This is a genomic window from Desulfovibrio sp. UIB00 (genome assembly GCF_022508225.1).
Classification (GTDB): domain Bacteria; phylum Desulfobacterota; class Desulfovibrionia; order Desulfovibrionales; family Desulfovibrionaceae; genus Desulfovibrio.
Genome location: NZ_JAETXJ010000001.1, coordinates 574,420 through 629,287, shown reverse-complemented (window position 1 = coordinate 629,287; position 54,868 = coordinate 574,420). Strand labels below are relative to the sequence as shown.

The 54,868-nt window shown below is 59.8% G+C and carries 56 protein-coding genes (1 of these 56 cut by a window edge); 43 read left to right on the top strand and 13 right to left on the bottom strand.

The genetic code is table 11. The annotated features are described in order from the left end of the window. Positions 1–199: 199 nt before the first annotated feature. The 4 genes from flgM to JMF94_RS02800 form a co-directional block, all read right to left on the bottom strand. Complete coding sequence (flgM, locus tag JMF94_RS02815) at positions 200–514, bottom strand: flagellar biosynthesis anti-sigma factor FlgM (RefSeq protein WP_240823666.1); 315 nt, start codon at positions 512–514, stop codon at positions 200–202. A 32-nt stretch (positions 515–546) separates the two neighbouring features. Next, positions 547–981, bottom strand: coding sequence for a DVU0524 family FlgM-associated protein (locus JMF94_RS02810; RefSeq protein ID WP_240823665.1), 435 nt, complete (start codon positions 979–981; stop codon positions 547–549). 157 nt (positions 982–1,138) lie between these two features. Beyond that, positions 1,139–2,518, bottom strand: a complete 1,380-nt coding sequence (locus JMF94_RS02805; protein ID WP_240823664.1) for an MFS transporter — start codon at positions 2,516–2,518, stop codon at positions 1,139–1,141. Positions 2,519–2,645: 127 nt separating this feature from the next. Continuing rightward, complete coding sequence (locus JMF94_RS02800; RefSeq protein ID WP_240823663.1) at positions 2,646–3,518, bottom strand: methylenetetrahydrofolate reductase; 873 nt, start codon at positions 3,516–3,518, stop codon at positions 2,646–2,648. 172 nt (positions 3,519–3,690) lie between these two features. Between JMF94_RS02800 and JMF94_RS02795 the strand changes: the two genes are divergently transcribed. The 4 genes from JMF94_RS02795 to JMF94_RS02780 all read left to right on the top strand — a co-directional run bounded on the left by JMF94_RS02795 (position 3,691) and on the right by JMF94_RS02780 (position 7,292). Further along, on the top strand, positions 3,691–5,166 hold the full coding sequence (locus tag JMF94_RS02795) for a phosphodiester glycosidase family protein (protein ID WP_240823662.1): 1,476 nt from the start codon (positions 3,691–3,693) through the stop codon (positions 5,164–5,166). Positions 5,167–5,389: 223 nt separating this feature from the next. Next, entirely contained in the window at positions 5,390–5,770 is a 381-nt protein-coding gene (locus JMF94_RS02790; RefSeq protein ID WP_022657704.1) for a desulfoferrodoxin, read from the top strand. Positions 5,771–5,850: 80 nt separating this feature from the next. After that, on the top strand, positions 5,851–5,988 hold the full coding sequence (locus tag JMF94_RS02785; RefSeq protein ID WP_022657703.1) for a rubredoxin: 138 nt from the start codon (positions 5,851–5,853) through the stop codon (positions 5,986–5,988). A gap of 98 nt (positions 5,989–6,086) precedes the next feature. After that, a complete protein-coding gene (locus tag JMF94_RS02780) occupies positions 6,087–7,292 on the top strand; it encodes an FprA family A-type flavoprotein (protein WP_240823661.1) in 1,206 nt (401 codons plus the stop codon). A 142-nt stretch (positions 7,293–7,434) separates the two neighbouring features. Here the strand turns inward: JMF94_RS02780 and JMF94_RS02775 are convergent, their stop codons facing one another. From JMF94_RS02775 to JMF94_RS02765, 3 genes are all read right to left on the bottom strand, one after another. Beyond that, complete coding sequence (locus tag JMF94_RS02775; RefSeq protein ID WP_240823660.1) at positions 7,435–8,244, bottom strand: DJ-1/PfpI family protein; 810 nt, start codon at positions 8,242–8,244, stop codon at positions 7,435–7,437. 271 nt (positions 8,245–8,515) lie between these two features. Continuing rightward, complete coding sequence (locus JMF94_RS02770) at positions 8,516–8,944, bottom strand: hypothetical protein (protein WP_240823659.1); 429 nt, start codon at positions 8,942–8,944, stop codon at positions 8,516–8,518. Between the two features lie 157 nt (positions 8,945–9,101). Beyond that, positions 9,102–10,262: a LarC family nickel insertion protein gene (locus JMF94_RS02765; RefSeq protein ID WP_240823658.1), complete on the bottom strand. Its 1,161-nt coding sequence runs from the start codon at positions 10,260–10,262 to the stop codon at positions 9,102–9,104. Between the two features lie 142 nt (positions 10,263–10,404). Here JMF94_RS02765 and JMF94_RS02760 point away from each other — a divergent pair, with 142 nt between their 5' ends. The 5 genes from JMF94_RS02760 to JMF94_RS02740 all read left to right on the top strand — a co-directional run bounded on the left by JMF94_RS02760 (position 10,405) and on the right by JMF94_RS02740 (position 17,130). After that, on the top strand, positions 10,405–11,055 hold the full coding sequence (locus tag JMF94_RS02760) for a CBS and ACT domain-containing protein (protein WP_240823657.1): 651 nt from the start codon (positions 10,405–10,407) through the stop codon (positions 11,053–11,055). Between the two features lie 257 nt (positions 11,056–11,312). Further along, the gene (locus JMF94_RS02755; RefSeq protein WP_022657697.1) at positions 11,313–11,630 is read left to right on the top strand and encodes a TusE/DsrC/DsvC family sulfur relay protein; all 318 of its coding nucleotides are present in this window, start codon (positions 11,313–11,315) and stop codon (positions 11,628–11,630) included. 204 nt (positions 11,631–11,834) lie between these two features. After that, the gene (locus tag JMF94_RS02750) at positions 11,835–14,273 is read left to right on the top strand and encodes a PBP1A family penicillin-binding protein (protein WP_240823656.1); all 2,439 of its coding nucleotides are present in this window, start codon (positions 11,835–11,837) and stop codon (positions 14,271–14,273) included. Between the two features lie 181 nt (positions 14,274–14,454). Further along, positions 14,455–16,176 carry an adenine deaminase gene (gene ade / locus JMF94_RS02745; protein ID WP_240823655.1) on the top strand — a complete coding sequence of 574 codons (1,722 nt, stop codon included), beginning with the start codon at positions 14,455–14,457 and terminating at the stop codon, positions 16,174–16,176. 69 nt (positions 16,177–16,245) lie between these two features. Further along, positions 16,246–17,130, top strand: coding sequence for a tRNA (adenine-N1)-methyltransferase (locus JMF94_RS02740; RefSeq protein WP_240823654.1), 885 nt, complete (start codon positions 16,246–16,248; stop codon positions 17,128–17,130). A gap of 224 nt (positions 17,131–17,354) precedes the next feature. Here JMF94_RS02740 and JMF94_RS02735 read toward each other — a convergent pair whose 3' ends face one another. Continuing rightward, entirely contained in the window at positions 17,355–18,551 is a 1,197-nt protein-coding gene (locus JMF94_RS02735) for an MFS transporter (protein WP_240823653.1), read from the bottom strand. Between the two features lie 167 nt (positions 18,552–18,718). Continuing rightward, entirely contained in the window at positions 18,719–21,052 is a 2,334-nt protein-coding gene (locus JMF94_RS02730; RefSeq protein WP_240823652.1) for a heavy metal translocating P-type ATPase, read from the bottom strand. A gap of 80 nt (positions 21,053–21,132) precedes the next feature. Here JMF94_RS02730 and JMF94_RS02725 point away from each other — a divergent pair, with 80 nt between their 5' ends. The 30 genes from JMF94_RS02725 (at position 21,133) to JMF94_RS02585 (ending at position 47,321) form a co-directional block, all read left to right on the top strand. After that, complete coding sequence (locus tag JMF94_RS02725; RefSeq protein ID WP_022657692.1) at positions 21,133–21,330, top strand: heavy-metal-associated domain-containing protein; 198 nt, start codon at positions 21,133–21,135, stop codon at positions 21,328–21,330. A 74-nt stretch (positions 21,331–21,404) separates the two neighbouring features. Beyond that, the gene (locus tag JMF94_RS02720) at positions 21,405–21,563 is read left to right on the top strand and encodes a hypothetical protein (protein WP_240823651.1); all 159 of its coding nucleotides are present in this window, start codon (positions 21,405–21,407) and stop codon (positions 21,561–21,563) included. A gap of 65 nt (positions 21,564–21,628) precedes the next feature. Then, on the top strand, positions 21,629–23,188 hold the full coding sequence (locus JMF94_RS02715; protein ID WP_240823650.1) for a M99 family carboxypeptidase catalytic domain-containing protein: 1,560 nt from the start codon (positions 21,629–21,631) through the stop codon (positions 23,186–23,188). 7 nt (positions 23,189–23,195) lie between these two features. Then, complete coding sequence (locus JMF94_RS02710) at positions 23,196–24,191, top strand: NAD(P)H-dependent glycerol-3-phosphate dehydrogenase (RefSeq protein WP_240823649.1); 996 nt, start codon at positions 23,196–23,198, stop codon at positions 24,189–24,191. A gap of 81 nt (positions 24,192–24,272) precedes the next feature. Continuing rightward, positions 24,273–24,650, top strand: coding sequence for a hypothetical protein (locus JMF94_RS02705; protein WP_240823648.1), 378 nt, complete (start codon positions 24,273–24,275; stop codon positions 24,648–24,650). 310 nt (positions 24,651–24,960) lie between these two features. After that, complete coding sequence (locus JMF94_RS02700) at positions 24,961–28,674, top strand: proton-conducting transporter membrane subunit (RefSeq protein ID WP_240823647.1); 3,714 nt, start codon at positions 24,961–24,963, stop codon at positions 28,672–28,674. Next, positions 28,674–29,645, top strand: coding sequence for a complex I subunit 1 family protein (locus JMF94_RS02695; protein ID WP_192112241.1), 972 nt, complete (start codon positions 28,674–28,676; stop codon positions 29,643–29,645). Before JMF94_RS02700 ends, JMF94_RS02695 begins: the two co-directional genes overlap by 1 nt. Positions 29,646–29,670: 25 nt before the next feature. Next, on the top strand, positions 29,671–30,105 hold the full coding sequence (gene nuoB / locus JMF94_RS02690) for an NADH-quinone oxidoreductase subunit NuoB (protein ID WP_034604940.1): 435 nt from the start codon (positions 29,671–29,673) through the stop codon (positions 30,103–30,105). A 1-nt stretch (position 30,106) separates the two neighbouring features. After that, a complete protein-coding gene (locus JMF94_RS02685; protein WP_240823646.1) occupies positions 30,107–30,685 on the top strand; it encodes a 4Fe-4S binding protein in 579 nt (192 codons plus the stop codon). A gap of 23 nt (positions 30,686–30,708) precedes the next feature. After that, positions 30,709–31,248 (top strand): NADH-quinone oxidoreductase subunit C, encoded by a 540-nt coding sequence (locus JMF94_RS02680; protein ID WP_022657683.1) that lies wholly within the window; start codon positions 30,709–30,711, stop codon positions 31,246–31,248. After that, on the top strand, positions 31,241–32,323 hold the full coding sequence (locus tag JMF94_RS02675) for a nickel-dependent hydrogenase large subunit (protein ID WP_240823645.1): 1,083 nt from the start codon (positions 31,241–31,243) through the stop codon (positions 32,321–32,323). The genes JMF94_RS02680 and JMF94_RS02675 overlap by 8 nt, the downstream gene beginning before the upstream one ends. Before the next feature lie 26 nt (positions 32,324–32,349). After that, a complete protein-coding gene (locus JMF94_RS02670) occupies positions 32,350–32,733 on the top strand; it encodes a hydrogenase maturation nickel metallochaperone HypA (protein ID WP_022657681.1) in 384 nt (127 codons plus the stop codon). Next, positions 32,726–33,706, top strand: a complete 981-nt coding sequence (locus JMF94_RS02665; protein WP_240823644.1) for a 4Fe-4S dicluster domain-containing protein — start codon at positions 32,726–32,728, stop codon at positions 33,704–33,706. Before JMF94_RS02670 ends, JMF94_RS02665 begins: the two co-directional genes overlap by 8 nt. 467 nt (positions 33,707–34,173) lie before the next feature. Further along, positions 34,174–34,860 carry a Crp/Fnr family transcriptional regulator gene (locus JMF94_RS02660; protein WP_240823643.1) on the top strand — a complete coding sequence of 229 codons (687 nt, stop codon included), beginning with the start codon at positions 34,174–34,176 and terminating at the stop codon, positions 34,858–34,860. Between the two features lie 166 nt (positions 34,861–35,026). Beyond that, positions 35,027–35,608: a flavodoxin family protein gene (locus JMF94_RS02655; protein WP_240823642.1), complete on the top strand. Its 582-nt coding sequence runs from the start codon at positions 35,027–35,029 to the stop codon at positions 35,606–35,608. Between the two features lie 31 nt (positions 35,609–35,639). Continuing rightward, positions 35,640–36,092 (top strand): pyridoxamine 5'-phosphate oxidase family protein, encoded by a 453-nt coding sequence (locus JMF94_RS02650; RefSeq protein ID WP_240823641.1) that lies wholly within the window; start codon positions 35,640–35,642, stop codon positions 36,090–36,092. Positions 36,093–36,159: 67 nt separating this feature from the next. Further along, complete coding sequence (locus tag JMF94_RS02645) at positions 36,160–37,533, top strand: 4Fe-4S ferredoxin (protein ID WP_240823640.1); 1,374 nt, start codon at positions 36,160–36,162, stop codon at positions 37,531–37,533. Between the two features lie 75 nt (positions 37,534–37,608). Further along, on the top strand, positions 37,609–38,148 hold the full coding sequence (locus JMF94_RS02640; RefSeq protein WP_240823639.1) for an HPP family protein: 540 nt from the start codon (positions 37,609–37,611) through the stop codon (positions 38,146–38,148). 301 nt (positions 38,149–38,449) lie between these two features. After that, positions 38,450–39,250, top strand: coding sequence for an AzlC family ABC transporter permease (locus tag JMF94_RS02635; protein ID WP_240823638.1), 801 nt, complete (start codon positions 38,450–38,452; stop codon positions 39,248–39,250). Next, positions 39,247–39,597: an AzlD domain-containing protein gene (locus tag JMF94_RS02630; protein ID WP_240823637.1), complete on the top strand. Its 351-nt coding sequence runs from the start codon at positions 39,247–39,249 to the stop codon at positions 39,595–39,597. The genes JMF94_RS02635 and JMF94_RS02630 overlap by 4 nt, the downstream gene beginning before the upstream one ends. After that, positions 39,597–39,905 (top strand): DUF4911 domain-containing protein, encoded by a 309-nt coding sequence (locus JMF94_RS02625; protein WP_240823636.1) that lies wholly within the window; start codon positions 39,597–39,599, stop codon positions 39,903–39,905. The genes JMF94_RS02630 and JMF94_RS02625 overlap by 1 nt, the downstream gene beginning before the upstream one ends. Positions 39,906–40,101: 196 nt before the next feature. Further along, positions 40,102–40,815 carry a UMP kinase gene (gene pyrH, locus JMF94_RS02620; protein WP_022657672.1) on the top strand — a complete coding sequence of 238 codons (714 nt, stop codon included), beginning with the start codon at positions 40,102–40,104 and terminating at the stop codon, positions 40,813–40,815. 20 nt (positions 40,816–40,835) lie between these two features. Further along, positions 40,836–41,396: a ribosome recycling factor gene (gene frr, locus JMF94_RS02615; RefSeq protein WP_192112231.1), complete on the top strand. Its 561-nt coding sequence runs from the start codon at positions 40,836–40,838 to the stop codon at positions 41,394–41,396. 3 nt (positions 41,397–41,399) lie between these two features. Continuing rightward, on the top strand, positions 41,400–41,528 hold the full coding sequence (locus JMF94_RS15045) for a hypothetical protein (protein ID WP_276612806.1): 129 nt from the start codon (positions 41,400–41,402) through the stop codon (positions 41,526–41,528). Further along, a complete protein-coding gene (locus JMF94_RS02610) occupies positions 41,525–42,247 on the top strand; it encodes an isoprenyl transferase (protein ID WP_240823635.1) in 723 nt (240 codons plus the stop codon). The genes JMF94_RS15045 and JMF94_RS02610 overlap by 4 nt, the downstream gene beginning before the upstream one ends. Continuing rightward, positions 42,237–43,052 carry a phosphatidate cytidylyltransferase gene (locus tag JMF94_RS02605; protein WP_240823634.1) on the top strand — a complete coding sequence of 272 codons (816 nt, stop codon included), beginning with the start codon at positions 42,237–42,239 and terminating at the stop codon, positions 43,050–43,052. Before JMF94_RS02610 ends, JMF94_RS02605 begins: the two co-directional genes overlap by 11 nt. A 204-nt stretch (positions 43,053–43,256) precedes the next feature. Next, complete coding sequence (dxr, locus tag JMF94_RS02600; protein WP_240823679.1) at positions 43,257–44,585, top strand: 1-deoxy-D-xylulose-5-phosphate reductoisomerase; 1,329 nt, start codon at positions 43,257–43,259, stop codon at positions 44,583–44,585. Beyond that, the gene (rseP, locus tag JMF94_RS02595) at positions 44,579–45,733 is read left to right on the top strand and encodes an RIP metalloprotease RseP (protein ID WP_215646681.1); all 1,155 of its coding nucleotides are present in this window, start codon (positions 44,579–44,581) and stop codon (positions 45,731–45,733) included. The genes dxr and rseP overlap by 7 nt, the downstream gene beginning before the upstream one ends. Beyond that, complete coding sequence (tsaB, locus tag JMF94_RS02590) at positions 45,733–46,590, top strand: tRNA (adenosine(37)-N6)-threonylcarbamoyltransferase complex dimerization subunit type 1 TsaB (protein ID WP_240823633.1); 858 nt, start codon at positions 45,733–45,735, stop codon at positions 46,588–46,590. Before rseP ends, tsaB begins: the two co-directional genes overlap by 1 nt. Before the next feature lie 113 nt (positions 46,591–46,703). Continuing rightward, positions 46,704–47,321 (top strand): nitroreductase family protein, encoded by a 618-nt coding sequence (locus JMF94_RS02585; RefSeq protein ID WP_240823632.1) that lies wholly within the window; start codon positions 46,704–46,706, stop codon positions 47,319–47,321. Between the two features lie 102 nt (positions 47,322–47,423). Here JMF94_RS02585 and JMF94_RS02580 read toward each other — a convergent pair whose 3' ends face one another. From JMF94_RS02580 to JMF94_RS02565, 4 genes are read right to left on the bottom strand one after another with little or no spacing between them, the layout of a single operon-like run. Then, on the bottom strand, positions 47,424–48,266 hold the full coding sequence (locus tag JMF94_RS02580; RefSeq protein WP_240823631.1) for a histidinol-phosphatase: 843 nt from the start codon (positions 48,264–48,266) through the stop codon (positions 47,424–47,426). Positions 48,267–48,291: 25 nt separating this feature from the next. After that, entirely contained in the window at positions 48,292–49,218 is a 927-nt protein-coding gene (locus JMF94_RS02575) for a bifunctional riboflavin kinase/FAD synthetase (protein ID WP_240823630.1), read from the bottom strand. 41 nt (positions 49,219–49,259) lie between these two features. Further along, a complete protein-coding gene (locus JMF94_RS02570) occupies positions 49,260–49,757 on the bottom strand; it encodes a hypothetical protein (RefSeq protein WP_240823629.1) in 498 nt (165 codons plus the stop codon). Between the two features lie 41 nt (positions 49,758–49,798). After that, a complete protein-coding gene (locus JMF94_RS02565; protein WP_240823628.1) occupies positions 49,799–51,544 on the bottom strand; it encodes a DEAD/DEAH box helicase in 1,746 nt (581 codons plus the stop codon). A gap of 255 nt (positions 51,545–51,799) precedes the next feature. Between JMF94_RS02565 and hisI the strand changes: the two genes are divergently transcribed. From hisI to JMF94_RS02545, 4 genes are all read left to right on the top strand, one after another. After that, positions 51,800–52,216: a phosphoribosyl-AMP cyclohydrolase gene (hisI, locus tag JMF94_RS02560; protein ID WP_022657658.1), complete on the top strand. Its 417-nt coding sequence runs from the start codon at positions 51,800–51,802 to the stop codon at positions 52,214–52,216. A 12-nt stretch (positions 52,217–52,228) separates the two neighbouring features. Further along, positions 52,229–53,122: an ATP phosphoribosyltransferase gene (hisG, locus tag JMF94_RS02555; RefSeq protein WP_240823627.1), complete on the top strand. Its 894-nt coding sequence runs from the start codon at positions 52,229–52,231 to the stop codon at positions 53,120–53,122. Between the two features lie 140 nt (positions 53,123–53,262). After that, positions 53,263–54,036 carry a YkgJ family cysteine cluster protein gene (locus tag JMF94_RS02550; RefSeq protein WP_240823626.1) on the top strand — a complete coding sequence of 258 codons (774 nt, stop codon included), beginning with the start codon at positions 53,263–53,265 and terminating at the stop codon, positions 54,034–54,036. Positions 54,037–54,416: 380 nt separating this feature from the next. Further along, positions 54,417–54,868, top strand: partial view of a sulfite exporter TauE/SafE family protein gene (locus JMF94_RS02545; protein WP_240823625.1) — the 5' portion only. It continues 811 nt past the right edge of the window; the window shows 452 of its 1,263 coding nt (coding positions 1–452); it begins with the start codon at positions 54,417–54,419; the stop codon falls past the right edge of the window.

Sequence of the window (54,868 nt, the reverse complement as noted above, 5' to 3'; positions counted from 1 at the left end):
GATAGGCTTCGCCTTTTTGGAACTCCCCGCTTAGCGGGGAGTTTTCTACATACAAAAAAAGAGCGGCCAGGGATTCTGCTCCCTGACCGCTCTTTTCAAGTATTTATTGGGCGATTACTTGCGACTGCCGCCCAAGCAGGTCAACATTGAAAATACCTGTCTGCTCTGCGCCGATTCAAAAATCCGCGTCATGGCGTGCCTACCTGAACAGACCCGGCTCCTCACGCACAAGATTGGCGGCAATAAGCTTGCTGTCAGGCTTGTAGGTGCCGTTGGAGACCTGAATACGCAATGCTTCCACCTTTTCGGCGCGCACATCGGGCGTATTCTGGGCTGTGCGCCGTGCTTCCGTCAGCAGCAGAGCATCCTGCGATACACTGACGGTATCCCCTTGCGAGCCTTCAGGAGGTGTGGCGCTGGCTCTACCCTTAAGTCTGGCCTCGCCGCTCTTTTCAAGGTTGGCCGTGTTGCTGTAGGGATCAAGAAGCGTATTGATCTTTCCCTGAATTTCCATAGTTCTCTCCGCTTGCTCAACCTGCTGCCGACCTAAATGGCAGGCGGTTCGTCAAGCATGCTTTCGTCAACTTTTTTTCGTGTGACGCGCCACAGGGCGTTACGGGTCGCACGCAGTTTTTCATCCGATAAGGGTTCCAGGCCTTCCGGCCCTTGCCCCACTATACGCAGTCTGCCGCCTGGCGGATAGGTAAACTGCACTTCCTGCCCCACCTCACGGCCAAGTTCCTGGCGGATTTCCTCCACCACAGGATTGTCGCTTCCGGTATAGAGCAGGGTTTCGTAGAGTTCGCGGGCGACCGTCTCAACCATCATGTGGCGGCTGACAGAAGGATCAGGGTCGCTGGGGTCATCGCCTTCGGCAACTCTGCGCCGCATTCTGAGCCTTGCAAGACGCCGGGCTGCCAGCAGCTGCTGTTCATACCCCTGTAGCATCATGCGCAGTTGCGCGGAGGTTGCGTCGGCCATGGCGTTATCCGTCCTTCAACCTTTTTCGGCAGAACCGATAAAAACTTTAGATTTGCCCCGAGGCATTTTTCTCTGCGGCCCTGATGCATTTTTTGCAAAAGGCGCGGCATGGCTGTCCGCAAGGGTACAGACAATCAACGGGCGATATAAATGGCGATCAACGGCGGTTGCGGGCCAATGCGCAGCCCACAGCCAAGAGGTTGAGCACGCCAAAGATTATCAGGTCAACGCGCATGGCTCCCATAAAGGCCTCAATATTATGCGTGCCAGCTGGCTCGCTGCCAAGAAAAAGCCCAAGGGTCAGCGTTATGAGCGTCATATTGAAGAGCTGGCCGCCTGTACGCACAGCGCCCGTGAGCCCTGCGGCCTGCCCCACCCGGTCGCGTCCTGCGCTCTCAAGAATAATGGTGGTATTGGGCAGCGCAAACAAACTTATGCCAACGCCGAGCAGGCATTGGGCCAGAACCAGCACGTACATGGGCGAATCCACCCGCAAAAGCCCGCACACAACAAGGCCCAGCCCGCACAGGGCAATGCCCGCCGCGCTGACCTTGCCCGGTTCAAACCTGCCGCACAACCGCGCGGCAACAGGGGTGGTCATGACCTGCATTACAGACTGGAGCGCAAGAAAGAGCCCGGCCTGCTGCACGGTCATACCGCGCCCGAACTGGAGGTACAGACTGAAAAAAAACACGATGCCGAAAAAAGAACTATAGTTGATGAACGCGGCCAGTGAAGACAGGGCAAAGACCCTGTTGCGGGCAAGCAGCCGCAGATCAAGCAGGGGATAGTCGCTCCGCAGCTCCTTGACGCAGAAAGCAGCCATCAGCCCCACAAAGGCCACCAGCAGGCCGCCAGCCAGAGCCGGAGCATCGGCCAGCTCGGACGAGCCAAAAGTCAGGGCCGTCATGGCTCCCGCATAGATGCAGCACCCCTTCCAGTCAAAGGGCTTGCCCTTGGCCATGCGCCATTCAAGCTTGACGCGATATTTCATCAGCAGCAGCACACCCACGGACGCCAGAGCGCTGCCCCAGAACAACCATTGCCAGCCAAGCCACCCGGCCACAAAGCCCGCAACAGGCGGCCCGCAGGCAATGCCCGCGTACACTGATGATCCGCTGTAGCCAAGATAGGAGGCGCGGCGCCCCTCAGGAGCCGCCGAGGCCAGCAGGGCCAGACCGCAGGCGTTGAACATGGCCCCCCCCACCCCCTGCACAAAACGCAGCAGCAGAAACAGCGGCACAGAATTGACAAAACCCAGCAAGGCTCCGGCAAGGGCAAACAGGGCGATGCCCCACAAGAATATGCGCCGATACCCCCAGATGTCGCCCATGCTGCCGCTGGCAAGCTGAAACACAGCCAGGCCCATAGAATAAAAGGCCCCCATGAGGCCCAGTTCGCGCGCGCTGGCATGGAGGCTTTGCCCCAGCGGCGGCAGCACAGCGTTCACTCCGGCCATCATGAACGGCATAAAAAACAGGGAGGTACACACGGCCACAAGCAGCCAGCCGTGTCCTTTTTCGATGGATGAACTCATGTCGGCAGAGTAGCCTTGAGCACGCGGGGTGGTCAATACGCCCCGCATGCATGGTCAATTTGAGCTTTTCAGGGCCAGAGCGAACGCCCTGACCCCTTGAAAACGCACACCTTCAAAGGCAACAGGTCTAAAGCGTACCAACGGCTTCAGCCAGCCGCAGGCACATATCAGCCTTGTTCAAGGTATACAGGTGGATGCCCGGTGCGCCGGCATCAAGCAGACTGCGTATCTGCCGCACCGCGTAATCAAGGCCCACTTGCCGCACGGCTTCCGCACCTCCATCATTATTGGCCTTCTCAAGGGCAAGGTAGAGCTTGCCCGGAATATTGGCCCCGCATAGCGAGAGCACCCGCCGCAGCGAGTCAAAGCTCTGAATGGGCAGGATACCGGGGATGACCGGCGTGGTAATGCCCTGCCCGCGCAAATGGCTTACCAGATCTTCATACTCGCGGGCGTCAAAAAATAACTGGGTCAGGGCAAAATCCGCCCCGGCGCGCATTTTTTCAGCCGTGCACCGCCTGTCTTCCGCAAAGGTGGGCGATTCGGGATGCGGGGCGGGATAGGCAGCTACGCCTATGCCCAGGCCGGGCTGCTGCTCGCGGGCAAAGGCCACCAGATCAGAGGCATGGCGAAAGTGGGCTTTGTTCCAGTCCCACGGTTTGTCTGCGGGCGCGTCGCCGCGCAGGGCCAGCACATTGTTGACGCCGGAAGCCTGCAAGTCATGCAAAAATGCGGCGATGGATTGAGGCTCCGCGCCCACGCATGTGAGATGCGCCATGGCAGTAATGTCCCGCCGCGCCAGCTCTGCCGTAACGGCAAGGGTATTCTGCTGACGCGCACCTCCGGCACCGTAGGTTACTGACGCAAACAGGGGGTTGAGCGCGCGCAGGCGATCCACCGTGGCATAAAAATCAGGCAACTGGGCCGTGTCAGAAGGAGGAAAAAACTCCAAAGAGTAAAAAGGGGCCGAAAGTTCCCGGATCATTTTGCCGATATGCATGGAAAGACTCCTTGGCGCGATATGCCCGCAGCCCACTAAATTACTGCGGCGTGATTGTTTATGTTTATATCAAGATAAATTGATATGTCAATAAAAATGTGCCATCGCACCTTGCCAAATGGCAAAAGCGGTCGTAATGCAGGTTACGGACAATAAAAATAGACGGCAAGACATGAATACCCGGCAGTTTTTCTTTATAGCAACGGACGCAATCCGGCCCGCATGTCGGGTAATCCGCAGTCTGCCGTCCACTTGGCTGGCTGCCCTGATTGTCTGTTGCACTGTAGCCATGCCCCGGCCCGGCCTTGCCGCGCCAGACCAGCAGGGCAATCAGCCCCCAGGAGCGGTATTGCCCGCCGAGGGTTACGCGCCTGTGCTGCCTGCCGCCCCGGCGTTGCTTGCCGCTGACCCCCACGCCATGCAGCCCGCTGACGCAGCAGCCAAAGGCGGCGTGGACGATCAGGGCCGAGCCGACTGGCGGGAGCTTGAACCGGGCCTTCTGTTTGGTGAATTTCAGCTCAATGAAGGCGATGCCCGCCTCACTGTCCTGCGTATCGACCCTGCCGCATTTGACTTTACGCTCTGCTCCCGCTCTCAGGATGGCGGCCCCTCCCGCCAGCTGAACCAGTGGGGCGAACAGTACAACCTTGTTGCGGCCATCAATGCCAGCATGTACCTGCCCGATGCTTCCACCAGCACAGGCTACATGCGCCAGGGTTCGCATGTGAACAACGGGCGCGTGGTACAGCGTTTTGGCGCTTTTTTTGTGGCCGGGCCGGACGAACCCACCCTGCCCAAAGCAGCCATCCTTGACCGCGATAGCCCGCTGTGGCGGCAGCAGATGGATCATTATGATCTTGTGATTCAAAACTACCGCATGATCAATGCCGACAGGCGCATCCTCTGGTCGCCCGGCGGCCCGCACTACTCCATTTCCGCAGTGGCGCAGGACGGCGACGGGCAGATTCTCTTCATGCACTGCCGCCAGCCCGTGGAAGCCTATTCCTTTGCGCAGCAGGTCCTGCACCTGCCCCTCAACGTGCGCACCGTTATGTATGTGGAAGGCGGGGGCCAGGCTGGTCTGCTGGTTCGATCCGCAGCGCTGACCCGCGAACTTGTGGGCCTGAGTCCCAGCGGCTTGCTGGTAACTGGCGATCTGCGGGCCGTGCTGCCCAATGTGCTCGGCGCGCGCCGCAAAAATGCTGAAGGAGATTCCGGTGGCAACGCTGCCGGCACTCCCGGCGGCATGGACACAAGGCCCGCTGCACCGGTGGAAACACAAGCGCCGCCAGCCTCTGCGCCCACCCCCACAACAAATGAGGGGCAAGCCCAGCCCGCAACAGACACGCCTGCGCAACCGGCACAAACCAACCTCTCCGGGCAAGCTCCTTCAGGCACAGCCCCCAGCGTGGCTGCACCCACCAAGCCAGCAGCAGCCTCTGATGCCGAAGCCGCTCCGGCAAACGCAACGCAACCGGAGCAAGCCCAGGGTGCAGCAACAAGCCCCCCTGCCGCGCCTGAAGCGCCCAAGGTTTCCCCGGCGGAGTCGGCTCCCCCGAATGCCCCGCTCACAGAACCGGGTACGTCCCTTGCCCCTCCGGCATCCAGCCCGGAAGGAGCAAGCTTGTCCAAGGGGCAGAACAAGTAGGTTTTCTCCCAGCTCAGACTCCAGAAAATCGGCTTTTCATGCGCTTCTCCCGAACTACTCCCCCTAGTTATCTTGATGATAATAATTATCAATGCTAAAAAAAAGACTTTACATCGGGGGCCACTTCTTTCACAATATTTCTTGGTAAGGGGCTGAACGCGCTGATTGCGGCATGCTCAGCAGCCTCCACCCAAGCTAACCTGTCAAAACAAGTGAGGGACTCATGCCCACGCAACTCGAAGTGTATAAGTGTACCCACTGCGGCAATATCGTTGAAGTTCTCCACGGCGGCGGCGCAGACATCGTCTGCTGTGGCGATCCCATGAAGCTGATGGTCGAAGGCGCAACCGACGGCGCGCTCGAAAAGCACGTGCCTGTTATCGAAAAAGTTGATGGCGGCTACATGGTCAAGGTCGGCAGCGTTGCCCACCCCATGGAAGAAAAGCACTACATTGAATGGATCGAGCTGCTGGCCGACGGCAGGAGCTACACCAAGTTCCTGAAGCCCGGCGATGCGCCCGAAGCATTCTTTGCCATTGACGCTGCCAAGGTTACCGCCCGCGAATACTGCAATCTGCACGGTCACTGGAAGGCGGAAAACTAGTTTTTTCTGATGCAGGAACCACGCGGTTCCCATTTATTACAACGGCATCAAGCCACAATTATATATTCAGGAGACATGCCATGCAAAAGTATGTTTGCGGCGTTTGCGGCTACGAATACGACCCCGCTGAAAACGACAACGTGCCTTTTGAAGATCTGCCCGATGACTGGACCTGCCCCGTTTGCGGCGTGGGTAAAGACCAGTTCACCCCTGCCTAATTTTTTTCTTTCCCCGTTCTTTCCCCCGCTTTGCCTTGCCCTAAGGCAGGGCGGGGATTTTTATAGAAGGGGATTCCCCAACACTGCGGAGACACATCATGCAGCCAGTAGAAATAAAAAAAGATATTTTCTGGGTCGGCTTTGTCGACTACGACCACAGGGATTTTCACGGTTATTCCCGTTCGCCTGACGGATCGACTTACAACGCCTACCTGATCAAGGACGAAAAAAACGTCCTGCTTGATACCGTGGCCTCGGGCTGCGAGGGCACCCTGTTGTGCCGCATGGCCCAGGTGCTTGAGCCGGAAAAGATCGACTACATCATCTGCAACCACATGGAACTTGACCACGCTGGCGCGCTGGAAGCCATTATTGAGCGTTGCAAGCCGGAAAAGATTTTTGTGTCGCAGACCGGCCTCAAGTCGATGGCTGGCTATTTTGACTGCAAAGACTGGCCCGTGCAGGCCGTGAAAAGCGGCGACAGCATCAACATCGGCAAGCGCACCATCGTGTTTCAGGAAACCCGCATGCTGCACTGGCCCGACAGCATGGTTTCGTACATTCCTGAAGACAAGCTGCTGGTCAGCAACGATATCTTTGGTCAGAACATAGCCAGTTCCGCACGCTTTGTTGACGAATTCGGCGACGACGGCGAATACACGCGCCGCGTCAAAGAATACTACTTCAACATTGTGTTGCCTTACTCCCCCATGGTTCTCAAGACCCTGCCCGTGGTGGAAAAGCTCGATATCGACATGATCGCCCCTGACCACGGCCTCATTCAGAGGGGTGAAAAGGCCGTGCGCGGCATCATCGATATGTACCGCGCCATGGCCGAGCAGAAGCCCCAGCAGCGCGCGCTCGTTTTTTACGACACCATGTGGGAATCTACGGAAACAATGGCCTACGCCATTTGCAGCGGCCTGGAAGAAAACAACGTTCCCACGCGCATCATGAGCGTGAAGCAGAACCACCACAGCGCCGTCATGACCGAACTGGCAGACTGCGGCGCGGTCATTGCCGGTTCGCCCACCCACAACAATACAGTGCTGCCCCTCATGGCCGCCCAGCTTACCTACATGAAGGGTCTGCGCCCCCTGAACCGCATTGGCGGCGCGTTTGGCTCCTACGGCTGGTCGGGCGAAGGCCCCAAGTTCCTGCACGAACAGCTTGCCTCCATGAACATGGAAATGCCCGCTGACCCAGTGAAGTGCAACTGGCGGCCCGATCACGAGGCCCTCAAGGCCTGCCACCAGATGGGCGCCACCATTGCCGAAGCCCTTAAGAAGAAATGCCAGGGCTAAGCCCAGGTTGCCCTGACTGAAAACAGCAGCGCCCGCATATGCGGGCGCTGCTGTTTTTTATGGCGCGCGTGCCAGCCCGGAGTGCCGTGCACAACTCTGCAGACCCAAACCGACGCCTGCGGCACACGGTAATCAGACCATACTATTCCGACAGCCCAGCCCTTGCGGCAAAAGGATCCCATGAAGGATCACGGTGGGGCTCGTACTCCGTCACAAGCGCCACCCAGTCGCTCAGCGGCTGACCGAACAGGCGGGCTATGACCGCAATGGTCATGTCCATACCGGCAGAAACTCCCGACGACGTCACAACCGAACCGCCGTCAACCCAGCGAGCCTTGGCGACCCAGCGCACCTTGGGGCCCGGCGCAATGGAAGCCTTGAACGCCATCTTGTTGGTGGTGGCGAGTCTGCCGTCCAGCAGTCCTGCGGCGGCAAGCAGTGAAGCCCCGTTGCATACAGACATGATGAGCTTGGTATTTTTGGCCTGCGCACGTACCCAGCTCAGGGTTGCTTTGTCTTGCAACAGGGGGATAACGCCGATGCCGCCAGGGACAAGCAGATAGTCCAGCGCAGGGGCGTCAGTATAGCTGTACTCCGCCAGTGTTTTTGGCCCCTGATTCGAAGCTACTGCCCCCTTCTGCGCCGCCACAGTCACGAGCCGGATGTCCACGCGGTCTGATTCTTCTCCCCAAAATCTGGTGGGGGCGTTTTTGAGACTGCCCCACATCTCCATGGGGCCATAGGCATCCAGCATCTCAAATCCGGGGAAGAGCAAAACGCCAAGAGTAAGGTGCCTTGAGGCAGGTTTGGGAACGGCATCGTACATATCGCCATTTTCCACCTGAGCGGATGCTTGCCCGGCTTGCGCCTGTACGCCAATGGGCCAGAACGCTGCAAACAGAGCCAGTAAAAGGGCCAATGGTTGCAGACTGCGCTGAATATTCTGGTGCATACACGTCTCCCTGTTTGCCGGGCAATGGAATACCCCGGCGTTGAAGTTATGCACCCATCCTAGGGCATGCTCGTGGTTGGCAACAATGACAATAAACTTGCCTTTTCTGCCAATGACGATGCAGGCGTACCAAGGCGAATAATATACGTGCGCGCAACAAAAGGCGGGAGCGTAAACCAAACAAAAAAGCCCTCCGAAGCGGAAGGCTTTTATCGTGACTGGGGGAATGCAGAGCACACCGCCCAAATCCTAGCAGGGGAACCCCCCAGAACTAATTGCGCACGTCATCATCATTGTCAGCAGGGCGCGCAGCGGGGCGCTGCCCCTTCTGGGAATCGCGCTGCTGCATGTCGCGCGGGGGACGGCGGTCATCGCGCGGGCGGCCCATCTCGTCGCCACGGGGGCTGCGGCGGTCTCCCTTGTCGTTGTCGTAGCGGGGCTTGCCCATTTTTTCGCCCTGTGCGCTACGGTTGTCGTGGCGCCCGTCCATGCGCCCATTGGGTTGGTTCTTGCTGTCCTTGCGGTCATAATGGCGCCCGCCACGATCAGCGTCCTGACGTCCGTCACGGTCGCCCTTCTGTTTGTACCCTTGGGGGACATCTCCATTCTGGGCCGCCTGCACGGCAGGGGTGCCCACCAAGAGCAGGCCCACGGCAAGGGCGCTCAGTGCCAACGGTTTCAACACATATTTCATACGCATAAAGTTCCTCCTTGGGTGGGCATTTCGCCCATTGCCTCCTTACGCCAGCTCGAGCCTGTGCGCAAGATGGCAGTTATGCTATGGAACTTTATGTTAAAAAGCCGTTAGTGCGCCAACCCGCAGAATGCAAGGAGCAGGCGGTGCGCCCCGAGGCCCATCAATTTTTGGCGCATGCATTGCGCAGGGCCGGGACGCCCACGCCGCTCCGTTGGGCTGCGGCCTTGAGCGCGTCTGCCTCGGGTCGCACATAATTTTGCCCTTCAATGGAATACTCCTTGGCTGCAAGGCTCTGCCCCGCCATCTCCACTGAAACGGCGCGGCGCGGCGCAACCACGCGATCAAGCGTCTGCACGCGCAGACCCAGCGTATGGGTGTGGCGCAAAACGGCATTTTCCACACAAGCTCTCTGGCTGGGCAGGCACAGCACACGCAACAATCCGGCAGGGCGATTCTTCTTGCCCACGCCCGGCAGCCACAGCACGTCAAGAACATCCGGCATGGAGGAGAGCGCCTCCAGCGCCATACCCAGGTCTTCCCCGTTAAGATGATCAATGTGGGTCTCGAACTGCATGACCTTCTCGCGCCCGCCAAGCGCATGGTCTGCGCCGCCTGCTCCGTCTTCCACAAGCCATGCCCGCAGGCCCGTAGGCGCAGGGCGGGAGCCGTAGCCGGTGCCAAGCGCAAGTGCAATGCCCTCCGGGCCGGGAACAAACTGGTCTACCAGGGCGTGCACCAGGGCAGCGCCCGTGGGTGTAACAAGCTCCTCGCGCGCATCTGTGGCAAAAACCGGCTTGCCGCGCATAAGGTACGCCGTTGCGGGCGCGGGCAGCGGGATGCGCCCGTGGGCGCACTCAACGCTTCCGGTAAACCACGGCAGGGGCGAGGCGCATATTCGGCTCACGCCCAGGGCCTCCACGGCATAGGCCGCACCCAGAATATCCACGAGGGTATCGATGGCCCCCACCTCGTGAAAGTGCACCTCAGCCGGTGCAACATGGTGCGCGTGCGCCTCAGCCTCGGTCAGCGCGTGCAGGGCTGCCAGTGCACGGGCGCGCACACCTGGCAAGACGTCAACCCTTTCAAATATGGCGGCGATATCCGCCGGATGCCGCAGTGGCTGCTTTTCGGCATTCCAGCTTACGGCAACCATCTGCCCCGGCCCGCCGGGTCGTGTTTCGCCCCTGGCGTCAATGCGGCAATCCACGCCTGCGCGGGCAAGAGCAGCAGACAGCGGGGCATAATCCACCCCAAGGTGCGCAAGGGCCGCAAGGGTCATATCCCCGCTGATGCCGCCAGAGCAATCAAGATATAAAAACATATCGGCCCCTTCCAAATGTGTCTGCGCGCGCAAACTGAGCACGCGCACTTGTGCAGCCTCGGCACATTGGTGTATAAAAGGATCGTGCGGGTCGCTGCGACCACGCCGTTATAACCTGAAACATATCCCCCCGGAGGGAAGCATGCCTGTACAGAATTGGATGACCACCGATGTTGTCAGCGTTGGCCCCGATACATCGCTGCTCAAAGTGGGCAAGCTCATGAAGGATCACCACATCCGCCGCATCCCGGTTGTTGATGAAAATGGTCAGGTAATTGGCATTATCTCTGACCGCGACGTGCGCGACGCCTCCCCCTCCAAGGCCACCACGCTCGACATGTACGAAATGCACTATCTGCTGGCTGAGCTGAAGGCCAAAAACATTATGACGGCCAAGCCCATCACCGTCAAACCGACCGACACTGTCGAGCAGGCAGCCCTGATCATGCTGGACAACAAGGTTGGAGGCCTGCCGGTGGTGGACGACAGCGGCAAGCTTGTGGGCATCATTTCCGACCATGATGTGTTCAAGGCTCTGGTCGACATCACCGGCGCACGACTGGGCGGCTTGCAGTTTGCCATAGAATTGCCCGACCAGCCCGGCACGGCGCGCCCCCTGTTTGACCTGCTGCGCGCGCACAATGCCCGCTTGCTCTCGGTGCTGACCGTCTCTAATGACGATGGCAACCGCCATCTGTTCATCCGTGTGCGCGACCTCGAAAATACCAAGGCCGAGCAGGAGCTTATGGACGGGGTAGGCAAGCTCGGCAAAGTGCTCTATTGCCAGCACTAAATCCCTACAATTTAATCATATTTATTCTATGGCATCTGAATTACTCAATAAAAGCCTCAACAAAAAAAGTGGGGCAAGAGCAAAAAAGATGCACAGGACTTGCCATCAAAAATTATTTGTGTCATAAGGACTCTCGTTGTGATTGCGGTATGCTTTCGCGCCCAACGGAGGAATTCGGCCGGAAATATCCGGTTGTGCAACGCCTGGGCGTCCGCCCCGGCGAGGTTGAGCAATAGCTGTCCAAGGAGGACACACGCATGGCTGAGATCACCTATAAAGGTAAAAGCTTTGAAGTTGACGAAGACGGTTTCCTTCTGCGTTTTGACGACTGGTGCCCCGAATGGATGGACTATGTGAAGGAATCCGAAGGCATCTCTGAGATCAACGCTGATCACCAGAAGATCCTTGACTTCCTGCAGGACTACTACAAGAAGAACGGTATCGCCCCCATGGTCCGTATTCTTTCCAAGAACACCGGCTACAAGCTGAAGGAAGTGTACGAACTCTTCCCCTCCGGCCCCGGCAAAGGCGCCTGCAAAATGGCCGGCCTGCCCAAGCCCACTGGCTGCGTGTAGTCCAGCCGCAACATTTTGGAAAAAAGCGGAAGGGAAACCTTCCGCTTTTTTTTGCCCATACCGCCCTGCGCGGGCATGCGCCGCCCATACCGTGCGGCGCGCCCGCCGGGGCTTGCCTTTCTGGCAACATTTCATATCTTCTCATCAGCCCGCGCTCCGCTCCCCTCCCTTTACGCCGGGCCAAAAAAACGGTATCGCCCTTCCATGAAAATTCGTCTGTCCCTGAAAAAATGCGCCCTCTGGTTTATGGGCATCGTTATAGTCTGCGGTCTTTTGGGCGGCGGCGCGGTGGCCATGCTTTTTTACTGGGCCTCGCGCGACCTGCCCGACCTGAACCGTATCGCCGAATACAAGCAGCCGCAGGCTACTGTCATTCTGGCCCGTGACGGCTCAACCCTTGGCACCCTCTATCACGAAAAGCGATTTGTCATTGGCCTCAAGGACATGTCGCGCTATCTGCCCATGTCCTTTCTGGCTGCGGAAGACGATGCGTTCTACAGGCACATGGGCATTGACCCCGTAGCCATCGCGCGCGCCGCCATCAACAACTTCCGCAAGGGGCGCCAGGGCGAGGGCGGCAGCACCATAACCCAGCAGCTCATCAAGCAATTGCTGCTCACATCCGAGCGCAGCTATACCCGCAAGATGAAAGAGGCCATTCTGGCCTATCAGCTTGAAAGAAACTTCACCAAGGATCAGATCCTTACCATATATCTGAACCAGATATATCTGGGTGAACACGCCTTTGGCGTGGAATCGGCTGCCCGCACCTATTTTGGCAAGCACGCCTCAGACATCACCCTGGCCGAAAGCGCCGTCATCGCGGGCCTGCCCAAAGCCCCCAGTTCCTACAATCCCTTCCGCAGGCCGGAAGAAGCCAAGAACCGGCAGATGTACGTGCTTGGCCGGCTGCGCGACCTCAAGTGGATCACCCAGGCCGAGTATGATCAGGCCGTGGCCGAACCGCTTGTCTACTGGAGCATGCCCGAGGGCATGGGCGGGGCGGCGCAGTGGTATCTTGAAGAAGCCCGCCGCCTGCTGGTGGAATTTTTTACGGAATCCAACCTCCGCGCTCTGGGGGTGGAAACCACCAAGTACGGCGCGGATTACGTGTATGAAGCGGGCCTGACTGTGCAAACCGCCATGGATCCTGCACATCAGACTGCGGCTGGCGCGGCCTTGCGCCGTGGACTGGAAGAGCTGGACAAACGCCAGGGCTGGCGCGGCCCAGTGGAACAGCTTGACCCTGCAAAGCAAAAAGAATTTCTGGCCAAAAACCAGTTTTCTCCCCTTGATCTCGCTGGCGGCGACTGGGTGAAAGCCCTTGTGACCGCCGTGGACACCAAGGAAGTTAAGGTGGCGCTGGGCCAGGGCTATACGGGCATCGTGCCTGTTTCGGCAATGTCCTGGGCGCGCAAGCCCAACCCCAAGGTTGCGGCTGCCAACGCGCCAGCCATCAAAGACCCCCGCCAGGTGGTGGCGGTTGGTGATGTGATCTGGGTTTCCGCTGAAGAAATCACGGTTACGGAAACCAATGCCAAGGGCCGCAAAGAACAGAAAACCATTCCTTTTGATTCCTCTACGGTCAAAAAGAATACCCCCATCCATCTACGCTTGCAGCAGGACCCGCTGGTGCAGGGGGCAATCGCCTCCGTGGAACCGCAGAGCGGCGACGTTGTGGCCCTTATTGGCGGCTACCAGTTTGGCGACAGCCACTTTAACCGCGCAACCCAGGCTCGCCGTCAGCCCGGCTCCAGCTTCAAGCCCGTGGTCTATTCCACGGCTATGGACTTTGGCTTTACGCCCGCCTCCACGGTGCTGGACGCGCCCTTTGTGTATGTGAACCCCTACACCAATGAAGTGTGGCGGCCCTCAAACTACGAACACAACTACAAGGGCGAGCTTCCCCTGCACACGGCTCTGGCCCTTTCCCGCAATACCTGCACCGTGCGCGTGGCGCAGCAGGTGGGCATAGCAAATGTGGTGCAGCGCGCCAAGGCTCTGGGGCTTGAACCGCATTTTCCGCAGGAGCTGGCCATCAGCCTCGGCGCAGTAGCCGTGTCGCCGCTTAACCTTACGCAGGCCTACGCAGCTTTTGCCAACCAGGGGTTGGGGGTGCGCCCGCGCATCATCACCTCCATCAGCGACCCGCAGGGCCGGGTGCTCTACAGGCAGGAAGTGGAACACTGGCAGGCTGTCAGCCCCCAGAACGCCTACATTATGGACACTCTGCTCAAGGAAGTTGTCAATTCCGGCACTGGCGGGCGCGCCAAAATCGATGGGCGCATCATAGCGGGTAAAACCGGCACCACCAATGATGAACGCGATGCGTGGTTCATGGGCTTCTCGCCCTACCTCGTGACCGGCGTCTACGTGGGCTACGATCAGGTGCAGAGCCTTGGCCGCCTTGAACAGGGCGGGCGTACTGCCGCCCCCATCTTCCGTTACTACCGCAGTGAAGTGGAAGACCGCTACCCCAAGGACGACTTTGTAATGCCCGAGGGCATTGTGATGGCCGATGGCCTAGCCTTCAAGGCCGACCAGCCCATGCAGGGTGCATCAGCCACCTCCCCCACCACAGCCGATGGAACGGCAGTGGATACCTCGGAAGGCGGCGAAGACCTGATGCGCCAGATGTTCTAAGCCAGAACTCGGAAGTCAGACGTTTAAAGCCAGCGTCACGCACGGAATTGCACGGGCCGAGAGGCTATGCAGCTTCCGCGCGTGACGCTGGCGCAGACAAGACCACACGGCAAAAGCCGAAATTCCTATCCTGCAAGCGCTCCGGCGTGGTGCAGCCAGCCCCTGCGGGGCGGAGACCGCCATGAAAAACCGCATCAACATGGCCGCCGGAAGCGAACCGGCGGATATACTCATCACAAACGCCAGAGTTGTTGATGTTTTTTCCGGTCTGGTGCGGCAGGATTCCGTAGCCATCGGCGACGGCGTTTTTCTGGGGTTCGGCCAGCGCGAAGCCCGCGAAGTGGTGGACGCCCAGGGGGCCTATCTGCTGCCCGGCTTCATCGATGCCCACATTCATCTGGAATCCAGCATGGTCACTCCGGCGCGCTTTGCCGAAATGGCCCTGCCCCACGGCACCACATCCGTGGTGGCCGACCCGCACGAACTGGCGAATGTGTGCGGTACTGCGGCCTTGCGCTTCTTGCTTGCCAGCGCCCAGACCCTGCCCCTGAGCATCTTTCTGGCCCTGCCCTCGTGCGTTCCGGCCACGCCCTTTGAAGACAGCGGCGCTGTGCTGCAAGCCAAAGATCTGGCCCCCTTCATGGACGACCCGCACGTTGCCTCGCTGGGCGAAATGATGAACTACCCCGGCGTGCTCAGCGGCGATCCCGAAGTGCTGGAAAAGATTGCCCTGAGCCGTTCGCGGCGCAAGCCCGTTGACGGGCACGCCCCGGCCCTGCTGGGCAGGGAACTTGACGCCTACCTGTGCACAGGCATTGCCAATACGCACGAATGCACCACGGCTGAAGAATTTCACCAGAACCTCATGCGCGGCTGCCGCATCTTTTTGCGTGACGGCTCCGCAGCGCGCAACCTGCCTGCGCTGGCTCCACTGGTCACACCCGGCAACTGCCACCGCTGCGCCTTCTGCTGCGACGATCGTCACGCCTCCGAGCTGCTGACGGCGGGACATATGGATGAAGTGCTGCGCAAGGCCGTGGCTCTGGGCATGGACCCCGTCACCGCAGTGCGCATATGCACCCTCAATGCCGCCGAGGCCGAGGGGCTGCAAGGCAAGGGGGCCATTGCCCCTGGCTATGACGCCGACTGCGTGCTGGTTGACGATCTGGCGTCCTTCAATGTGCGCATGACCTTTGCGGGCGGTCGACAGATCGCTGCGGAGGGCCGCATGCTCGCCCTGCTGGCGGATCCGCCACTGAACGACCTGACCAATACCGTGCGGCTTGCGCCCCTGCCGGATGATGTATTTGCGCTGCCCCTGCCATCGGGCCGTGCTCGGGTTATCCGCCTGCACCCCGGTTCGCTGGTGACGGATGCCGAAGAGCACGACGTCACCTGCACCAATGGACTTTTTGACACCCGCCAGAACGATGGCCTGTGCAAACTGGCCGTTGTGGAACGGCACAAGGCCACGGGCAAGGTGGGCGTGGGCATTCTGGCCGGATACGGCCTGCGCAACGCGGCTGTGGCAACCTCAGTAAGCCACGACTCGCACAATATTGTGGTCTGCGGCGACAACGATGCAGACATGCTGGCCGCCGTGCGCCGGGTTGCCGCCATGGGCGGCGGCATCGCCGTTGCGGGCGAAGGCCGGATTCTTGAGGAGCTGCCCCTGCCTGTGGCAGGGCTGATGACCCACGAAGCCCCGGAAACCGTGGTGCGCGCACTGGATGCCATCCACGGTCTGCTGCACGGGCACGGCATTCCGGCCAATGTGGCTCCGCTCATGGCCCTGAGCTTTATGGCCCTACCTGTGATTCCCTCACTCAAGCTGACCGCGCGCGGTCTTTTTTCCGTTGCCGACTGGCGCTTTGTTTCAGTAGACGCGGCAGCGCGGCCCTGAAGCATTTTTTTTTGACACCTGAGGGAAGCGCCCCTTGCGCGGCCCTGAAGCAGCTAATAAAGGAACCTCATGATTCCCTTCGGTACGCTCGTCGTTTATGTAACCCCCAAGGGCCGCCGCTATGTCAAACGCCTCGTTGAAGGCCAGGATTGGCACAGCAACGATGGCACCCTTGTTTCCGCCGATGTGGCGCAGGCCGATCTTGGCTCTGTGGTCTACACCAACCAGAATGTTCCCATTCAGGTGATGGAAGCCACCCTGTACGATCGGCTCAAGGGGCTCAAACGCCAGACGCAGATCATCTACCCCAAGGATATCGCTTACATCTGCCTGCGCCTCGGCGCTGGGCCGGGGCGTACCATCATTGAGGCGGGGTGCGGTTCCGGCGGCCTGACCACGGGGCTTTCGTGGTTCTGCGGCCCCACTGGGCACGTGGTGAGCCATGAGGCCCGTGAGGAATTCATGAAGCTGGCGCGCCGCAACCTTGAGTGGGCTGGCGTGGGCGAAAATGTGGAACTGCACAACCGCGATGTGGCCGAAGGCTTTGCCGTGACCGGTGCGGATGCGCTCTTCCTTGATGTGCGCACCCCATGGGAATACCTCGACCATGCCCTGGCTGCGGTGCGCCCCGGTGCGAGCTTCGGCTTTTTGCTGCCCACGGTGGATCAGGTGAGCAAGCTGCTGCTGGGCTTAGAGCGTGGCCCCTTTGCCGATGTGGAAGTGTGCGAGATTCTTATTCGCCGCTGGAAGCCCGTGGCTGACCGCCTGCGCCCCGAAGACCGCATGACAGCCCACACGGGCTTTCTGGTCTTTGCCCGCCAGCAGAATCGTAGCGCGGATTTTGATTCGCGCAAGCCCATGGGCACGCGCGAGCGCAAGCAGGAAGCCGCCCGTCAGGCCCGCCTGGGCCTCACTGACGAAGCCCCTGAAGCTCTTGAAGGCGATATGGAATGAATCCCTGGGTAGCGCTCATTGCAGCGGGCTTGTGCGAGATCGGCTGGCCCTCGGACTCAGGGCAGCACACCTAACAGCCTCCGGGCAAGAGTCGACCATTTTCTTCAGGCACGCACTGGGCGTTGCCATGGTTATCGGCAGCGTTGTTGTGCTGAAAGCAATGACGCCCTGATCCCGCACGTAGTGCATATAACGAAGGCCCGCCAATTGGCGGGCCTTCGCTTTTATTCTTCCCGGCATTGCCACTTGATGGAGCGCCCCCACAAAAGCAGGAGCAGCACGCACACGCTGCAGAGCGCCAGAGCCGGAGCAAAGCCGCCTAAATATTCGCGCACCACGCCCAGCAGCAGAATCAGGCCCACATTCACGCAGTTGGCAAGCATGGACATGAAGCCGATGCCCGTTGCCGTATGGCTGGCCCCAGCGGCCTCGATGGTCAGGGTAAAAACAGAGGCATAGGTGCCGCCGCAGCACACAGCCAGTGCAAAGGCGCAGGCCAGCAACATCCAGGTGCTGCCCGCCAGAGCTAAAAGCAGATAAAAAAGCCCGATGCCGAGCACAAGGCTCACAAGAAGTTTCTGCTTGGGCACGGCGCGGCCAAGTTCACCGCCTGCAATCCGCGCCATTGTACCCGCCAGCAGCACAAGGCTTGTTGACAAGGCCCAGGCTTCTGCGTTGCTGCTGCCTGCAACGGCCCCAGAACTGGCGCTGTCTGCCAGCATCACGGAAAGCCAGTTGCCCAGAGCCGTTATGGTGCCGAAAGAAAATCCGTGGCAGCAACCGATAAACCACAGCCGCCTGTTGCGCGCCACCTGCCCCAGCACGCGCAGCACATTGCCCGCAGAGCTTGGTGTTGTTCCGGTTTCGCGGCGCAGCGGCGCAAGGGGCGGGCACAGGAGTGACGCCAACAAGGCCACGGACATAAGAGCACCCAGAATATAGGCTGCCGCCCAGCCGTTTTCGCCAAAATATGGGAGCACGATAAAGGGAACCATTGTCCCCAGGCTGAATGCCGCACCCTGCAAGCCTTGCGCCCGGCTCATGAAGGCCGGGGGACACAGGGTCTTGACGGCTGAAACCATTGAAAGAAACAGCAAGCCCGTAGCCAGCCCGATGAGCATGCGCATACACACGGCCAGAACCATGTTGTGCGGCAGGAGCAATGGCACAAAGCCCCCAACGGCGCACAGAAGAGCCGAGAGCGCCAGTGTGCGCAGTGTGCCCAGCCTGTCCACCACAAGGCCAGCAGGAACCTGCACCAGCGTGTGCGCCCAAAAGGGCGCGCTGAGAAAAACACCAAGCCCTGCGTAATTCAGGCTGAAAAGACTCCTGAACTGCTCCGCCACGGCAGATACGTTCAGAAACATAAAACCCATGCCCAGACAGCCCAGAGCGGGAAGCCAGTAATAAACGGGAACCATGCTGTATCCTTGCCGCGAAACAGGTGCATGCGGCTTTTGCCCGCAGCCAAACAGCTATTTCATGCGGTAACAGTTCTAAAAAAATAAGGTTGCGCCCCAATGGAACGCAACCGTGTGGATGTATACTTCTGGACGCTGATCCGCAATGCCTGAAACAGGGGCCTTGCCTAGCGTGTAATCTTGAAAAAACGCAGACGCAGGGCGTTGGTAACTACGGAAACAGAAGACAGCGCCATGGCCGTGCCCGCCAGCATGGGCGAAAGCATAGGGCCGCCAAAAGCATGCAGCAGCCCTGCCGCCACAGGCAGGCCGAGCACGTTGTAGCCGAATGCCCAAAAGAGATTCTGGCGGATGTTGCGCATGGTCGCTCGCGAGAGCGCCAGAGCCGTGAGCACGGCCTCCATGCCGTCCCGCATGAGCACTATGTCGCCCGCCTCGGCGCTCACGTCCACTCCCGTGCCCACTGCCATGCCCACATTGGCGGCAGCCAGGGCCGGGGCATCGTTGATGCCGTCGCCCACCATGCCCACCACATGCCCTTCATCCTGCATCCGCCGCACATAGGCGGCCTTGTCTGCGGGCAGCAGCCCGGCGGCAATTTCCTCCACGCCAGCCAGAGCCGCCACGGCTTTTGCGGTGCGCTCATTGTCGCCCGTCAACATGACCACGCGCACGCCCATACCGCGCAGGGCCGCCACCACAGAAGCGGATTCGGGCCGCAGGGCGTCCGCAAGGGCCAGAATACCCGCAAGGCTTGTACTGCCATTGTTTTCAAGAGCCAGCAGCAGGGGCGTCTGCCCGGCCTCTGCCAGCAGGGCCAGCCTTTGCTGCGCTTCTTCCGACACGACGAGCCCGCGCTCAGTCATGAAGGTTATGTTGCCCACGGCAAGGCCGTAGTCCACGCCATCCAGCTTCACCCGGCCCGAAATACCCATGCCGGGCGCTATCTGCACATCATCCACGAGCAGGGATGCGAGATTGCGCTCCCTTGCAGCGCCCACAAGGGCCAGTGCCAGCGGATGCTCGGAGCGCGCCTCCAATGAGGCGGCCATGCCCAGCAGCGCATTTTCGTCCATGCCAACGGGAGCATCCAGCAGGGTCATGCCTGTCATCACGGGTTTGCCCGTGGTGAGGGTGCCTGTTTTGTCCACGGCCAGCACGCTGATATGCCCGGCCTGCTCCAGGGCAGCGCCGTTCTTGATCAGCACGCCAAGCTGCGCGCCCCGCCCCGTGCCCACCATGATGGACATGGGCGTGGCAAGGCCCATGGCGCATGGGCAGGCCATGACCAGCACAGCCACAAAAATCGTCAGCGGCGTTGTAATGGGTTCAGAGCTGAACACAAGCCATGCAAGGGCCGCCACAAGGGCAATGGCCATGACGGCGGGCACAAAATAAAAACTTACCTTGTCGGCCAGTCGGGCGATGGGGGCTTTGCTGCCCTGTGCTTCGCGCACCAGCCGTATGATGCGGGCAAGGCGGGTGTTGCCACCCACGGCGTCAGCCACAAATGTCAGCGAGCCTTCGCCGTTTACGCTGCCCGCCGCCAGCCTGTCCCCCGGTCCGATGGGTACCGGGATGGATTCACCCGTGAGCAGCGACAGATCAACAGCGCTTTTGCCGGTCAGCACGGTGCCGTCAACGGGCACGCGCCCCCCAGGCCGCAACAACAGATGATCGCCCACGCGTATCTGGGCCAGAGGCATTTCTTCCGGCGCGGCGGCGGTATCGTCAGGGTTGAGCCGCAAAGCAGTTTCCGGCGTCAGGCTCATGAGCGCGCCCATTGCATCGCCAGCGCGACGTTTGGCAACGGCCTCCAGATACTGCCCGAATTCGATCATGGTCAGCAGCACGGCGCAGGATTCATAATACAGGTTCATGGCGCGGGTCATGGGTTCGCTGCCAGCAAGCCCCAGCAGGGTGTTGCCAAGGCTGAACAAAAAAGCCGCGCCCGTGCCCACAGCCACAAGGCTGTCCATGGCCGGGGCCTTGCGCATGAGAGCCTTTATGCCGTCCACATAGAAATGACGCCCCAGCCATACCACGGGCAAGGTGAGCACAAGCTGCGCCAGCATGAAGGCGCGTGGAGAAAGGTGCGGATCAAGCGCCTGCGGCAATGGCAGGCCGAGCATGTGTCCCATGGAGATAACCAGCAGAGGGGCGGCAAAGGCAACCATGGGCAGCAGACGGCTCAGGCGCGCCTTGATATCTGCCGCAGCTCTGGCCTTGCCTTCTTCAAACTGACGGGCGGCGTCATCGTCCGCAGCGGGAGCCGCGCTGAACCCTAAGGCGGCTACGCGTTCCATGATCTTTTGCTGCAAATCGCTGTCCTGCCCATCGCCAGGCCAAACTTCAGCACTGGCCGCAGCTAGGTTCACGCTGATTTTTTCCACCCCTTCCATGCGGCCCACTACCCGCTCAATACGTGAGGAGCAGGCGGCGCAGTGCATGCCGCTGATGTCAAAACGCAAAGGGCAGGCTTTATCCGTCGTTGTACTCATGGGTTCTCCACTTGTCATTCCGTATGGCGGCGAGTAAGCTGTAGATGAAAATGAAAACTCATTCCTGCATGGAGGATATGATGAAAACCCTGAAAGTCAATGGCATGCGTTGCGGCCACTGCAAGGCCGCTGTAGAAGAAGCTGCGGCAAAAATATCTGGCGTTGCCAATCCCCAGGTCAGCCTTGAGGATAAAGAACTGCGCTTTGAAGAAAGCGGGCCGGTGGATTTGCAGGCCTTGAAGACAGCCATCAGCAACATTGGGTTTGACCCTGAATAAGCTCTTGAATCTGTGATATGCGTCACAGAGCTGCACCTTTCGCGGCGCGCTGCCCGATTGCTGGCTTTCAAACCATGCACGGCAGCGCGCCCTTGTTTCATGCTGTCACCTGTGGTGTTTTTGCAGACGCCGCGCAGGCAAGGGCGCGCAAAATTCCTCATGCCATCGCGCCGCTAGTTGCCTCAGCATTGCGCGTTCAGACCCCGTTCATCTTGCCGTTTTCTGCCGAATAGCGTAGTTCTTGGCAGGCAAATACGGTCACTGATCCCTTGCACCTTCAGCGCGAAACACCACAGGCATGCAAACACAAACCACACGCATCATCAGCATATTTTGGGCGGGCAAGGGCCGTTTTCAAGCCCTTCTGTTCTTTTTCCTGTGCTGTTTTTTGGTGGCTGCGCCGTCAGTGGCGGCACCCGGCAACTTCACGCTGGACTTTACAACCATCCGGCTGGGCGACGATGCGCTGGCGCAGGCCATCCCCGCAATTGTGCGCACTGAGGATAGTGTTGCTGCAAACGCCGGTACTGATGCCGCCGCGCAGCTGGCGACTCCTGCTTCGCCAGTGGTGCTGGTGGTTGGCGGCATTCAGGGTGACGAACCGGGAGGATTTTCTGCCGCGACCTTGCTGACCACGCACTACACCATCCGCAAAGGCGTGTTGTGGGTGGTACCCAATCTCAATTTTCCCAGCATTATCAAAAGGTCACGCGGACTGCACGGCGACATGAACCGCAAGTTCGCCAAACTTGACGACCGCGACCCCGAATTTGGCACTGTTCGCCGTATTCAGGAACTCATAAGCCACCCCCGCGTGGCGCTGGTGCTCAACCTGCACGATGGCAGCGGTTATTACCGCCCCTCCTTTGAGGACAAGCTGCGCAACCCCAATCGCTGGGGGCAGTCTGTAATCATTGACCAGGAAGCGCTTGACGGCGTTTTCATGGGTTCACTGGGGAATGAAGCCCGGCAGGCCGCAGAATCGGCCAACAGCAAGCTGCTCTCTCCGCAACACGCCCTGCACGTGCACAATACCAAAACCGCCGAGGGCGATCACGAAATGGACAAAAGCCTTTCCTACTATGCCGTGCGGCAGGGAAAGGCTGCCTTTGGGCTGGAAGCCAGCAAGGAATTTCCTGTTGAAGTGCGGGCATACTACCACCTGCTGATGGTGGAGTCGTTTCTTGCCCAGGCTGGAGTGGAATTTACACGCGGCTTTGCGCTTACGCCCGAGGGAGTCCGCGAAGCCCTGCTGGACAAGCTTGACGTTACTTTTGCCGACAACAAGGTCTTTCTGCCGCTTGAAGATGTGCGCCCAGCCATCAATCTGCTGCCACTCTCCAAGGATGCTCCAGCACAGGCTGTCACATCCAAGCCCATCATGGCAGTGCTGCCCTGCGCCAAGGGCGAAGAAGGCCAGTACTGCGTGCACTATGGCAACCGCATGATCACGCTTATCCGCCCCGACTGGCGCGAAATGGATCATAGCATTACAAGTATGAAGGTGCTGGCGGACGGACGCGAAACCGAAGCCCCCTTCGGGCAGGTGCTGGAAGTGACCAAAAGTCTGCTCGTGCAGCCAGCGGAAGGCTACCGCGTCAACGCCATTGGTTATGACAGCGGCCGCAAGGACGAAAGCGGCGAGACCATGACCCTCAAGGATTTTCAATCCCGCTTTTCCGTTGATCGTCAGGGCAGGCTGTATCGCGTTGAAGTGTACAAAGACCAGCGCTTCAGCGGCATGTTTCTGGTGCGTTTTGGTTCGGGCAGCAACCGCCTGACAAGCAAGGAAACTCCGTCCGTTCCCACGGACAGACTGCCCGACAAACCGGGGCAGGAATCAAATCTGGGGTTCTGAGCCGACCATGTCCAATCCTGAAATCTGCGTTGCAGGCGGCGGAAGCTGGGGCACAGCCCTGGCCCACCTGCTGGCAACAAACGGCTACAAGACCAGCCTCTGGCTGCGCGATGCCGCAGTGGCCGAGGCCGTGTGCAAACAACACGAAAACCCGCGCTATCTGCCAGGCTTTGCCCTGCACCCCAGCCTTGCAGCAACCACAGACCCTGCCGTTTTGGGCCGGGAAATCGTTGTGCTGGCAGTTCCCTGCCAGCAATTGCGGGGCTGGCTTGCCGCCAACGCCCCCTTCTTCCGCCAAAAGGTGGTGCTGGTAAATGCCGCCAAGGGCATTGAAACCGCAAACCTCGCCACCTGCGCAGAGGTAACGGCGCAGAGTCTGGGGCATCTTGCACCCCGCTACGCGGCGCTTTCAGGGCCGTCTTTTGCGGCGGACGTTCTGCGCGGTCTGCCCACGGCTGTGGTTCTGGCTACGGCGGACGAAGCTCTGGGGCACCTGCTGCGACAGATATTTTCCGGCAGTGCCTTTCGCTGCTACTCCAGCACCGACGTGATGGGTGTTGAAATGGGCGGCGCGGTCAAAAATGTCATGGCCATTGCAGCTGGCGTCTGCGACGGCCTCGGCCTTGGACACAACAGCCGCGCGGCGCTCATTACCCGTGGGCTGGCAGAAATGAGCCGTCTGGGAGTTGCGAGAGGAGCCCATCCGCATACCTTCATGGGTCTTTCCGGCCTTGGCGATCTCACCCTCACCTGCACGGGCGACCTTTCGCGTAATCGCCAGGTAGGCCTGCGGCTGGGGCGCGGCGAAAAGCTTGAACATATCACGACCAGTCTTGGAATGGTGGCCGAAGGTGTTAAAACCACAGCTGCCATTCACGAGCTTGCCCGCAGGCTTGAAGTTGAAGCGCCGCTTACGGACGCTGTGTACAGCATTCTGTATGAAGACAGCGACCCCCAAGAAGTGCTGCACAATCTTATGTCGCGCCGCCTGCGTGACGAATAACGCAGCGCACTCCACACCAGCATTACACCATTCCATGTAACATGCATTTTGCAGTGCAAAATGCATGTTTCCTTTTTTCTGATGCAGCAAATTCAGGAACCTCACGCCAGGCGAACGCCCGGGCCAAGGAGCGGTTTCTTCACCCGCTCCACCCCCTCTTTTTTCCTCTTCAAAAAATATTTTCCTTTTTTTTCGATGGCTCAAAATTTTATTTCACATTCCTTGTGCCCCTCACACACTGGTAAAATAAATCACAAAAAAGGTGACTGCGCGCAATGGAATTATTATCAATTTCAGCGCAATTTTAACACGATTTTTATTTTTGTATTACTTCATTTTTTGCGCAATCATCACGAATTAGCGATAGTTCAAAAAATCACATTTCAACATGGCGTTGTCATTGAATTTCACAACGTTGCACAATGCATTAGCGCTTTTTTGCACAATTTGTTTGTGTAACCAGTTAAATCAAGACTAACATACCGATTTCACAGCCTCCCAAAATCGCGCAAATAGCAAACCGTTTATTGCTCCCACCCTCACATTACCCATTTTGATACCATTTTTTGCAATCTACCTGTTCTTCTTGGAAGAGTTGTTGCTTGCAACGGTTTGGAAAGTGGGCTAAGCCAAAAAAACTTTTTAAGATCAATTTTTCACGACATGGTATGGTGGTGATACCACGATGCCATTTAGGAAGTGCGGCCCGGACTTGACCGGGTTGATCCGCCGGGTACATCCGAGAGACCCGCAAACCACGGGGCAAACTATGACGGAATCACTGTTTTCGGCAGGCGGCTTTCTTGTGCCGCTTCTCGTGGGCATGGCCCTTATGCTGTATGGCGCGGCGCAGTCCGTGCGGCAGCGCAACAATCCCCGCAGCCTGATCCTATGGGGTTCGCTGCATGATGCAGGCATTTTCTGCCTGGGTCTTGGAGCAAGCGGCGGTATCAACAGCACAGGCCTGTGGCTTTTTGTGCTGTTCCAGGCAGCCGCGCGGCTGCTGGCCTGGGCCGCCCTTTCACGGCTGACCCCCCCGGCGCTCAACGCACCGGTGCAGCTGCAGGATTTGCGCGCCACTGGCAAACGTCAACCATGGACAGCAGCCTGCTTCGGCCTTGGCATGCTGGCTGCGGTGGGCGGTTCGCCCTTCCTGGTGCCTGAAGCCCGCATGTTCATCAGTTCTGGCATTCTGGGCAGCATGCCCGGCGCCATGGCGGCGCTCTTGTGCATGGCCCTCGCCACCACAGTTCTCATCTGGCTGCATGTGGAAGCAGTGCGCATTGTCGTACTGGACACCACAGGCGAAGAAACCCCGGCTTCATGGGCAGCGCCTTCCGGCAATGTTTTTGTGATGCTGGGCCTCGCGGTAGTTGTGGCGCTGTTGGGCCTGTTCAGAGGCCCCATCACCGAACTGTTCGCTTCTGCCTACAATGTGGCTGTACCGCATTCGGCAACGCACCCGGCATACTGGTGTTATTACGCCGGTGCGTTCCTGACCGGCATAGCATTCCTGGTAAAGTTTGACCGCGCGCCCCTGGTGGGCGTGGCCTTCTCCGCCTTGGCGCTGGCGACCACCATCGCCACCCCGGCGGGCCCAACGGCCAAGCTTTTCCTTGTTATGATCGCCGTTGTGGGTCTGGTCGTCAGCATATACTCGCTGAGCTACATCCATGAGCGTCAGGGCCGCTATTGGTTCTTCCTGCTGCTGACATTCGCATCGCTGGCGGGCATTGTCTCCGCTGCCGACTCGGCGACCATGTACGGCTACTGGGAACTCATGACCTTTGCCTCCTACTTCCTGGTGGTGCATGAGAACAATCGCAGCGCCTACGACGCCGGCCTCAAATATTATGTAATGTGCGCGGGCGGCGCGCTGTTCATGCTGCCCGGCCTCCTGCTGCTGGGCGATCCTTCGCTTTCGTTCGGGTTGATGCAGGGCGCGTTTGTGCTCTGCCTGGCTGGCTTTGGCGTGAAGATGGGCCTTGTGCCCCTGCATTCCTGGCTGCCTGACGCTCACCCCGCCGCGCCATCTTCTGTGTCTGGTCCTCTTTCGGGTATCATCACCAAGATGGGCGTGTTCGGCATAGTGGCCGTGCTGCTCATGCGGCCCATGATCATGGGCATGCCCGGTATGTTCGGCCTTTCCTGGCTGGGCACCGGTCTTGTGGCCATGGGCGCGGCAACCCTGATCTTTGGCGAGGTCATGGCTCTGCGCCAGGACGACATCAAACGCATGCTGGCCTATTCGACCCTCGGGCAGATTGGTGAAATCGCCCTGGTGCTCGGCGTAGGCACATGGCTTTCGACCACCGGCGCGCTGTGGCACATGCTCAACCACGCCATCATGAAAGACCTGCTCTTCCTTGGAGCCGGCGCTCTCATCATGCGCGCGGGCAGCCGCAAGCTTGCAGACCTGCGCGGCCTTGGCCGCCAGATGCCCGTGACCGTTGCCTGCATGGGCATCGGCCTTGTGAGCATCATGGGTCTGCCGCCTTTTGGCGCTTTCTACAGCAAGTTCCTGATGATTCAGGCGGCCACCACCGCCGGGCACATCTGGCTGGCGGCCCTCATTCTGGGCGGCTCGCTGGTGGGCCTGATCTACTACACGCGCATTCTGAAAACCCTTGTGTTTGAAGAACGCCCCGCCGACCTGCCCACCGTGACCGAAGCGCCGCGCAGCATGCAGATCGGCCTGATCATTCTGGCGGGCATTTGCGTTATCATGGGCCTTGCCCCGCAGCTCGCCATGAACCTTGTGGTGCCGGTGGCCTCCATGTGCTTCACGCCCAACCTCAACGACCCCGATGTGCTCCTGGCCATGAATGTGTCCTGGCCCATCTTCGTGGTTGTTCCTGTGTTTGGCGCCGTGCTGCCCGCTCTGTTCTACCGTGACCGCAAAAAGGCCGGATGGGCCAGCGTGGGCGTGATGCTGTTCACCGCGCTGCTGGTCATCCTGTTTGGCCGCGATCTGGATACGCTTTCCTTCTGCTTTGCCCTGCTGGTTCCTGTGCTTGGCGCGGTCAATATGGCCTACGCCCTTGGCTACATGGAACACAGCCACCGCCAGTGGCGCTTCTACTGCGCCTTTACCGCCATGTGCGGCGGCCTGGTCGGCATGGCCGCCAGCCAGTACATGCTGAGCTTCTTCCTGTTCTGGGAAATCATGAGCTCGTGGACGCTGTACCTGGCCATTGCCCATGAGGGCGATAAAGACTCGCTTCGCGAGGCGTTCAAATACTTTATCTTCAACGTGTTCGGCGCGGGCTTCATCTTCCTGGGCCTGTGCGTTGTGGGGCCGTTCACGCCTTTCAACGCCACCCTGCTCACGGGTGCCGCACCCTACATTCCCCACGGCGCGGCATGGCTCGGCATGGCCCTGCTGGCTGCCGGCTTCCTGATGAAGGCGGCCCAGCTGCCCTTCCGCATTGATTGGCAGATGCACCCGGCCCTGGCTCCCACGCCTGTTTCCGGCTACATCTCGTCCGTGCTGCTTAAGAGCGCCATCTTAGGCCTCATCAAGCTGTTCATGCTCATGGGCGGCGGCTTTATGCTGGCTGGCGTGCTGGGCGGCATGGAGCAGAACATCATCAGCACTGTTTCCATGTGGATCGGCGGCATCACCATCATCATGGCTGCCGTGCAGGCCTTGCGCACCAACGTCATCAAGCTTGTGTTCATCTATTCCACGGTGAGCCAGCTTGGGTACATGGTGCTGGCGGTTGCCGCTGGCGGCGCGCTGGGTTACGCGGGCGGCATGCTGCACGTGATCAACCACGTGTTCTTCAAGGATCTGCTGTTCCTTGTGTGCGGCGCAGTCATGTTTGCCACCCACAGGGAAACGCTGGAAGACCTCGGTGGCATTGGCCGCCACATGCCCTTTACCCTTGTCATGTTCGCCATTGCCGGGCTTTCGGTTGTGGGCGTGCCGCCCACCAGCGGATTCTCGTCCAAATGGCTTATCTACCATGCCCTCATGGAAGCGGGCCAGCCCTTCCTGGCGTTGCTCTCCCTGATCGGCAGCGTGCTGACCATGGCCTACATTGCCAAGTTCCTGCATGCGGCCTTCCTGGGCCAGCCCTCGCCCAACCTGCACGAAGTGCATGAGGCCCCGCTGATCATGCGCGTGCCCATGGGCATTCTGGCTGCCGGTTGCGTGATCACGGGCGTGTTCCCCGGTCTGGCACTTGGTCCCATCAACAACGTATTGGCTGAATACGGCTTTATGCCGCTCAACGTGGGCCTGTCCGGCGTGCTTTCCGGCCCCGGCGCATGGAACGCCACAGGCATGTTCGTCATGATGGCCCTTGCATTTGCTGGCGGACGCTGGTTCGTGCTGCGCTTTACCCGCCTGCGCGAAATTGACGTCCACACCTGCGGTCTGCCGGTCGAAACGTCCACCAGCCGCATGAAGCCCTCCAGCATTTTCGGGGAAATCCTCGGCCTTATGGGCGGCAATAAGCCCGCCAAGGAGAACCGCTGATGAGCGACACCCTGCTTGCCATACTGCACATGTGCATCTTCCCCGGCGGGGCCTTTGCCCTGCTGGTGGCGATGTTCTTCAAAGGACTTGACCGCCGGGTCGAGGCGCGGCTGCAGCGCCGCGTCGGCCCCCCGCTGATCCAGCCCTGGCTTGACATTGCCAAGCTGCTGACCAAGGAAACCCTGATTCCCAAAACCGCCTGCCGTTCGGCCTTTTTGATGGCCCCGGTGTTCGGTTTCACGGGTATGGCCGTGTGCGCGGCCTTCATACCGATCCCCGGCGTGTTCAACGGCCTGTTCAACATGGGCGACCTGCTGGTGATCTTCTACCTGCTGCCCATCCCGGCCATGGCCATCATGCTGGGCGGCTCGGCCTCCAGTTCGCCCTACGGCGCTGTGGGCTTCTCGCGCGAAATGATGTTGATGCTGGCCTACGAAACGCCGCTGCTCATGATTCTGCTCTCTGTCGCCATGCTTACGGGCAAGGTACTGAGCGGCGGAGCCTGGGGCGCGGAATTCTCGCTGCTCAAGATCGTCGCCATGCAGCAGCAGGTGGGTTCCTTCGGGTTCAACCCGACCATGATCCCCGCCTTGCTGGCCTATCTGATCTTCCTGCCCGGCACCATGGGCGTTGTGCCCTTTGATATCCCCGAGGCGGAAACTGAACTTATCGAAGGCCCACTGCTGGAATACGGCGGCCCCCTGCTGGCCTTGTTCCAGATCACGTCCGCGCTCAAGACCTTTGTAGTTTTGGGCCTGGGGGTTGCGCTTTTCTTCCCCGGCACCATATCTGACATATGGCTGGTGAATCTGGTCTGGTTCCTGCTCAAGTGCCTTGGGCTCATGCTGGTTTCGCTTACGCTGGTCAAGTCGGCCACAGGGCGCTTCCGCATTGACCAGGCCTTCCGTTTCTACATAACTGTGCCCACGGCGCTTGCGCTGTGCAGCCTTATACTGGTCTGGGTGATGTAAGGAGGCCGACGTGTCGCTGGATAACATGCTTAAAAAACTCTCCGTGCGGTCGCCGTGGCTTTTCCGCATCAACGCAGGCTCGTGCAACGGTTGCGACGTGGAACTGGCAACCACTGCCTGTATTCCGCGCTATGACGTGGAACGCCTGGGTTGCCGCTATTGCGGCAGCCCCCGCCATGCCGACATTGTGCTTGTAACAGGCCCTCTGACCACCAGGGTGCGTGACCGCGTGCTTAAAGTGTGGAACGAAATTCCCGAACCCAAGGTCACTGTGGCGGTGGGCATCTGCCCCATCTCGGGTGGCGTGTTCCGCGAAGGCTATTCCATTGAAGGCCCGCTTGACCGCTACATCCCGGTAGACGTCAACGTGCCCGGTTGCCCGCCTCGCCCGCAGGCCATTCTTGAGGCTGTGGTGCTGGCGCGTTCCATCTGGCTGAAAAAACTGGGCGTGGAGGAGTGATATGGCGGGCTTTCTGAAAGTTCTGTTCCGCAATTTGCTGGAAGGTCCAAGTACCGACCCCTTCCCCTTGGGCGAAACCTTCACCCCCGAAAGGCTGCGCGGCAAGGCTGTTGTGGATCCCGACCTGTGCATGGGCTGCGGCATCTGCCGTCACTCGTGTGCGGCAGGGGCCATCAACATCTCGCCGCTGCCCGACCGCAAGGGTTTTACCATCACCATATGGCAAAACTCCTGCTGCCTGTGCGCCTCGTGCCGCCATTACTGCCCCACCGGGGCCATGAGCATCACGACCGACTGGCACACCGCGCATCCGGAATCGGAAAAATTCAACCGCATCGAACAGCAGACAGTTCGCTACGAGCCCTGCGCCGGTTGCGGCGAGCTTATGCGCCCCCTGCCCAAAAAGCTGGCCGAAAAGCTCTATGCCTATAATGACGAAATCGACAGGGATCTGACGCGCAGGCTCTGCCCCAAATGCCGCCAGCTTGAGGACGCCAAGCGCAATGCCTGCGTACTGCCCGCCGCCAGCGGCGATGCAGCGGCGACCAGCGTCACTTCTGCCGCTCCCACCAAGGATTAGCGGTTCATACCCGCGGAGAACATATGCAAGAGACAATTAACGGCAACGCCAAAGTCATCGAGGGGCTCTCAGCCCTGTGTACCGAAGACGACGCCGTACACCACAGCACGGACAGCTTCGGCAACGCTTTTCACTGGTTCAGGCTGGGTACGCCCCGCATGTTGCAGGATGCCGCCGCCATCATGAGCGAAGCCAAGGCGCGCCTGTGCATGACAACCGCTTACAACCGCCGCCAGCTCAGCGAACCCATGCAGGAAGTTTGCTACCACTTTGAGCTGGACGGTGTGGTCTACAACATGACCGTGACCCTTAACGGCGAGTGGCCCACCGTGCCCTCCATCACCCCCCTGTTCGCCAATGCCGACTGGCACGAACGGGAAATGATGGAACTCTACGGCATTCAGGTTACAGGCCACCCCAATCCCACGCGCCTGTTTCTGGATGAAGAGCTTGACGCAGGCATTCTCAACGAGGCCGTGCCCCTGTCCATCATGATGAACGGGGCCTGCACCACCGACCTCTGGGAACGCATTCTCAATGACAAGGAGCGCAACCATGAGTAACACCTTCACCATGCCTCTGGGCCCCGTACACGTGGCCCTTGAGGAGCCGGTATATTTCCACCTCACGGTGGAGGGTGAAACGGTTCGCCACGTGGAGCTGACCTCCGGTCACGTGCACCGCGGCATGGAAGCCATGGCTACCCAGCGCAACCTCGTCAAGAACGTCACCCTTACCGAGCGCGTGTGCTCGCTCTGTTCCAACAGCCACTCCTTCACCTACAGCATGGTGGTGGAAAACGTGCTCGGTATCACCATTCCCGAGCGCGCCTGCTACCTGCGCGTGGTGGCCGAAGAAATCAAGCGCATTGCCTCGCATCTGTTCAACACTGCCATTCAGGCGCATATCATCGGCTTCAAGTCGCTGTTCATGCACGTGATGGAAGTGCGTGAAATGATGCAGGACCTCAAGGAAACCGTTTACGGCAACCGCATGAACCTGGCGGCCAACTGCATCGGCGGCGTTAAGTACAACGTCACGCCCGATCTGTTGGATTACATGCTCAAGACCCTTGCCAAGGTTGAACCTCAGGTGGATGAAATCCGCGAGATCTACGCCACCAACGGTATGGTTCTTGGCCGCACCAAGGGCCTTGGCCTGCTGCCCAAGGAAGACGCCGTCAACCTTGGCGTGGTTGGCCCTGTGGCCCGTGGTTCCGGCGTTGCCATCGACGTGCGCAAGGATTCGCCTTACGCCGCCTACGGCAAGCTGAACTTCAACCCGGTTCTAGAGCATGGCTGCTGCGTGAACTCGCGTACAATGGTGCGGCTGCACGAGATATTTGAATCGTTCAGCCTCATCCGCCAGTGCATCGAAAGGATGCCCGAAGGCGAGGTCACGGCGCCCATGCGCCAGATCCGCACGGCAGAGGCCTGCGCCCGCACCGAAGCTCCGCGCGGCGAAGTGTTCTACTACATCCGCACCAACGGCACGGATATGCCCTCGCGCCTCAAATGGCGTGTGCCTTCCTACATGAACTGGAAGGCCCTGGGCGTCATGATGCGTGACTGCAAGGTGGCCGATGTGGCGCTGATAACCAACAGCATCGACCCCTGCGTTTCCTGCACCGAGCGCTAGGCATAACGGGTTGGAGAGTTTGATCCATGCATGAGGCAACGCTGGTTCAGGGACTGCTGAATATGGCCATCAAGGCCGTGGAAGACCACAATAAGGCGCATCCGGAATCTCCGGTCAGCCGTATTGCGGAATTTCAGTGTGAACTGGGCCTGCTTGCCTGCGTGGAAGCGCAAACGCTCACCGCCTGCTTTGAACTGCTGGCGGAAGGAACCCTTGCCGAGGGCGCAAAGCTTACGCTTGCATGCGCGCCCCTGGCCTGTACCTGCAATCAGTGCGGACATGAATTCAGCCTGACGCAACGGCATTTCGTCTGCCCAAGTTGCGGCGGCGAAAACATCCACTTCAACGGGGGTCATGGGATGACGCTTATGGCCCTGCACGTTGCATCCGAGGAAACGGACCATGACTGAACATATCCAGGTCGTACCCGACAAATGCCGCGCCTGCCGCCGCTGTGAAGTGGCCTGCATTGCCGCCCACCACGGCATGAGCTTTAAAGAGGCCATGAAACACCGCGATGAACTGGTTTCGCGCGTACAGGTGGTCAAGGCCGAAGGCTTCAAGACCACCGTGCGTTGCCACCAGTGCGACCACGCGCCCTGCGCCAACGTGTGCCCCACCGGCGCATTGCAGCAGGATGCCGATGGCCGCATCATCATGCGCGTACAATACTGTGTTGCCTGTAAGATGTGCATCGCTGCATGCCCTTACGGCACCATCACCCTTGACACCATCGGCATGCCCTCCGTGGACGGCGACGATGGTGAAACCCTGGCTCAGCGCGCCCGCCGCGAAGTGGCCGTGCGCTGCGACATGTGCCGCGCATGGCGCATGGAAAACGGCAAGCGCATCACCGCCTGCATGGAAGCCTGCCCGGCCCACGCCCTTTCGCTGGTGCTGGCCGACGGTTCGGTGGTGGAAGCCCCTGCGCCGGAAAAGAAGCCTGCCATTGAGGGCGCGCCGGAAAAACCCGCCGCTCCCGTGGCCGAACCCGGCCCCCGTGCATCCGTGACCGCTGCTGGTCGCGCACCTGAAGAAGCCAAGGCTGAGGAAGCCAAGGTTGAAGCCCCTGCCGCCCCTGTGGCGGAAGCGGCGGCTCCGGCACCTGCGGCAGAAACTCCCGCAGCGCCCAAGGCCGAAGAACCCAAGGTCGAAACGCCTGTGGAAGCTCCTGTCGAAGCCAAAGCCGCTCCGGTAGTGGAAGAAACTCCCGCGCCTGAAGTCAAGGCGGAGCCTGCTGCGGAAGCCCCGGCAACGGAACCCGCAGCCGCAGCAACACCGGTTGAAACCAAGCCCGAAGCTGCTCCGGCAGCGCCCAAGGCTGCGGCCTCCAAGCCTGCCAAGAACAGCAAAAAGGCCATCAAGAAGGGCGGCAAGAAGTAAGCGCTTCTGCCAATCCGCACATTCTGGCCTCGGCGCGGCAGTCGGATTATCCCGGCTTCTGTGCCGAGGCTTTGCGTTTTATGCTACAGCGCACCCTTTCCCGCAGATTGCAGTCTCTATAGCATTTTGGCTTGAAATGCTCGCTCGTGTCTGCCAAAAACCTGCCTGCTTGCATTTCTGGACAGGATTTTCAGGAACGTCCTTGCAGAGCAGTTAATTCATTTGCACCCTGCTCTAAAATCACCTTAATATACTGCATGTTACTTTAATACGGCCTGAGATTCGGCTTTGAATAGCGAGTTTTTGTGATCTCCATCACAGAATATCCCGGCCATTTCTGGTGTATTGCCTCTGTTGCTGACAACAGATCTTGCAGTCAGCCGATGGCGCTGAGGCGTTCCCTACAGACGTAAACGAAACTGCAATACCAGACTGCCGCGCCATGCAGCGGTCTGGGGGGAGACAAGATGGAAAACAGCGACCTGCAAACCATCCATGCTGCCTTGCAAACCGGCCCTTTTGCGGCCATGTCGGATACTGAACGCCAAAAGCTGGCGCTGCACGCCCGTGTGCAGCCATTCAGCCAGGGGGCGACACTATTTCGCGAAGGCGAAGCCACAGCCGATGCCATGCTGCTGCTCTCGGGCATGGTCAAACTGTGCCGTCACTCGGCTCAGGGCAAGGAATGTGTGCTACACCTTGTGCGTTGCGGCAGAATGCTGGACGCAGGGGTGCTTTTTTATGAAGAAGGCCTGCCCGCAACGGCCATCGGGGTGCAGAACGGCGTAGTTTTGCGGCTGGAACGCAAGGCACTGCTTGAAGCCCTGCGCAACGATGCGGCCCTTGGAGTAGCCATGCTGGCGGCCATGAGCCTGCGTCAGCGCCTGTTCATCAACAAGATTGCGGGATCGCAAGGCCGCATTTCCGTTTCGGGCCGGGTAGCGGCATGGCTGCTGCACAGGGCAAAAATGGAAAAAAGCGCCACCCTGAGCATGGGCGTTACCCAGGAAACCCTGGCCCGCCAGATGGGCATAAGCCGCGAGAGTCTGAGCCGGGAGCTCAGCGCCCTGGCATCAGCCGGACTCATTGACCGCGACCGCCGCCGCATCATTCTGCTCGATGCCAACGCCCTGCGCGAAAGGGCCGAGGCTTAGGGTGCTTCACAGGATACCGCTCTGTCGGCAGCAGGCGCAGCTTTGACCGGTATACAATGAAGGTGCATCCACTCAGGCTGCACCGACTTTATGAACGAGCGCTCGCCAGAGAGCGCTTTAAAGGCCTTGAGAAGGAAACTTCTCAAAACAGTTTTTCAGGATCAGCATGAACGCTTGCATTGTTTATTCTTCCTGCACGGGCAATACCCGTAAAGTGGCTGAGGCCTTGGCCGATACCTCGGGTCTTCCCTGCTTTCCCGTGCGCAACGCACCTGAGCCGGATGACTTCGATATGCTGGCCCTGGGCTTCTGGGTGCGCAAAGGCCTGCCTGATGCCCGCGCCCTTCGCTACATGGAGCGTGTACGCGGCAAGGACGTATTTTTTTTCGGCACGCTGGGCGCGTGGCCCCATTCAGACCACGCCCGCCGCTGCATGGCTGCAACACATGAAATTTTACAGGCTGGCGGCAATACGGTAGTTGATGGATTCTTGTGTCAGGGCAGGGTTAATCCGCAGGTGGTTGCCGCATCGCAGCGCAAGGGCGGGCATCCCCTGAGCCCCGAGCGGCTGGCCCGTCTGCGCGAGGCAGCACGCCACCCGGACGCGACAGATCTTGCGGCGGCGCGCCTGCACTGGCAACGTAGCCTGCAAAAACAAACTGCCAGTTTTTCTGTGACGCCAACCCCCTGCATTGCCGCAGACATTTTATCCATGCCGGAACACATCGGCAGCAATACCTCGCTGTAACCAGCCAGCAGGCCAGTATCAGGAGCTGCAAATGCGCAAACAGAACCGCGAATGCCTTGACCCGGCATTTTTTGACGAAGTTTTTTCCACTGCTGAAGACCTCTGCCTTGCCATGCACGATGGGGAATTTCCCTATGTCATTCCGCTTAACTTCGTGCGCCAGGGCAACTGCATCTATATCCACTGCGCCCTTGAAGGGCACAAGCTGGACTGTATCCGCCGCAATCCCAATGTGGCCTTTACCCTTTGCGCGGATGTGACCATTCACAGGGAAAAATCCACGACCTATTACAAATCGCTGTGCGGCACTGGCCGCGCCGTGATTGTGGATGACCCGGCGGAAAAGGGCCTCGCCCTTGATGCCCTGGCAGGGCGCTACGCCGCCCTTTGCCCCACGCCCACGCCGGATGCCGCCCTTGCCCGCACAGGCGTGGTACGCATTGATATTGTGGATCTGGTGGGCAAGCGCAAACTGCCCAAGTAAACGCCTCACCCCATGCACGGCGGCGCGTAGTAGCGCCACAACATGCCGAATGTAAAGGAAGTCTGACATGCGCGGAGCTTCCCGCCTTATCCCCTTGCCTTCTTTTCTGGCTCTGCTGACTGCCGGAGCGCACTTCTGGCGTAGCGGTCAGCCCGGCCTGGCTGCCACCTGCCTTGCACTGGCCCTGCTTGCCTGGGGCCACGCCGCATGGGTGCGCCTGCTTCTGCTGCTGGTGCTGCCCCTGCTGGCTGGCCGCTGGATATGGGCTGCGGCCCAGTTTGTACAAATGCGCATGTTCATGGGCGAACCGTGGCACAGGCTGGCTGTTATCCTGCTGAGCGTGGCCCTGCTGACGGCGCTTGCCGCCCTGCCCCTGCTGCGCGAATCCGCGCGACAACGCTACCATAAAGGCGACACTAACGCGCGCACCCAACTGACCGCCCTGTTCCTTTGCCTTGGTCTGTTGCTGCCGGTCTGGCTTATGAAGCCGCAACTGCTCGTTCTGGAACGGTTCTTCCCCCAATGGGGATCACTGCAACTTGCGCTGTCGGGCATCTGGGCGGCCTGCGCAGCCGGATGGCTGAGCGGCAAAAAGGTTCCGCAGGTCAGAATGCGCCTGTGGCGGCTCTTTTCACTTGTCTTTTTTGCTCAGCTTGTTCTCGGACTGGCACTGGAAAGCCGTTTTCTGCTCAGCGGGCAACTGCATCTGCCTGTACCAGGGCTGATAGCCGCCGCGCCCATATATCGCGGCGGAGGCTGGTTCATGCTGGGCCTGTTCACTTTTTCCACCCTGATTGCGGGCGCGGCATGGTGCAGCCATCTTTGCTACTTTGGCGTGTGGGATGCCAGCGCTGCAAAATCCTGCGCCGGCGGCCCGCACGGATTATCTGTGATAAAAAATTCCGGCTCCGGCAACCAGGCTCCATCCATTCCCCGCCGCGCTCCCAGGTGGCTGCCATATCTGCGGCTCGCCATGCTGGGCCTGACCCTTGCCGTTCCCCTGCTCTTGCGTTTTTCGGGCGCGCCGCTGGAGGCGGCTATTGCCTGCGGCCTCTTGCTGGGCCTGCTGGCTGTACCGGCTTCCCTGCTGGTCAGCCGCAAGGCCGGATACGCCGCCTACTGCCGGGGCCTCTGCCCGCTAGGGCTGCTGGCAAAGTGGATTGGGCGCATTGCGCCATGGCGCGTGCGCCGCACAGGCTCCTGCCGCCGCTGCATGGCCTGCGTGCGTGTATGCCGTCAGGACGCCATGGGCGACCCCATGACGACATCAGGCCCCAATGAGGACTGCAATCTGTGCCGCGACTGCGTGGTCGTATGTCCGCAAAGGGCGCTCTCCATAACCTGCTACGGCATGCACGGAACGCAAACATGGGCAGGCCCAACGCTCATTGCCCTGCTTGCTGCCCTGCACGCGGCCTTTCTTGCCATGGCCCGTATATAGACAGCCAGTTCATTCAACCAGGGAAGCACGGCTTCACCACCGCGACTCTCGCAACATCTAGTAACGAGGATGCCAATGATGCGTGTTTTGCGCCGCCTGCGGGCAGGCACAATGGCCCCGCCCAGGGCCGACTGGAATGAAATATTCTGGGCGTGGGCAGGCAGTTGCCTGTCCATAATCAGCCTTGCGCTGCTTGAAAAGCTCTGCGCGCAGGAATGGAATCTGCCTCTGCTCATCGGCTCGTTCGGCGCTTCCGCCGTGCTGGCCTTTGGCGCGCCCCACAGCCCGCTGGCCCAGCCCCGCAATCTTGTGGGCGGGCACGTGCTTTCCGCGCTTGTGGGTGTGAGCTGCCAGCTACTCTTCAGTGATAATCCAGTGCTGGCCTCGGGCCTTGCCGTTTCCACAGCCATTGCCCTTATGCACGCAACGCAGACCCTGCATCCTCCGGGCGGCGCAACGGCCCTTATCGCGGTCATCGGCGGCCCCGGCATCCACAGTCTCGGCTACTGGTATGTGCTCCTGCCCTGCGCAGCGGGGGCCATCTGCATGCTGGCCCTGGCCTATGCCGCCAATAATCTCGCCGCCCGCAAGAGGTATCCCCTCTTCTGGTGGTAAGGGCCTTACAAAAAACGTGGCCCTGACAATCCATATTTGCAGCACTGTTGCATAACAATTTGCCTGCCTTCGTGGAGTCTGCCCTTGCGGCCCTTCACGAAGACAGGCAAATTTCGCTTCGAGGCTGGATGGCAGCAACCGAAACACCCTGCCTTCTCCATTGCTTCTGCTTGGCTCATGCCAGACGGGCATCAGCAGCCCCCCCGCCAGCCGCCGGACCTGGAACCAATACCCGGCTCCGGCTTGCCAGCCAGGGCCAAAGGGCGTAGCCTCATTGTCTTACTTTTATCGAGGTTATGACATGTCCGGCATATCTTCCGCTTCCCCCCTGGCGGAGGGCCTGCGGCGCGCACTGCCCATTGTGCTGGGCTACCTGCCCGTAGGCTTCGCTTTTGGGGTTCTTGCCGTCAAGAACAACATCCCGCCCTCCTTGGCTGTCGCCATGTCCGTGCTCATGTTTTCCGGCTCCGGCCAGTTCGTGTTCGCGGGCATGTGGGGCGCTGGCGCAAGCGCGCTCTCCATTATGGCGGCGGTCTTTATTGTAAACCTGCGCTATCTGCTGCAATCCGCCGCAGAATCCCCATGGCTGGCGGGCCTGCCGCGCGGGCAACGCTTTCTGCTGGGCCTCGGCCTTACGGACGAGACCTTTGCCGTCCATGTCACGGCTTTTCAGAACGGCTGGCAGCGAAGCCTCACCACACTCTTTGTCTGCAACCAGACCGCGCAACTGGGATGGGTTTCCGGTGCCGCCATTGGCGCGTTCTGCGGCGAGCTTGTGAGCGATGTTAAGCCGCTGGGCCTTGATTATGCCCTCACCGCCATGTTTCTGGCCCTGCTGGTGCCACAGTGCGTCAGCCGCCTGCACGTGCTGGTGGCACTCTTTACCACCACGCTCTCCATCAGCCTCAAGGCTGCGGGCATGACTCAGTGGAACATTGCCGTTGCCACGGTGCTGGGCGCAAGCCTTGGCACATGGCTGCTGGTGCGCAAGGCGCAGCACGAGGGCACGCCCATTGACCTTGCCGACCAGCAAAACAAGGATGCAGACAGCCGCACTATCAGCAACATGGCGACGCCACGCACAGAGGAGGCCGAATCATGAACGAAAGTGGATGGTTCAGCACCCATGCGGCCCTGATGCTCTGCCTTCTTGGCAGTGTTCTGGTTACGGTTCTGCCAAAAATCCTGCCTGTCACCTTTTTGAAGGGCGACAGCCTGCCGCCGCTGCTGCGGCACTGGCTGTCCTTTGTGCCCGTCGCCGTCATGGCTGCCCTGGTGGGGCCGGACGTGTTTTTTTACGAAGGGCATTTCAACGCCGGGCCTTCCAACCTGTTTCTGATGGTGGCCCTGCCCTCTCTGCTGGTCGCGTGGTGGTCAAAGAACTATTTTCTCACCATTGCCTTTGGCCTCGGGCTGGTGATTCTGGCCCGCTGGGCCGGGTTGTACTAATGCCGCGCGCACGAGGTTCCGCTTCCGGTCCACCTTCGCTGCGCGAAAGGCGCAAGCCAGCTCCCTCACTGCCGCCGCCAACGCGCAGCGCCAGCCTTTTGGTGCGCATTACGCCGGAGCATACGGGGCTGTTCCGCTTTTTGCTCGAAGCCTATGAGCACATCGCCTATTTTACCGTGCTTGAAAACAAGACAGCCCTGCTGCGGGTTATCTTTTCACCTCACAGAGAGCGAGAAGCGCGCGAGGCTCTGGCCCAGATGGCCCAAAGCCTGCCCTTCACTGTGGAGGAATGGCCCAAGCAGGCGTAGTCGCCGCTCCCAGACTGCGCCAGTGGAGTCTGCGCAGAGCGGCCCAGGCCCTGCCGGGACTGCTGATGCAAAAACACTTTGAGCTGCGCGCAAATTCTGTTACGATTCTTTCGTTTTGGGGCAGGGCCAAAAGCCCAGCCCTTTTCCTGCGTCCGGCGAAAGCCCGCAACACCTCAGCCTTTACCAAGGCGGACTCATGCCCACACTGAAATACAAGCGCGTGCTGCTCAAGCTGAGCGGCGAGGCCCTGGCCGGAGAAAACAAGACCGGCATTGACCCGGAAACCGTAGCCACCATCTGCCGTGAAATCGGCACTGTGCTCGAAATGGGCGTGGAAATGGCCCTTGTGATTGGCGGGGGCAATATTTTTCGCGGGCTTTCCGGCTCGGCCAAGGGCATGGAACGTTCGTCCGCCGACTACATGGGCATGCTGGCCACTGTGCTCAACGCGCTGGCCGTGCAGGACATGCTGGAAAAGCTGGGCTACCCCACGCGCGTGCTTTCGGCCATCACCATGCAGGAAGTGTGCGAACCCTTCATCCGCCGCCGCGCCCTGCGCCACATGGAAAAGGGCCGCGTGGTCATCTGCGCCGCAGGCACCGGCAACCCATACTTCACCACCGACACCACCGCCGCCCTGCGCGGCATGGAACTGAAGTGCGACGCCATCATCAAGGCAACCAAGGTTGACGGCATCTACGACAAAGACCCCAACAAATATTCCGATGCCGTCAAGTACGACAGCATCACCTATGACGAAACACTGGCGCGCCATCTGGGCGTCATGGACGCCACGGCCTTTGCCCTTGTGCGCGATAACAACGTGCCCATCATCGTGTGCCGCATGTTTGGCGGCGACATCTGCCGCGCCGTCACCGGCGAATCCGTAGGCACCATCGTTCAGAACTGAGCCCCCCAAGGAGAATACTGATGGATATAGACAGCATCCTTCTGGACGCCGAAGACCGTATGGAAAAGGCCATTGCCGCGCAGGAACGCGATTTTTCCAAGCTGCGCACGGGCCGCGCCTCCACCGCCCTGGTGGACGGCATCAAGGGCGACTACTACGGCACCCCCACGCCCATCAGCCAGATGGCCTCCGTTGCCGTGCCCGACAGCCGCACCGTGACTATCCAGCCCTGGGACAAGGGCGGAATTTCGGTGATTGAAAAGGCCATTCTGAAGTCTGATCTGGGCCTTACGCCCATCAATGACGGCAAGGTTATCCGCATCATGATACCGCCGTTGACCGAAGACCGCCGCAAGGATCTGGTCAAAGTGGCCCGCAAATACACCGAGGACGCCAAGGTGGCAGTGCGCAACGTGCGCCGCGACGCCAACGACAGCCTGAAAAAGCTGGAAAAAGACAAGGCCATCAGCGAAGACGAACAGAAGAAGGCTTCTGAAGACGTACAAAAGCTGACGGACAAGTTTGTGGCTGATGCCGACAAAAAGTGCGCGGCCAAAGAAAAGGAAATCATGGAAATCTAGCCCATGGCGGATTTTCCGCCCGGGTTGCGCGCGCCCCGCAAGCACATTGCGGGGCGCGGCTTTGCCGCCGCAGACAAGGCCGCAGACCATTCCGCAGACCCGCAGGACTTTTCACCACAGGCTTTTGCATGACGGATCATCCAGACAAACTGCCCACACACCTCGCCATCATCATGGACGGCAATGGCCGCTGGGCTCAGGCGCGCGGGTTGCCCCGCGAAGCAGGCCACCGCGCTGGCGCGGAAACCGTGCGCAACATTGTGACTGAATGCCGGTCTCTGGGCATACGCCACCTCACGCTCTACACCTTTTCCAGCGAAAACTGGAACCGCCCAAAGACAGAAATCAGCGCCCTTTTCAGTCTGCTGATGGAATTTCTGAGCCGCGAGGTGCCGCGCATGGTCGAACAGGGTATTTCCATGCGCGTTCTGGGCGACCTTGACTCCATGCCCCTTGCCCAGCGCACGGCCCTACGCCATGCCATCAAACGCACCGAGGGCGGTAAGGACATGGTTCTGAATCTTGCCCTCAATTATGGCGGCAGGGGCGAAATTGTGCGCGCCATGCAAACCATGCTGCGCGAAGGTCTGCGCCCTGAAGACGTGACCGAACAGACCGTTGCCGATCATTTGTACACTGCGGGGCAACCGGACCCTGACCTGCTTATCCGCACAAGCGGCGAGCAGAGGCTGAGCAATTATCTGCTCTACCAATGCGCCTACAGCGAGCTGTATTTCACGCCCGTGCCATGGCCGGACTTCGACGCCACGCAGCTCCGCATGGCCCTTGACGCCTATGCTGCCCGTTCGCGCCGCTTCGGCAAAACACAGGAGCAAATTGATGCCCATTGATCCTTCAACGCAATCCATCGATATTCGCCGTATTTTCACAGGCCTTGCCCTTGCCGCTGTCTTGCTGCTGGCACTCTGGCTCAGGGGCCTGCCCTTGCTGTTTGTCATTTTGCTGGTATGCGCCCTCGGCCTGTGGGAGTTCTACTCCCTGTTCTGGGGTTCCAGCCGTGTGCCCAGCCGCATTTGCGCCATCGTGCTTGGCTGGTGCATGATCTGCCTCACATGGCTGCACAGACCGCAAGATGCTCTGGTCTGCCTCGGCGCAGGCTTTGTGCTGGCGTCCATGAGTTTTCTTTTCCGGTGGGATGTTGTTGAAGACGACAATGCCTTTGCCTCCAGCGGCATCTTTATGGCGGGGCTGGCCTATGTGCCCCTGCTGCTGCTCCCGGCGACCTATCTTTCCACCACCAAACTCATCTTTGTTATTGCGGCGGTGGCCATTTCCGACACCACCGCCTACTTTGTGGGCACACGCTTTGGGCACCACAAACTGTGGCCCCGCGTCAGCCCCAAGAAAAGCTCGGAAGGCGCGGTGGGCAGCCTTGTTGGCTGCGTGATCTTTTGCGCCATTTACGGCGAAATATACGGCAAGACCGGCTGGTTCTCCTTTGCTCTGCTGGGCATTGCGATCAACGCCTTCGCCCAGTTGGGCGACCTCTTTGAATCCGCCCTCAAGCGTTCGGTAAACATCAAGGATTCCGGCAATCTGCTGCCAGGGCACGGCGGTATCCTCGACAGAGCCGACAGCCTGCTGTTTGCCATGCCCATGGTGGCCGTTGTTGACCAGTGGTTTTTCTTCTTTTAGGGCCTGTTGGCACTATGACTCTTTTGCCCCCTGCTTGCGGCGGGGGGCGAAGATTCTCATCGTGTTAATGTCCCTTAGAGCCTCTTTATTTTGAAATCCTCGGTTATCCCCCACCGGGGAGCTTGAATTTTTTGCCGCAGTACCAATCTTATGCGCACACGCGCCGCGAGCACCTGCGCGCGCCCATTAAAGGACAACCTCACCATGGCGCAACTCTGGCCCGGCCTGGGCGGCCCTTCCATCAATTACATTTCTGACGCCCCCGGTGAAAGCTGGCAGCAAACTTGGCCGCGTAGTCTGGTACTTCTGGGTTCCACAGGCTCCATAGGGCGCAGCACGCTGGAAGTTGCCGCAGCGCACCCGCAGGCCTTCCGCATGGTGGGTTTCGCCTGCGCCCGCAACGTGCAGCGTCTTGCGGAACAGGCCCTCACATGGCGGCCGCCACATCTGGCTGTGCTTGACGAGGAATCCGCAACCAAACTGCGCGCGCTGCTGCCTGCGGACTACCGCCCCCGTATTCTTGTGGGGAGCGAGGGGTACGCGGAGCTGGCCTCCCTGCCCGAGGCTTCCACCGTGCTTTCCGCACAGGTGGGCGCTGCGGGACTTGCCGGAACGCTGGCGGCGGCTCTGGCAGGAAAGATCATCTGCCTTGCCAACAAGGAATCCCTGGTGCTGGCTGGCGACCTTGTGCGCCGCGTGTGCGCCCGCACAGGGGCCGTGGTGCTGCCCGTGGATTCCGAACACAATGCCATTTTTCAGTGTCTTGCCGGGCGCGGGCAGGAAGTGGAACGGCTCATTCTCACAGCCTCCGGCGGGCCGTTTCGCGGCTGGACACTCGAGGCCCTGAGCGCCGTTACGCCAGAGCAGGCCCTCAAGCACCCCAACTGGAGCATGGGAGCCAAAATCACCATTGATTCGGCCACGCTCATGAACAAGGGGCTGGAGGTCATTGAGGCTTTTCACCTCTACGGCGTGCCTGCCGAACGCATCAAGGTGCTGGTGCATCCGCAGTCCGTGGTGCATTCGCTTGTGGAATTTCACGATGGCAGCCAGCTTGCCCAGCTCGGCACGCCAGACATGCGCATGGCCATTGCGGCCTGCCTGCTCTGGCCGCGCTGCATGCCGGTGAACGTACCGCCGCTTGACCTTACGGCAAAGCCGCTTACCTTTCATGAACCGGACGAAAGCGCTTTTCCCTGTCTTGGACTGGCCAAGCAGGTGCTGGAAAACCGTGGCGGACGTTGCGTAGTGCTCAACGCCGCCAACGAGGCCGCAGTGGATCTTTTCCTTACAGGCCGCTGCGCGTTTATGGACATCCCCCGGCTGATAGCCGCCGCACTGGAGGCGCACGGCGCTTCCAACCCCGGCCATCAGCCTTTATGCGCGCCTCTTGAAGGTGCCGCTTCCGCAGCAGACAGCGAAGCCGCACTGACAATGGAGGCGCATACACTGGCGGAGCGCATGCAGCGTCTTGACTGCCAGAGCCGCGAGCTGGTCTACGGGCTGGCCCGTGACGGAGGTTCCTTGTGCTGACAACAATTATTGCAGTCGTGGTCGTTCTTGGCGGCCTGATTTTTTTCCACGAACTGGGGCACTTTGCCGTGGCGCGTGGCCTTGGCATGGGCGTTTCCACGTTCTCCCTGGGCTTTGGCCCCAAGATTCTCAAATACCGCAAGGGCAAGACGGAATACGCCCTGTCGCTGGTGCCGCTTGGCGGCTATGTGGCCCTGGTGGGCGAAAGCGACCCCAAGGACATTCCCGAAGGCTTTACTGAAAAAGAAAGCTTTGCCCTGCGCCCCGCATGGCAGCGCCTGCTTGTGGTTGCCGCTGGCCCCGCCGCAAATATCATTCTGGCGTGGCTGCTCTGCTGGACCCTGGCCCTTGGCTGGGGAACCCCTGTGCTGCTGCCTCAGGTTGGCGGCGTTGTGCAGAACGGCCCTGCGGACAAGGCGGGCATTCAGCCAGGTGATACCATCGTAAGTATCAACGGCGCTGCCGTTGCCAACTGGCAGGCCATGGCCGACGCCATTACGCAGAGCAACGGCAAAACGCTTGCCGTCACACTTTCACGCCCGGACATGGCCCCCCAGGCTGACGATCAAACACGCACGGATGAAGCCGCACAGCCCGAGCAAGGCATGATCATCAGCGTGGAACTCACGCCTGAACGGTCCATCCGTAAGACCATCTTTGGCGAAGAAGAAAGCGCATGGCTTATCGGCATTCGTAACTCCGGGGCTGTGCGGCTTGTGCAGCACGGCTTTGCCGATGCGGCCATTGCCGGAGCGGGCCAGACCGCAGACATGGTTTCGCTCACGTGGCAGAGCTTTGTAAAACTGGCCGAGCGCGTGGTGCCTCTGGATCAGGTGGGCGGCCCCATCATGATTATGCAGATGGTTGGCAAGCAGGCCCATGAAGGCCTTGCCGGGCTTCTGGCGCTGGCGGCGCTCATCAGCATCAACCTTGGCATCCTGAACCTGCTGCCTATCCCCGTGCTGGATGGCGGACAGATTGTATTTTGCCTGTGGGAAATAATTTTCCGCCGTCCGCTCAACGCCCGGTTGCAGGATTACGCCATGCGCGCGGGCATTGCCCTGCTGGTGGCTCTCATGCTGCTGGCCACCTATAACGACTTGTGGCGCATCCTCAAGAATACCGGCTGGTTCGGGAGCGGCTCATAATGCAGAACGGCACCGGGCTTGAGCTTATTCTCAATGCCGCAGAAGGCGCGCTCCAGATCATTGTCACCGAAGACGAGCGGCTGATCTGCGTGCAGGAATGGCACAAGGCCGACAGGGCCACGGAAATCCTGGCTCCGGCCCTGGCAGAGATTTGCAGCAGCCTTGGCATCAAACCCGCCGACTTCCGGCGCATTGCCTGCGTGCGCGGGCCGGGTTCCTTTACGGGCATACGGCTGGTGCTGACCACCGCCGCAGCCCTGCGCCGCGTGGGACAGGCCCGCTTGGCGGGGTTGGACTACATGCAGGCTCTGGCCACCAGCGCCGTGCTCCAGCACAATCTGTTTTACGGCACCCCCGTATGGGTGCTCACCCACGCCCGCCGCAACCTTGTGCACTGCCAGCCCTTCATGTCGTATGGGCCGCAGATTCCCGCCCAGCCAACGCAGGTTGTTGATCTCTGCGCGCCGCAGGAGGCCCTGCGCCGTATTGAGACCGCACAGGGAGCGCCCCTGCCGGACGGCACAGACAAACACCGCCGCACGCACATTTGCGGCAGCGGCCTTGCCCGCAATGCAGATGTATTTACGGCTCTGGAAGGCATGCGCATGGTTCCCGTAGGAGAGGAAAGCGACTCGCCATTTGCCATGCCCCGGCTGGTCTTCCCGGATACGGCTTCACTGTGTCTGCTGGCCCGTCACGGCGATTATTTCGACGCAGATGTGGAGCCGCTCTATGTTCGGCCCTGCGATGCCGTTGAAAATCTCCCCCAACTGGCTCCGCGCATGGGCATGACTGGCGAATACGCGGTTGCCGCGCTCGACACCATGCTGGAACGTTCCCCTACAAGCGAAATCTGACCATTCTGCTGTAACGGACTGCTCGACCATACACGTTTGCAAAACTGTAAACTTACCTGGATTTCATAGCAAACCGCTACTGGTACAAGCCCAACCACCACACGGAGAACCCCATGATCCGTACCATCAGACACTCACTTTCCCTATTGCTGTCATTGGCGGCTCTTGCGCTTATCCCCGCCGCTCCCGCAGCTGTGAACGCTGCGGACAGCACCGCCCGCATGGAGCTGCCCGCACCCAATAAAACCGGCGGCATGCCCCTGATGCTGGCTCTGGCCCAGCGTCGTTCCATCAAAACGGGCTTCAGCGGAGCAGCGCTTTCATCCCAACAGTTGAGCGATCTGCTGTGGGCGACTTGGGGCGTCAACCGCGAAGGCGGACGCAGAACAGCGCCCACGGCCATGAATCGGCAGGATGTGCGTTTGTACGTAGCCCTTGAAAACGGCGTGTGGCTCTATGAGCCTGAGCACGTACTCGTCAAGGTGCTGGATGGCGACTGGCGCGCCCAGATGGGCGGCGGCTCGCTCACCCTGCTCTACGCCGTACCACAGGGCAACGAATGGGGTGGGGCGCATGTGGGCTCCCTATATCAGAATGCCGGGCTGTTCTGTGCCTCCGCAGGGCTGGGCAACTTCGTACATGTTTCAGGCCTGCACGCGCTGGACGGCAAAATTTCCCTGCCTGAAGGCTGGAAAATCTTTATCATCCAGACGGTGGGCCTGCTGAAATAAGGCTTTGCCGAACGTAAAGGCGAATCCCCGCTCTTCATGCGAAGAACGGGGATTTTTCATGTCTTGCACACTCGGAGGAGTGAGCAAAAGGGGCCAATAAAACTAGAACGTCAGTTCCCTGCGCTCGCGGGCCACGCAGATACGGCTGCGCGTAAATCCAAAGGATGCGGCATAGGCCGCCAGTTCCGTAAAATGCGAGCCAGTATCTTCCATACTGTGCGCGTCAGAACCAAAGCTGATGCGCAGGCCCAGATCCGCCGCCAAGCGCATGATGACCGGGCCGGGGTAGGGTTCGTGGAAGGGTTTGCGCAAGCCAGCCGAAGAAACTTCCATGGCTGTATCTGTGACGCGCATGGCTTCAAGTACGGCGGCTATGCGGTCTGTGCTGCCGGGCTGGGCCAGCCATGCCTGAAAATCATCAAAGCAGCACACCTTGATGAAATCCGGGTGGGCCACCACATCCACCATGCCGCTGGCAGCCAGCCCCCTCATGGCATCATAATAGGCATTGTAGCGCGCAAAGCGCTCTTGGGGCTCCACTTCCGGCCCCCAACTGCGGGGAGAGCCTACAGGCACGTCGTCCACAAAATGCAGCCCGCCGATGATGTAGTCAAAGGTATAGCGGCTGACCATATCGCACATCCAGGGAGTGTTGACCGGCAGCCAGTCAAGCTCCATGCCCAACAGCACACGTGGTTGGACATGCGGGCCGGATCTGGGGCTGGATGTCTGCTCTCTCAAGGCCAGCACTTCGTCGGCATAGGCAGGGAAGGTCACGGCGAGGTCGCCCTTGTACAAGGGGCAGGAATAACCGGGCGGCAGGGGGGAATGCTCTGAAAAACCGTACCAGACCAAATTGCGCGCCTGTGCGGCAGCAAACATTTCGCCCACTGTGGCTAGGCCGTGCGAAGCAACGGTATGATTATGCATGTCGGCGCAGATCATGGTTTCTCCAGCCGCCCCCGGCCCCCTAAAAAGCAGCCTGTGCAAGCAGGGAACGGGCGTCCTTCACGTCCTGGGCAATGCGCTGCTTGAGGGCGTCCACCGAGGCAAAGCGTTCTTCACCACGCACACGGCCCACAAACTCCAGGCGCATCATCTGGCCATAAAGGTTTTTGCCGTCTTCCAGCAAAAAAGTTTCAACACCAAGCTCGTTGTCGCCAAAGGTGGGTTTGCGGCCCACACAGGTCACTGCGGGCCATGCGTGGCCCTCCAGAGTGGCGCGGGTGGCGTACACGCCTTCCACAGGAAGCACCACTTCGGGCTTGCGCTGGTTGGCGGTGGGAAAGCCCAGCCCAGCCCCGCGTCCATCGCCGTGCACCACTTCGCCGCTGAAACCGTGAAAACGCCCAAGCAGGCGCGCGGCCCTCGCCACATCACCCTGGCCGATAAGCCCGCGCAGTGATGTAGAGCTGACAACCGTACCTTCTACCAGCACGGGTTCAAGCTGCTCCACGGTAAAGCCAGTCAGTGCGCCAAGCTCGCGCAGCACGGTGACCTGCCCCCCACGGTTGCGGCCCAGCGTAAAATCGTAGCCCACCACAAGGCGGCGCAGATGCATGGGTTCAAGAATGGTCTGCACAAATGTTCCGGCATCCAGCGAGGCCAGCTCTCGCGTAAAGGGCAGCTCGAGCACAAAGGGAACACCCAATGCTTCAAGCAGGGCGAACCTGTCTTCACGCGTGGTGAGGGGCATGTGCCCGCGCTCGGGAAAGAGCACCTGGCGGGGATGAGGCCAGAAGGTCATGACCACAGGGGTCAGGCATTCCTGCGCAGCAACCTCAAGGGTGCGGCGGATAAGAGCCTGATGCCCAAGATGGACGCCGTCAAAATTACCGATGGTGACGGCTGAACCCCCGAGGGCGCCCAGCGCGTCAACTGAATGAACGATTTTCATTAGATATGCCGATTCCCGAACAGATAGCGCACGCCCGGCGGCTAGATGAGCCGGTCGAAAACGAGTTTGTAAATCTTGCGGATATGCAGCACCAGTTTGAGATTGATGCTCTTGGCCTGACCGGGATCCTGCGTGGAAAAGGAGCACAGGTGCCGGGCAACTTCGCTGAAGTCGCCATCGCCCCGTGGCTCAAGCATGGCCCAGTATTCATTGGCCCGCTGCACAATATGACTGCTGTGCTTGTCCTTGTGCGCCCGCACGTATTCCTGCTGAAAAAGCTCAAACATGCGCGGAGCATCAACAGGAAAAGACCGCGCCAACGCCAGTCTCCACAGGGCCATGTAAAGCCCCATGAGTTCCGACTGCATCTGTCGGCGACGCATAAACTGCATGCGCTTGATGCCCAGCAGTTCAAGCTCAAGGGTAAAATCGGCATCGGCCAGCAATGCCTTGAAATTCTCCAAAGCCGCGCGTGCGGCTTCAGTCGGGGCACCGTCTGTCGATGCCTCCTGCGTGGTGAGATCGTCACTGTTCTGCATGGCTGTCACACTTAGCTGTTTGCTCGAATATCCCAAAATGCCTAGTCTCCGCCCTCGCGGGGCGAACCCTGGCCCTGCCCGTCGGCAGATTGCCCTGCAGTACCCTCGGTTGCATTGCCGTCACGACGTCGCGAGGAACGGCGACGGCGTTTGCCGGAATGCGAAGATTTACCCTCGCCAGCGCCGGAATCAGAACCGGAATCCGGGGCTGATCCCCTGCTCTGCCCTTCAGAGACAGCGGGGCTGGCTTCCACAGCTTCCGCGCTGCGGCCACCGGACGGCTTTGCCCGCCCACCGCGTGAACGGCCCGGCTTTGCCTGACGCGACTGACGCTGCTGACCCTCGGCGGCTCGAGGCCGCCCATCGGGAAAACGCGTTTCGCGCAGGCTTTCCTGATGGCAGGCATCCAGCAGCATGGCCAGAAGCAGCACGTTGTCTTCTTCATCGCTCTGCGTAGCCAGATCGCGCGCAAGCTGGGCATAGCGCCCAACGCGCATGCGTTCAAGCCCGGTCAGATTGCGGAACCGCCCTTCAAGAATGGCGGTCAGTCTGGCCCCGGCTACCCGGGCCACGTCTTCGTCCGAAGGCAGGGGCAGGGGCAGTATGCCGATCTTGTAGTGCTTGGCGATACGGTCAAGCTCCATGCGCTGCATCACGTCCACCAGCGAAATGACCGTACCGGCGGCACCCGCGCGGCCTGTGCGACCTGCGCGATGGATGTAGCTTTCGTGATCTTCCGGCGGCTCATAGAGAAAAACGTGTGAGAGCTGCGCAATGTCAATGCCGCGCGCCGCGACATCGGTAGCCACAAGATATTGCAGCTTGCCCTCGCGGATTTTTTCAAGCACGGCCTCGCGGCGCGACTGCGAGAGATCAGCGGAAAGCTCGTCGGCGCTGTAGCCAAAGCCCTGCAAAACGCCCGTCACATAGTGCACGTTGGACTTGGTATTGCAAAAAATAATGGCCGAGGCGGGGTTTTCCGTTTCCAGCAGACGCACGAGTGCGCGGTCTTTGTCCATGGGCTTCACCTCGCAAAAGAGGTGCTGCACTTCGGCCACGTGCACTTCTTTTTGCGAGAGGGAAAGCATGGCCGGTTCCGCCATGAATTCGCGCGCCAGCTTGAGCACATGGGGCGGATACGTGGCGGAGAACAGGCAGGTATGGATGCGCTTTTGCGGCAGATAGCTCTGGATTTCCTTCATGTCGGGATAAAACCCGATGGAAAGCATGCGGTCGGCCTCGTCAAAAACCAGAACGCGCAGGTCGCGCAGTTCCATGGTGCGGCGCAGCAAATGGTCAAGCACACGACCTGGCGTGCCCACAATAACCTGCGCGCCGTCGCGCAGGGCATCCATCTGCTTTTTATAGCCCACGCCGCCATAAACAGCGGCAGTACGGATGCCTGTTTCTGCAAAAATTACAGCGGCCTCGCGCTCAACCTGAACGGCGAGCTCGCGCGTGGGGGCCAGCACCAGGGCCTGCGGGGCCTTGAGGTCGGCAGAAATATGGGGAAGCATGGGCAAGAGGTAGCAGCCCGTCTTGCCGCTGCCGGTGCGGGACTGCACCATGATGTCGCGCCCGGCCAGCAGATAGGGCAAGGCCAGCGACTGCACAGGCATAAGGCTTTGCCAGCCGGCCCGGCGGCAGGCCGCGCTCACGGTTTCGGGCAATTCGTCAAGAGTCACCCTGGGCAGGGCATCATCGGGTTCGCTGACGGAAATGCCGTGCAACGCGGCGTCAGAAGCGGAATCCGCACAATCATTCACAGTGGAATCGTAATCGGCCATGTATTTTCCCGGCGGCACACCCGCCATAACTAAGAGTTTTGCTAACGTGCCAGCATGCCACACCCGGCATGGATTCGCAAGTTACGCCTTTTGCGGCAGACCATGCCGCCTCAGGAAAGCCGCGCTTGCGTCCTGCGGCTCTTGCAGGTAGATTTAACTGTTTGCGCGGAACAAACCGCGCCATCAGACACCGTATTTTGTCGGCACAACGCAGACGCACACTGCCCTGCCAGCCGACACAACAAAGGAGGCCCCATGTCCGCAACCCCTGACGGCAGCGCGGCTCTGGAAGGCAACCCCGGCTTTCAGCCCGATTTCAGCAAGGGGCTTTTGCCCGCCATCGCCCAGGATTGCGACAGCGGCGAAGTGCTCATGCTGGCCTATATGAACGAAGACGCATGGCGCAAAACCCTTGAAACCGGCGAGGCCCATTACTGGAGCCGCAGCCGCAAGGAGCTTTGGCACAAGGGCGGCACATCGGGCAATGTACAAAAAGTGCGTTCCCTGCGGCTTGATTGTGACAATGACACCATACTGCTGCTTATTGAGCAGATCGGCGGGGCCGCCTGCCATACAGGACGGCGCTCCTGCTTTTACAGGGAATTGAAGCAAGGTTCGGTGCGGGAATGCTCCCCGCAGGTTTTTGACCCCAAAAAAGTCTACGGTCGATAGAAGGAAACTGTCATGAGCGCGGATACCATGCCCATCATCAAGCTTGGCGTGCCCAAGGGCTCGCTGGAAGAAGCCACCATCAACCTTTTTGAACGCGCGGGCTGGAAAATCCGCAAACATACGCGCAACTATTTTCCCGACATCAACGACCCGCAGATCACCGCCTCGCTCTGCCGCGTGCAGGAAATCGGCGAATACATCGAAGCTGGCGTGCTGGACGTAGGCATCACCGGCCTTGACTGGCTGACCGAACGCAACCACGAAGACAAAGTCGTGCGCGTGTCCGATCTTGTATATTCCAAAACTTCCAACCGCCCCTGCCGTTGGGTGCTGGCCGTGGCGGGCGATTCGCCCTACCAGAAGGCCGCCGACCTCGCGGGCAAGCGCATTGCCACTGAGCTGCAAGGCCTGACCCAGCGTTATTTTGACCGCGAAGGCGTTAAGGTTGACGTATTCTATTCGTGGGGCGCGACCGAAGCCAAGGTCGTGGAAGGTCTGGCTGACGGCATTGTGGAAGTGACCGAAACCGGCACCACCATCCGCGCCCACGGACTGCGCATTATTGACGAGGTCATGATTTCCTACCCCGTGCTCATTGCCAATAAGGAAGCATGGGCAGATCCCGCCAAACGCGCCAAAATCGAACAGCTCGATCTGCTGCTCCAGGGTGCGCTCAAGGCAGAAAATCTGGTAGCCCTCAAGATGAATGCGCCAGCGGATAATCTGGCCGCCATCCTTGAAATGCTGCCCTCGCTCAATTCGCCCACGGTTTCGCCCTTGCGCGACACCCACTGGCTTTCGGTGGAATCCGTGGTGCAGATTGATGTGGTGCGCGATCTGATTCCCCGTCTGCGTCTTGCTGGCGCAGAGGGCATCATTGAATACGCGCTGAACAAGGTCATCTAGCGTTAACCGTCTGCACGGGCGGCAACACAAATACCGGCAAGGCGGCCTGCGCAAGCGGGCCGCTTTCTGCCCGCGCGGCGGGCATTTACTGTTTCCCCGCCCTGCGCCGCCGCGCCACGGGCACGCAACCAGGAGCGCCCATGTCCTCTGATGCCAGCCGTGAACTTCTCGACAGCCTGCCCGAACTGAAACCTGACGAAACCTTCTGTTTTGACTGCAACCCCGATGTTCCCTGCTTCAACCGCTGCTGTGCGGAGCTGACCCTGCCCCTCACCCCGTATGACGTGCTGCGCCTACGCCGCAACCTGGGCCTTGGCAGCGAAGAATTTCTGGGCACCTTTACCACATTGCGCTCCTTTCCCGACACGGGCTTTCCCCTGCCCATGCTGCGCATGCTTGACGGACCGGACGAACCCTGCCCTTTTGTGACCCCTGCGGGCTGCTCAGTGTACGAAGACAGGCCCGGCGCGTGCCGCTACTACCCCTTGGGGCGCGGCACGAAAATGGCAACAGACGGCGTTTCGGAACGATTCTTTGTGGTGCGCGAGCCACACTGCCTTGGCTTTGACAAAGGCACCGTGCGCACCCCCCATCAGTGGCTGGAAAATGAAGAGCTGAAGCCCTTCAACACTTCCAACGACCGCTATATGCGCCTCATGGCCATGGTACGGGCAACGGGTCAACCACTTGAACCCCGGCTGGTAACTATGATAGTGCTGTGTCTGTTTCAGATCGACAAGTTTCGTGAGCTTATCACAAACATGCGTGTATTCTCGCATGTGGACATAAGCGACCAGCGCAAGGCTGCCATCATGGAAGACAGCCAGAAGGGCGATGAAGCCGCGCTTGATTTCGGGCTGGACTGGATGGAGCTTGTCATTTTTGGCCAGAGCCAGGGCTTGGCCAGAAAATAGATTGTTTTGAATTTCACAATCACGGCGAAAAAGCGCCCCCCACAGCGATGCGAGGGAGCGCTTTTTCATATCTTGCCGAGGTTATTGAGCATTCCAGCATAGCGAAAAACTGGCGAATACCGGGGCTATTTTTTGGGAATTTGCAGACTGAGCAACCTTGCTCGTGATAAATTTCTTTTACAAATTCCGGCTAATATGTCAGAGTGACTGGGTACAGGATATTTTGAGCTGGAGATTTATAAAAAAACAAAGAATTCAAGCATATCTACTGACAGAACCCAGCTGTGTGTGACGCGACGCACGGCATTGCCTTAGACGGTTTGTTTGTATTGGGGCCACGACCTCGGCCATTGGCCGGAACAATCGTATTGGAGGAGAGTATGAGTTTTGGCAGACAGGTGTATGAGTTTCTGCTGAGCAGCTCCCAGGCTTACGCCAAATGGGATTTGGAAGTCTCCACTTCCATTCTCAAAAGCAGGAAAAAGCTGCTCATCTTGTTGGCACTTGCAGTTCCCATTCTGGCGGGCTGCTTTGCCGAAGCCTATGAGTATCACGAAATGCTGGGCGGCAAATCCGCCTACGCACCGGCTTTTTACACCAACACAATCTTTTTGGCTTCCATAGCCGTGGGCCTTGCAGCCGGTCTGATCACCGGGTGTATCGGCGCTGGCGGCGGTTTCATCATCACCCCCGCGCTTATGGCTGCGGGCGTGAAAGGTATTTTGGCGGTGGGCACTGACCTGTTCCACATTTTCGCCAAAGCCATCATGGGCACCACGGTGCACAAAAAACTGGGCAACGTTTCCACCAAGCTGGCCATCGCCTTTCTTGT

What these genes read in the sequence shown, in the direction of transcription:
- flgM (WP_240823666.1), bottom strand. Translation starts at nt 514, where the DNA reads ATGGAAATTCAGGGAAAGATCAATACGCTTCTTGATCCCTACAGCAAC.
- JMF94_RS02810 (WP_240823665.1), bottom strand. Translation starts at nt 981, where the DNA reads ATGGCCGACGCAACCTCCGCGCAACTGCGCATGATGCTACAGGGGTAT.
- JMF94_RS02805 (WP_240823664.1), bottom strand. Translation starts at nt 2,518, where the DNA reads ATGAGTTCATCCATCGAAAAAGGACACGGCTGGCTGCTTGTGGCCGTG.
- JMF94_RS02800 (WP_240823663.1), bottom strand. Translation starts at nt 3,518, where the DNA reads ATGCATATCGGCAAAATGATCCGGGAACTTTCGGCCCCTTTTTACTCT.
- JMF94_RS02795 (WP_240823662.1), top strand. Translation starts at nt 3,691, where the DNA reads ATGAATACCCGGCAGTTTTTCTTTATAGCAACGGACGCAATCCGGCCC.
- JMF94_RS02790 (WP_022657704.1), top strand. Translation starts at nt 5,390, where the DNA reads ATGCCCACGCAACTCGAAGTGTATAAGTGTACCCACTGCGGCAATATC.
- JMF94_RS02785 (WP_022657703.1), top strand. Translation starts at nt 5,851, where the DNA reads ATGCAAAAGTATGTTTGCGGCGTTTGCGGCTACGAATACGACCCCGCT.
- JMF94_RS02780 (WP_240823661.1), top strand. Translation starts at nt 6,087, where the DNA reads ATGCAGCCAGTAGAAATAAAAAAAGATATTTTCTGGGTCGGCTTTGTC.
- JMF94_RS02775 (WP_240823660.1), bottom strand. Translation starts at nt 8,244, where the DNA reads ATGCACCAGAATATTCAGCGCAGTCTGCAACCATTGGCCCTTTTACTG.
- JMF94_RS02770 (WP_240823659.1), bottom strand. Translation starts at nt 8,944, where the DNA reads ATGCGTATGAAATATGTGTTGAAACCGTTGGCACTGAGCGCCCTTGCC.
- JMF94_RS02765 (WP_240823658.1), bottom strand. Translation starts at nt 10,262, where the DNA reads ATGTTTTTATATCTTGATTGCTCTGGCGGCATCAGCGGGGATATGACC.
- JMF94_RS02760 (WP_240823657.1), top strand. Translation starts at nt 10,405, where the DNA reads ATGCCTGTACAGAATTGGATGACCACCGATGTTGTCAGCGTTGGCCCC.
- JMF94_RS02755 (WP_022657697.1), top strand. Translation starts at nt 11,313, where the DNA reads ATGGCTGAGATCACCTATAAAGGTAAAAGCTTTGAAGTTGACGAAGAC.
- JMF94_RS02750 (WP_240823656.1), top strand. Translation starts at nt 11,835, where the DNA reads ATGAAAATTCGTCTGTCCCTGAAAAAATGCGCCCTCTGGTTTATGGGC.
- ade (WP_240823655.1), top strand. Translation starts at nt 14,455, where the DNA reads ATGAAAAACCGCATCAACATGGCCGCCGGAAGCGAACCGGCGGATATA.
- JMF94_RS02740 (WP_240823654.1), top strand. Translation starts at nt 16,246, where the DNA reads ATGATTCCCTTCGGTACGCTCGTCGTTTATGTAACCCCCAAGGGCCGC.
- JMF94_RS02735 (WP_240823653.1), bottom strand. Translation starts at nt 18,551, where the DNA reads ATGGTTCCCGTTTATTACTGGCTTCCCGCTCTGGGCTGTCTGGGCATG.
- JMF94_RS02730 (WP_240823652.1), bottom strand. Translation starts at nt 21,052, where the DNA reads ATGAGTACAACGACGGATAAAGCCTGCCCTTTGCGTTTTGACATCAGC.
- JMF94_RS02725 (WP_022657692.1), top strand. Translation starts at nt 21,133, where the DNA reads ATGAAAACCCTGAAAGTCAATGGCATGCGTTGCGGCCACTGCAAGGCC.
- JMF94_RS02720 (WP_240823651.1), top strand. Translation starts at nt 21,405, where the DNA reads ATGCACGGCAGCGCGCCCTTGTTTCATGCTGTCACCTGTGGTGTTTTT.
- JMF94_RS02715 (WP_240823650.1), top strand. Translation starts at nt 21,629, where the DNA reads ATGCAAACACAAACCACACGCATCATCAGCATATTTTGGGCGGGCAAG.
- JMF94_RS02710 (WP_240823649.1), top strand. Translation starts at nt 23,196, where the DNA reads ATGTCCAATCCTGAAATCTGCGTTGCAGGCGGCGGAAGCTGGGGCACA.
- JMF94_RS02705 (WP_240823648.1), top strand. Translation starts at nt 24,273, where the DNA reads ATGCAGCAAATTCAGGAACCTCACGCCAGGCGAACGCCCGGGCCAAGG.
- JMF94_RS02700 (WP_240823647.1), top strand. Translation starts at nt 24,961, where the DNA reads ATGACGGAATCACTGTTTTCGGCAGGCGGCTTTCTTGTGCCGCTTCTC.
- JMF94_RS02695 (WP_192112241.1), top strand. Translation starts at nt 28,674, where the DNA reads ATGAGCGACACCCTGCTTGCCATACTGCACATGTGCATCTTCCCCGGC.
- nuoB (WP_034604940.1), top strand. Translation starts at nt 29,671, where the DNA reads ATGCTTAAAAAACTCTCCGTGCGGTCGCCGTGGCTTTTCCGCATCAAC.
- JMF94_RS02685 (WP_240823646.1), top strand. Translation starts at nt 30,107, where the DNA reads ATGGCGGGCTTTCTGAAAGTTCTGTTCCGCAATTTGCTGGAAGGTCCA.
- JMF94_RS02680 (WP_022657683.1), top strand. Translation starts at nt 30,709, where the DNA reads ATGCAAGAGACAATTAACGGCAACGCCAAAGTCATCGAGGGGCTCTCA.
- JMF94_RS02675 (WP_240823645.1), top strand. Translation starts at nt 31,241, where the DNA reads ATGAGTAACACCTTCACCATGCCTCTGGGCCCCGTACACGTGGCCCTT.
- JMF94_RS02670 (WP_022657681.1), top strand. Translation starts at nt 32,350, where the DNA reads ATGCATGAGGCAACGCTGGTTCAGGGACTGCTGAATATGGCCATCAAG.
- JMF94_RS02665 (WP_240823644.1), top strand. Translation starts at nt 32,726, where the DNA reads ATGACTGAACATATCCAGGTCGTACCCGACAAATGCCGCGCCTGCCGC.
- JMF94_RS02660 (WP_240823643.1), top strand. Translation starts at nt 34,174, where the DNA reads ATGGAAAACAGCGACCTGCAAACCATCCATGCTGCCTTGCAAACCGGC.
- JMF94_RS02655 (WP_240823642.1), top strand. Translation starts at nt 35,027, where the DNA reads ATGAACGCTTGCATTGTTTATTCTTCCTGCACGGGCAATACCCGTAAA.
- JMF94_RS02650 (WP_240823641.1), top strand. Translation starts at nt 35,640, where the DNA reads ATGCGCAAACAGAACCGCGAATGCCTTGACCCGGCATTTTTTGACGAA.
- JMF94_RS02645 (WP_240823640.1), top strand. Translation starts at nt 36,160, where the DNA reads ATGCGCGGAGCTTCCCGCCTTATCCCCTTGCCTTCTTTTCTGGCTCTG.
- JMF94_RS02640 (WP_240823639.1), top strand. Translation starts at nt 37,609, where the DNA reads ATGATGCGTGTTTTGCGCCGCCTGCGGGCAGGCACAATGGCCCCGCCC.
- JMF94_RS02635 (WP_240823638.1), top strand. Translation starts at nt 38,450, where the DNA reads ATGTCCGGCATATCTTCCGCTTCCCCCCTGGCGGAGGGCCTGCGGCGC.
- JMF94_RS02630 (WP_240823637.1), top strand. Translation starts at nt 39,247, where the DNA reads ATGAACGAAAGTGGATGGTTCAGCACCCATGCGGCCCTGATGCTCTGC.
- JMF94_RS02625 (WP_240823636.1), top strand. Translation starts at nt 39,597, where the DNA reads ATGCCGCGCGCACGAGGTTCCGCTTCCGGTCCACCTTCGCTGCGCGAA.
- pyrH (WP_022657672.1), top strand. Translation starts at nt 40,102, where the DNA reads ATGCCCACACTGAAATACAAGCGCGTGCTGCTCAAGCTGAGCGGCGAG.
- frr (WP_192112231.1), top strand. Translation starts at nt 40,836, where the DNA reads ATGGATATAGACAGCATCCTTCTGGACGCCGAAGACCGTATGGAAAAG.
- JMF94_RS15045 (WP_276612806.1), top strand. Translation starts at nt 41,400, where the DNA reads ATGGCGGATTTTCCGCCCGGGTTGCGCGCGCCCCGCAAGCACATTGCG.
- JMF94_RS02610 (WP_240823635.1), top strand. Translation starts at nt 41,525, where the DNA reads ATGACGGATCATCCAGACAAACTGCCCACACACCTCGCCATCATCATG.
- JMF94_RS02605 (WP_240823634.1), top strand. Translation starts at nt 42,237, where the DNA reads ATGCCCATTGATCCTTCAACGCAATCCATCGATATTCGCCGTATTTTC.
- dxr (WP_240823679.1), top strand. Translation starts at nt 43,257, where the DNA reads ATGGCGCAACTCTGGCCCGGCCTGGGCGGCCCTTCCATCAATTACATT.
- tsaB (WP_240823633.1), top strand. Translation starts at nt 45,733, where the DNA reads ATGCAGAACGGCACCGGGCTTGAGCTTATTCTCAATGCCGCAGAAGGC.
- JMF94_RS02585 (WP_240823632.1), top strand. Translation starts at nt 46,704, where the DNA reads ATGATCCGTACCATCAGACACTCACTTTCCCTATTGCTGTCATTGGCG.
- JMF94_RS02580 (WP_240823631.1), bottom strand. Translation starts at nt 48,266, where the DNA reads ATGATCTGCGCCGACATGCATAATCATACCGTTGCTTCGCACGGCCTA.
- JMF94_RS02575 (WP_240823630.1), bottom strand. Translation starts at nt 49,218, where the DNA reads ATGAAAATCGTTCATTCAGTTGACGCGCTGGGCGCCCTCGGGGGTTCA.
- JMF94_RS02570 (WP_240823629.1), bottom strand. Translation starts at nt 49,757, where the DNA reads ATGCAGAACAGTGACGATCTCACCACGCAGGAGGCATCGACAGACGGT.
- JMF94_RS02565 (WP_240823628.1), bottom strand. Translation starts at nt 51,544, where the DNA reads ATGGCCGATTACGATTCCACTGTGAATGATTGTGCGGATTCCGCTTCT.
- hisI (WP_022657658.1), top strand. Translation starts at nt 51,800, where the DNA reads ATGTCCGCAACCCCTGACGGCAGCGCGGCTCTGGAAGGCAACCCCGGC.
- hisG (WP_240823627.1), top strand. Translation starts at nt 52,229, where the DNA reads ATGAGCGCGGATACCATGCCCATCATCAAGCTTGGCGTGCCCAAGGGC.
- JMF94_RS02550 (WP_240823626.1), top strand. Translation starts at nt 53,263, where the DNA reads ATGTCCTCTGATGCCAGCCGTGAACTTCTCGACAGCCTGCCCGAACTG.